This is a genomic window from Ornithinimicrobium cerasi, assembly GCF_003702705.1.
GTDB classification, from domain to species: Bacteria; Actinomycetota; Actinomycetes; order Actinomycetales; family Dermatophilaceae; genus Ornithinicoccus; species Ornithinicoccus cerasi.
Genome location: NZ_QZMN01000003.1, coordinates 168,142 through 224,519 on the forward strand (window position 1 = coordinate 168,142; position 56,378 = coordinate 224,519).

Consider the following 56,378-nt stretch of genomic DNA (forward strand, 5'->3'; position numbering starts at 1 on the left):
AGAAGCTCTACGTCTGGTTCGACGCCGTCATCGGCTACCTGTCCGCCTCTGTCGAGTGGGCCCGCCGCAGCGGTGACGCCGAGCGCTGGAGGGAGTGGTGGAACGACCCCCAGGCGCTGTCCTACTACTTCATGGGCAAGGACAACATCACCTTCCACTCCCAGATCTGGCCCGCCGAGATGCTTGCCCACAACGGCGAGGGCTCCCTCGGCGGGCAGGTCGGCCCCTACGGCCACCTCAACCTGCCCACCGAGGTGGTCTCGAGCGAGTTCCTGACGATGGAGGGCAGGCAGTTCTCCACCTCGCGCAACGTCGTCATCTACGTGCGCGACGTGCTGGAGCGCTACCAGCCGGACGCCCTGCGCTACTTCCTGTCGGCCGCCGCCCCCGAGACGTCCGACTCCGACTTCTCCTGGCCGGAGTTCGTCAAGCGCACCAACACCGAGCTCGTCGCCGGCTGGGGCAACCTCGTCAACCGGACCGCGTCGATGATCGCCAAGAACTTCGGCGAGATCCCCGCACCCGGTCCGCTCGAGCCGGTCGACGAGGCGCTGCTGGCGCAGGTCGCTGCGGGCTTCGGCACCGTGGGCGGCCTGATCGCCGCCCACAGGCAGAAGGCCGGCCTGGCGGAGGCCATGCGCCTCGTGGGCGAGGCCAACGCCTACGTCTCGACGACCGAGCCGTTCAAGCTCAAGGGCGAGGACCAGCGCGAGCGCCTCGCCACCGTCCTGCACGTGCTCGCCCAGGCGGTCGTCGACCTCAACACCCTGCTCTCGCCCTACCTCCCGCACAGCTCGACGGCGGTGCACCAGGCCCTCGGCGGGGAGGGCCCCTTCCAGCCGATGCCCGAGATCCGCGAGGTCGGCGACCTGGACGACCCCGCCCGCCCGGACTATCCCGTCATCACCGGCGACTACGCCTCCGCCCCCCGCTGGGCGCACCGCCCCGTGCAGGTGGGCGCGCCCGTGGCGCGGCCGACCCCGATCTTCACCAAGCTCGACCCGTCGGTGGTGGAGGAGGAGCGGGCGCGGCTCGGCCTGGTCGACGCGGCGCAGGCCCAGGTATGACGTCACGCACCCGGGTGCGGCCGTGACCGACGCGCGCCTGGCCGAGCGTCCGGAGCTGCCCGACCGCCTGCCCCTGCCGGTCGTCGACAACCACTGCCACCTCGACATCCGGCGCGACGACGCCCCGGAGGTCGCGCTGCGGCAGGTCATCTCCGAGGCGGCCTCCGTCGGCGTCGACCGTCTCGTCCAGATCGGGTGCGACATCGGCTCCGCGCGCTGGACGGCGGCGGTCGTGGACGAGCACCCGGCCCTCCTCGGCGGGGTGGCCATCCACCCCAACGAGGTGCCCCGGCACCAGGCCGCGGGGGACCTGGACGACGTCCTCGACGAGATCGCCTCTCTCGCACAGCATCCCCGGATCCGGGTTATCGGGGAGACGGGCCTCGACTACTACCGCACCCGTCCGGAAGGTGTCGCGGTGCAGCAGGAGTCGTTCCGTCGCCACATCGCGCTCGCCAAGCGCCTCGGCCTCGCCCTGCAGATCCACGACCGGGACGCCCATGACGACGTGCTGCGCATCCTCGCCGAGGAGGGCGCCCCGGAGCGGACGGTGCTGCACTGCTACTCCGGGGACATGGAGATGGCCCGGGAGTGCGTGCGCCGCGGCTACTACCTCTCCTTCGCCGGCACGGTGACCTTCCGGTCGGCCAAGGACCTGCGCGACGCGCTCTCCGTCACCCCGATGGAGCACCTCCTCGTCGAGACGGACGCCCCCTACCTCACCCCCACCCCCCACCGGGGCCGCGCCAACGCGCCCTACCTCGTCCCGCACACCGTCAGGGCCATGGCGGCCACCCTCAACACCAGCGTGCCGCAGCTGTGCCAGGCGCTCTCGGACAACAGCGAGCACGTCTACGGCCCCTGGTCCTGACCACCGGGCCTGCGGGCGCCGGGCCGGCGGTGCCGGTGGGCGCCGCCGCCGTGGCGGATAATGCAGCGGTGACCGAGCCCGAGGACCCCGCCGACGACCCCGCCGAGCGGCCCGGCGCCGCCCTGCTCGGGCCCGCCGAGATCCGCACCCTGGCGGCACGGCTCGGGATCCGCCCCACCAAGCAGTGGGGCCAGAACTTCGTCATCGACAAGGGCACGGTCCGCCGCATCGTCCGGACCGCCGACCTCACCCCCGACGACGTCGTCCTCGAGGTCGGGCCCGGCCTCGGCTCCCTCACCCTGGCGCTCCTGCCGCAGGTCGCCCACGTGACCGCCGTCGAGATCGACCCCGTCCTGGCCGACGAGCTCCCACGGACCGTCGCCGACCACGCTCCCGACCTGGCCGACCGGCTCACGGTCCTGCACGCGGACGCCCTCCGCATCACCGACCTCCCGGACCCCCGACCCACCGCCCTGGTCGCCAACCTGCCCTACAACGTCGCCGTCCCCGTCGTCCTCCACCTGCTCGCCACCGTGCCGACCCTGCAGAAGGTCCTGGTCATGGTCCAGCTCGAGGTGGCCGAGCGGCTCGCCGCGGGACCCGGCGGCAGGGTCTACGGCGTCCCGAGCGTCAAGGCCGCGTGGTACGCCGACGTCACCAGCGCCGGGCGCATCGGCCGGCACGTCTTCTGGCCCGCCCCCAACGTCGACTCCGGCCTGGTCCGGATGGTCCGCCACGAGCCGCCGGCCAGCGCCGCGACCCGCCAGGAGGTCTTCGCCGTGGTCGACGCGGCCTTCGCCCAGCGCCGCAAGACGCTGCGCGCGGCACTGTCCGGCTGGGCCGGCTCCGGGGTCGCCGCGGAGGAGCTGCTCCGCGCCGCGGGGGTCGACCCGCAGGCCCGGGGCGAGGTGCTCACGGTCGGCGATTTCGCCCGGATCGCCGAGGCCGCACGTACACGGGCCGGGTGAGCGGGCGTGCGCCCACTCCTGTCGTGCTCACATCGCTCCCCGACGTCGGTGGAGCGACCGGAGTGGCGGGAAGGCGACAGCAGGGTGGCGGCGTCGCGCCCGGCGACAGCAGGGGCCCGAACGGGACAGCAGAGGCCCGGTGCCAGGGGACCGACGGCATACCCCTGAGCCCACGGAGGGCCCCGCCAACCCCCTAGGGTGAGGCGCATGAGGTCAGCGGAGATGTCAGGCGTGGTGAGCTGCCGGGTGCCCGGCAAGATCAACCTCGACCTGTCCGTGGGCCCCCTGCGCGAGGACGGTTACCACGAGCTGTCGACCGTCTTCCACGCCGTGAGCGTCTACGACAGGGTCACCGTCCAGCTCGCGGACCGGTGGTCGGTGCACGTCAGCGGTCCCTACGCCGACCGCGTCCCCACCGACGACACCAACCTCGCGCTCGTGGCCGCCAGGACGCTGGCGCGCCGTCGGCCACGAGGGCTGCGGCTGAGCCCGGTGCGCATCGACATCGACAAGCAGATCCCGGTCGCCGGGGGGATGGCGGGGGGCTCGGCCGACGCCGCCGGCGCCCTGGTGGCCTGTCGCGAGCTGTGGGGCCTGGACCACGTCGAGAACGACCTGCTCGAGGAGATCGCCGCCGGTCTCGGCTCCGACGTCCCCTTCCTGCTCCACGGCGGCACCGCGATCGGGTCGGGCCGGGGCGAGCAGGTCACCCCGGTCCTCGCGCGGGGTGAGCTGCACTGGGTGCTCTGGGCGGGCGAGGGGCTGGGTCTGTCCACCCCCGCCGTGTATGCCGAGTGCGACCGGCTGCGCGCCGAGCAGGGACGGCGCGTGGATCCGCCCCAGCCGTCCGGCGAGCTGATGACGGCGCTGCGGCGGATGGACCCCGAGGCCGTCGCCGAGCACCTCCACAACGACCTGCAGGAGGCAGCCGTCTCGCTGCGGCCGATCCTCGCCGAGGTGCTCGAGGTGGGACTCGACCTCGGTGCGCGGGCCGGGATCGTGTCGGGGAGCGGGCCGACCGTCGCCTTCCTCGTCGGCACCCAGGCGCAGGCCATCGACCTCTCGGTCGGCCTGGCGGCCAACGGTCCGAAGGGTGACATCCTGCGCGCGGTGGGCCCGGCTGCCGGCGCCGCGCTGGTCCAGTGGCGCGCGAGCGCGCCGCCCCCCGGCCCGCAGCTGCCGGGACCGGTGCCCGGCTGAGCCCGTCGCGGCCAGGACGCGCGGCTGCCGCCGTCGGGCCGAGGACACGGGTGTCCCGGGCGAGGACACGGGTGCCCACCGCGAGGACCGGTCCCCGCCCCGCCACGGATACCTGGCCGGCCACACCCCCGACGTAGGATCGGCCGTCGACCCCCACCACTCAGGAGATGTCCATGCCCCCGGCCGCCAGCCTCGTCGCCCTCGACCGGGCGCACCTGCTCGCGGGCACGCAGGTGCTGCTCGACGACGTGTCCGTCGGCGTCTCGGACGGCGACCGCATCGGTGTGGTCGGCCGCAACGGCGGTGGCAAGTCCAGCCTTCTGGGCGTCGTCGTCGGGACGCGGACGCTGGACGGGGGGCGCGTCGTCCGCACGGGCGGCGTGACCATGGGGATGCTCGGCCAGACCGACGAGCTCGATCCCGCCGCCACGGTCGCCGAGGTCGTGCTCGGTGACCTCGCCGAGCACGAGTGGGCCGGTGAGCCGCGGGTCCGCGAGATCCTCGCCGGGCTGCTGGGCGGGACCGACGCCTCCGCGCTCGGTGGGTGGGACAGGCAGGTCGGCCCGATGTCCGGCGGTGAGCGCCGTCGCCTCGCGCTCGCGGCGCTGCTCGTGCAGGACCCCGACCTGCTCGTGCTCGACGAGCCCACCAACCACCTCGACGTCGAGGGCGTCGCCTGGCTCGCGGCATACCTGTCGGCACGCCGTCCCCGCCAGGGGAACGCGCTGCTCGTGGTCACCCACGACCGGTGGTTCCTCGACGCGGTGAGCACCCGCACCTGGGAGGTCGAGGACGGCGAGGTGCACGTCTACGACGGCGGGTATGCCGCGTACGTGCTCGCCCGCGTGGAGCGGCAGCGGGTCGCGCAGGTCACCGAGGAGCGGCGCGCCAACCTGGCCCGCAAGGAGCTGGCCTGGCTGCGTCGGGGAGCGCCGGCGCGGACGGCCAAGCCGAGGTTCCGCATCGACGCCGCCAACGCCCTCATCGAGGGTGAGCCGGACCCGCGGGACACCGTGGAGCTCGTCCGGTTCGCCACCACGAGGCTGGGCAAGGACGTCCTCGACCTGCTCGACGCGACCCTGCGGGTGGGGGACCGGACGCTGCTGGACCGGGTGACCTGGCGGATCGGTCCGGGCGACCGCTACGGCCTCGTCGGGGTCAACGGCGCCGGCAAGACCACGCTCCTGCGTGCCCTGCAGGGGCTGCACCCGCTGGCGACCGGCAAGCTGAGGACGGGCAAGACCGTGCGGATCGCGGTGCTCACGCAGGAGCTGCGTGAGCTCGACCGGCTCACCGGGCGGACCGTCCTCGACGCCATCACCGAGGTGCGCTCCTTCACCGTCATCGGCGGCAAGGAGGTGTCGGCCTCGTCGCTGGCGCAGCGGCTCGGCTTCAGCGGCGGGCGGCAGCAGTCGCGCGTCGGGGACCTGTCCGGCGGCGAGCGGCGGCGGCTGCAGTTCGTCCGGCTGCTCATGGACGAGCCCAACGTGCTGATGCTCGACGAGCCGACCAACGACCTCGACATCGACACCCTCACCTCGATGGAGGACGTGCTCGACGGCTGGGCCGGGACGCTGCTCGTCGTCTCGCACGACCGCTACCTCCTCGAGCGGATGACCGACCGTCAGGTGGCGCTGCTCGGCGACGGCACGCTCAGGGATCTGCCGGGAGGGGTCGAGCAGTACCTCGAGCTGCGCCGGGGCATGCGCGACCGCGACGAGCCGGCCGGACGGGCGGCCCCGGCCTCGGGGGTCGCGTCGGGCGGAGCCGCCCCGGGGGGCGGGGGTGCACCCGGGGGAGGGGCTGGATACTCCCCGGCGCAGGTGCGCGAGGCGCGCAAGACCCTGGCGCGGGTCGAGCGGGCCCTGGACCGGATCCACGCCGAGGAGGCCGTGCTGCACGACGCGATGGCGGCCGCCTCCACCGACCCGCAGCGGCTGTCCGAGCTGACCGGGACGCTGGCGCGGCTCACCGAGCAGGAGGAGAGCCTCGAGATGGAGTGGCTCGAGGCCTCCGAGGCGGCGCAGGGCTGAGCCCTCGGGCGGGCGGCGTCAGGTCGGCGCGGCGTCGTCGAACGGCTCCAGGAGGCCCTTGAGCAGGGTCGCGAGCTCGGCCTGGCGCGCCGGCGGCAGCGCCTGGAGCAGGCGGCGCTCGTCGTCGACGAGGTCGGCGAGCGCGGCGTCGACCACCCCGCGACCGCCCGCGGTGAGACGGACCAGGACGGAGCGGTGGTCGGCGGGAGAGGCTGCCCGCTCGACCAGCCCGCGCTCCACCAGCCGGGCGATGCGGTTGGTCATGGTGCCGCTCGTCACCAGCGTCTGGCGGACGAGCTGGGTGGGCGTGAGTTCGTAGGGATGCCCGGCGCGACGCAGCGCCGACAGGACGTCGAACTCCCACGACTCCAGACCGTGCGCCCCGAAGGCCTCGCGCCGCGCGAGGTCGAGGTGCCGGGCCAGCCGCGACACCCGGGACAGCACCTCGAGCGGGCTGACGTCGAGGTCCGGCCGCTCGCGCGCCCACGCGGCGACGATGCGGTCGACCTCGTCCCCACGGTGCTGGCTCATGGGGTCACAGTAGCCAGCGGGCACCGCCCGGCCGACGCGCCGCCGACCGCGCCGGTCAGGTGTACTGGCGCTCGATGCGCGCGACCTCCTCGTCGCTGAGCTGCAGGTCGACCGCCCGGGCGGAGTCGGTGATCGACTGCGGGCGGCTCGCCCCGGGGATGGGTATGACGTGGGCGCCCAGGCTGAGCTCCCAGGCGAGGACGACCTGCTGCGGGCTGACGCCGCGCTCCGTGCCGATGTCCTGGAAGGCCGGGTAGGTCGCCCCGACGTCGCACGCGGCGCCGGTGCCACCCAGCGGGCTCCACGGCAGGAACGCGATCCCGTGCTCGCCGCAGTGCTCGAGCTCCGCGCGGCTGGAGCGGAAGCGCGGGGAGAACTCGTTCTGGACCGACGCCAGCCCGCCCTCGCCGAGGACCTCGAGGGCGACGTCGATCTCCTCGACGTCGGCGTTGGAGATGCCGACCGCGCGGATCTTGCCCTCGGTCTGCAGGTCCTTCAGGGTCTGGATAACCTCGCCGTAGACGCGCCACCGGTCCGGGCGGTGCCACTGGTAGAGGTCGATGACGTCGACGTCGAGCGCGCGGAGCGAGGCCTCGACCGCCCGCCGGAGGTAGTCCGGCGACCCGTCCCGGCCCCACTGCTCCCCCTCGGAGCGGGTGATGCCGCCCTTCGTCCCGACCACGACGTGGCTGGTGTCGCCGTAGGACCGCAGCGCCGTCGCGACGATGCGCTCGTTGTGGCCCATCTGGTCCCAGCTCGGGGCGTAGATGTCCGCGGTGTCGATGAAGGTGACACCCGCGTCGAGGGCGGCGTGGACCGTGGCGACCGCCTGCTCCTCGCTCGGCGCCGGGGTCCGTCCGAGCGAGAACGGCATGGCTCCCAGGCCGATGGCGGAGACGGAGAAAGGGCCGAGCTGGCGGGTCTGCATGGCCTGCAGCCTAGGCGAGCGGTCGCCGGCTCCCCGGGTTGTGCGCCGGTGCACCCATCGGCTCCCCGGGTTGGAATCGAACCAACGTCGCTAGTCCTGATTCAAAGTCAGGCGGCCCCTACCAGCAGAGCAACCGGGGAACGTCCCGGAGGACCCCACCAGACTAGGTCACCCCGCGAGCGGTCCAGGGGCCTGGCGCCCGCGGGGGGAGCTGTCGTTGTCACGGTGGCGATGGGTGGCCCGGGCGTCGACGGCGCGGGTCGGGGTGGCTGGGTGTCGCCCAAGCAGCACCGCCCCACCCCGGACGCGTGAGGGCGGGGGGAGCGGACGCGGTCGAGGGTCGCGGCCACCCGCCCACAGGCGCGTCAGTGCCCGGTCGTGCGCAGCGTCGGGCGCGCCTCCATGCCGGAGAGGCCGTTCCACGCGAGGTTGACGAGGTGCGCGGCCACGTCCTCCTTCTTCATCTTCCGTGAGTCGAGCCACCAGCCGCCGGGGATCGCCACCATGCCGACCAGCATCTGGGCGTAGAGGGGTGCGGTCTTGGGGTCGAGGCGGCGCCGCCGGAACTCCGCCGCCAGGATGTGCTCGACCTGGCTGGCGATGTCGCTGATGAGGCTGGCGAACGACCCGGTCGACTGCCCGGGCGGGCTGTCCCGCACGAGGATCCGGAAGCCGTCGGTCGAGGTCTCGATGTAGTTGAGCAGGGCCAGGGCCGCGGCCTCGAGCAACGCGCGGGCGTTGCCCTCGTGCTCGGTCAGCGCGTCGGTGATCTGGCCCAGCAGGGCCTGGATCTCACGGTCGACCACGACCGCGTAGAGACCCTCCTTGCCGCCGAAGTGCTCGTAGATCACCGGCTTCGAGACGCCCGCCTTCGCCGCGATCTCCTCCACGCTCGTGCCCTCGAAACCCTTCTCCGCAAACAGGGCCCGGCCCACCGAGACGAGTTGCTGACGCCGCTGCGGGCCGGTCATCCGGTTGCGGGGCGAGGACTTCGTCGGGGGCGCGGTCACCCCCTCATCATGCCAAGTAGAGTCAGGACCGTGACGTCCCACCACCCCGCAGCCGTCATCGTGCTGGCCGCCGGCGAAGGCACCCGGATGAAGTCCACGACCCCCAAGGTGCTCCACCGCATCGGGGGTCGCAGTCTTCTCGGGCACGCCCTGCACGCCGCGCGGCAGGCCTCGCCCGAGCACCTCGCCGTCGTGGTCCGGCACGAGCGCGACCGGGTCGCCGAGCACGTCGCGGCGCTCGACCCGGGGGCGGTCGTCGCCGACCAGGACGAGGTGAAGGGCACCGGGCGCGCCTGCGAGTGCGGCCTCGACGCCCTCCCGGCGGACCTCGAGGGGACCGTGCTGGTGACCATGGGGGACGTCCCGCTCCTCACCGGCCGCACCCTCGTGGAGCTCACCGAGCGGCACGAGGCGAGCGGGGCCGCCGTCACCGTCATCACCGCCGAGCTCGACGACGCCAAGTCCTACGGGCGGGTCGTGCGCAACGAGCGGGGTGACGTCGTCGCGATCATGGAGCACAAGGACGCCCTGGCCCACCGCGCAGCGGGCGACGATCTGGCCCACGTGGTCGACGTGCGCGAGATCAACTCGGGCATCTACGCCTTCGACGCGGCGGTGCTGCGCGCCGCGCTGGGTGAGGTGGGGACCGACAACGCCCAGGGGGAGAAGTACCTCACGGACGTCATCGGGATCGCCCGCCGGGACGGCCGCACGGTCCGCGCCCACCTCGTCGAGGACCTGTGGCAGACCGAGGGCGTCAACGACCGCGTCCAGCTGGCCGCGCTCGGCAAGGAGCTCAACCGGCGCACCGTCGAGCACTGGATGCGGGAGGGCGTGACCGTCGTCGACCCCGACACCACCTGGATCGACGCCGAGGTGACGATCGGCCGGGACACCGTGGTCCGCCCGGGCACCCAGCTGCTCGGCGCCACCACGGTGGGGGAGGGCGTCGTCATCGGCCCGGACACGACGCTGACCGACACCGAGGTGCGCGACGGCGCCAGCGTCGTGCGCACCCAGGCCGAGGCGGCGGTGATCGGGGAGCGGGCCACCGTGGGCCCCTTCTCCTACCTGCGCCCCGGCACGGTCCTGGGGGCGGCCGGGAAGATCGGCGGCTTCGTCGAGACCAAGAACGCGCGGATCGGGGACGGCGCCAAGGTGCCGCACCTGACCTACTGCGGGGACGCCACCATCGGCGAGGGCGCCAACATCGGGGCCGGGACGATCTTCGCCAACTACGACGGGGTCGCCAAGCACCACACCACGGTCGGTCGCCACTCCTTCGTCGGGTCCGACTCGGTGCTCGTCGCCCCGGTCGAGATCGCCGACGGTGCCTACGTCGCCGCCGGGTCGACGATCGAGGGCCGGGTCGGACCGGGCCAGATCGCCGTCGCCCGCGGTCGTCAGCGCAACGTCGACGGCTGGGTGGCCCGGCGCCGACCCGGCACCAGGACCGCGGCGGCCGCCGAGGAGGCCCTGGCGCGACGGCATACCCCGCCCACCCCCAGCACCGAGGAGCGCCCATGACCGGGATCCTGAAGACCACCCAGAAGAACCTCATGCTCTTCACGGGGAGGGCGCACCGTGCGCTGTCCGAGGAGATCGCGCAGAAGCTGGGGACTCCGCTGGTGCCGACGGAGGCCTACGCCTTCGCCAACAGCGAGATCTACGTGCGCTTCAACGAGTCCGTCCGCGGGTGCGACGCGTTCGTCATCCAGAGCCACACCGCGCCGGTCAACGAGTGGATCATGGAGCACCTCATCATGGTCGACGCGCTCAAGCGCGCCTCGGCCAAGCGGATCACCGTGGTGCTGCCGTTCTACGGCTACGCGCGGCAGGACAAGAAGCACCGCGGGCGCGAGCCGATCTCGGCCCGGCTGATGGCTGACCTGTTCAAGACGGCCGGCGCGGACCGGCTGATGGCCGTCGACCTGCACACGGCGCAGATCCAGGGGTTCTTCGACGGGCCGGTCGACCACCTCATGGCGCTGCCGATCCTGGCGGACTACGTGCGCGAGAAGTACGGCGACGAGCAGCTGGCGGTCGTGTCGCCGGACGCCGGCCGGATCAAGGTGGCGGAGTACTGGTCGAACAGCCTGGGCGGGGTCCCGCTGGCGTTCATCCACAAGACGCGCGACATCACCCGCCCCAACCAGTCGGTCGCCAAGCGGGTCGTCGGCGAGGTCACCGGTCGCACCTGCGTGCTGGTCGACGACATGATCGACTCCGGCGGCACCATCTGCCAGGCGGCGGACGCGCTGATGGCCGAGGGCGCGAGCAGCGTGGTCGTCGCGGCGACGCACGCGATCTTCTCCGAGCCGGCGGTCCAGCGGCTGCGCGACTCGGTCGCTCGCGAGGTGGTCGTCACCAACACCCTGCCGCTGTCCGAGGACGCGCGGGCGCTGGACAAGATCACCGAGCTCTCGATCGCCCCGCTGGTCAGCAGGGCGATCAAGGAGGTCTTCGAGGACGGGTCCGTCACCTCGATGTTCGACGGCGTCGCCTGAGGGGTATGCCGTGACGCCCGGCGTCCCGGGGGTCACCGGCGATTTCAGGTTGCCCCGCGGGGTTGGCTAGACTGCAGCAGTTGCCTCGGCGAGGGACACCGCACGGACGTGTGGTGGCCGTGATTCGACGAAGCGCGTCGCCGCGCCCGACCAGCTCGGGCGGGTCCTGACGCCTCCGTGGAGCGCCGTGCCGTGTCCCGCGTCGAGGCCCGTCTCAGTCGATCACCCCCGAGCAGAAGAAGGCCCGACCCATGTCCGACCAGCTGAAGATCTCCGCCGAGAAGCGCTCCGAGTTCGGCAAGGGCGCCGCCCGCCGCATCCGCCGCGCGCACAAGATCCCCGCCGTCCTCTACGGCCACGGCACCGACCCGGTGCACGTGACCCTGCCCGGCCACGAGACCCTGCTCGCGCTGCGCCACAGCAACGCCGTCCTCACCCTGGACGTGGAGGGCGACGAGCACCTGGCGCTCGCCAAGGACGTCCAGCGCGACCCGATCAAGCGCAGCATCGAGCACGTCGACCTCGTCATCGTCCTCAAGGGCGAGAAGGTCACTGTCGACGTCGCGGTGCACGTCGAGGGCGAGGCCGCCCCGGAGACCGTCGTCACGCTCGAGAACAACACCCTGACGGTGGAGGCAGAGGCCACCCACATCCCCGCGTCCTTCGTGGTCTCGGTCGAGGGCCTGACCGCCGGCACCCAGATCCACGCCGACGCCGTCGAGCTGCCCGAGGGCGTCACCCTGGTCACCGACGGCGACATCCTCGTCGTCAACGTCACCCAGGCCATCTCCGAGGAGGCCCTGGAGGCCGAGCTCGCCGAGGCCGAGGCCGAGGCCGGCATCGAGCACGACGAGCCCGAGGACGAGGCCGCCGCGTCCGACGAGGCCGGCGAGGCCGGCGAGGCCACCGCGTCCGACGAGGCCACCGGCGAGGAGAAGTCCGAGGAGGCCTGAGCCTCCCCGCTCGCAGCACGGCCGGGAGCCGCACCGCTCCCGGGACGACGCGGCCACGCCCCCTGCGCCCACGCGCCCGGGACGTGGCCGCGTCGGCGCGTGGCGGCATACCCTCGACCACGACCCCGACCACCGCACGGAGGAGCCCGCCCATGGACACCGCCCCCTGGCTCGTCGTCGGTCTGGGCAACCCCGGTGCGAGGTACGCGGGGCACCGCCACAACGTCGGGGCGATGGTCGTCGACGAGCTGGCCCGGCAGGCGTCGGCCACGCTGCGCGCGCACAAGGCGGGGCAGGCCTGGGCGGCGGAGGTGCGGCTCGGGACGGGCGCCGGGGGGCTGCCCGGCCCGCGCGCCGTCCTCGCCCGGCCCTCCACCTACATGAACCTGTCCGGTGGGCCGGTCGCCGGGCTCGCGAAGTTCTACAAGGTCCCGGTGGGGCAGGTGGTCGTCGTCCACGACGAGCTGGACATCGAGCCCGGTCAGGTGCGGCTGAAGCAGGGCGGCGGCGAGGGCGGGCACAACGGGCTGCGGTCGGTGAGCCAGAGCCTCGGGACCCGGGACTACCTCCGGGTCCGGCTCGGCATCGGCCGACCGCCCGGGCGCCAGGACCCGGCCGACTACGTGCTGTCCGACTTCCCGTCCCGTGACCGCGAGGAGACCGAGCTGCTCGTGGGCGACGGGGCCGACGCGGTCCTCGACCTGACCGGTCTGGGGCTGGTCGCCGCGCAGCAGCGCTGGCACTCCCGCTGACCGGCTGGGCGCCCGGAGCGGCGCCCGCCCTGACCCACCCCCACGCGCGCCGTCCCACGACGCGCTTGTGTCCTGTGAGTCTGATGCGTCCGACTCACAGGACAGGAACAGGTCGCAAGACGCAGCACCAGATCGCAGGACGCTCGGACCGAGCCGCGTGCGCCCGCCAGGCACCCGAAAGCCCCCGACCGTCCGGTCGGGGGCCTTCGGGCCGGCGTCAGCCCTGCTGCTTGAGCTGCTGCAGCCGCGCCTCGATCTCGGCGTCCTCGCCGGACGTCTCGAGCTCGGCGAACTGGTCCTCCAGGCGCGTGGCCTGCGCCTCGGACCGGCCCTGCACGACCGCCTCCTGCCGGCGGATGCTCTCCTCCCAGCGGGCCAGGTCGCTGGTGGGGTCCATGACGTCGATCGAGGCCATGGCCTCCTGCACCTTGCCCTGCGCCTCCGCGCTGCGGGCCCGGGCCACCAGGGTGCCCCGGCGCGACTTGAGGTCCTCCAGCTTGGTCTTCATCTGGGTCAGCCCGTCCTTGAGCTGCTCGACCGTGGAGTTCTGCTGCGCGATCGCGGGCTCGGTGGTGCGCACGTCGTTCTCGTGCTGGATCTGACGCCCCAGGGCCACCCGGGCCAGGTTGTCGAACTTGAAGGCGCCGTCGGGGTCGCCCCCGCCCCGCATCTGCTCGGCCTTGGCCGACGCGGCGGACGCCTTGCGGCCCCACTCGGAGGCGGCCTCCCGGTCGGCCTGCAGGTCGGACTCCGCCATCCGCACGTTGGCGATGGTCTGCGCCACCGCCTCCTCGGCCTCGGCGATGCTGTTGGTGTAGTCCCGGATCAGCTGGTCCAGCATCTTCTCGGGGTCCTCCGCGCGGTCGAGGAGGGAGTTGACGTTGGCCCGCGCGAGCTGGCTGATCCGGCCGAGGATGGTCTGCTTCTGGGTCATGCTCGTTCCTTTCGTTGGCCGCCGGTTGCGGCGGTCGATCGGGTATGACGTGTGCTGGCTGGGTGGGGAGGTGGTCAGAAGCGGCCCCCGGTGAAGCTGCCGCCCCCGCCGCCCCCGCCGCCCCCGCCGAAGCTGCCGCCGCCGAAGCCGCCGCCGCCTCCACCGAAACCGCCGCCGCCCCCGAAGCCGCCGCCACCGCCCCAGCCTCCGGAGTGGTGGTGCCCGCCCCCGCGACCGCCGAGGAGGATGCCGCCGAGGATGAGCGACAGGGGGTCGATGCCGCCGCGGGTGCGGCCGCCGCCGAAGCCCCCGCCGTAGCCCCCGGACCCGCCCCATGAGCTGAGGTCGTTCTGCGCCTCGGTGAGCGCCTGCTCGCCCAGCTGCTCGGCGCGGGTCAGCAGGCCCATGGCGTCCGCCGGGTCGGTCCGGGCGGCCGTCTGGGCCTCGTCGAAGACGCGCAGCGCCTCGGAGATGCGCGTGCGGGCCCCGCTGCTGACCGCGCCACGGCGGGTCGAGATGGTCTCGTCGATGCTGCGCAGCCGGGCGCCGACGCGCGCCACCCGCTGGCTGAAGTTCTCGCGCATCCTGGTCGTGTGCGCCTCGGCGTCCCGCACCGGCTGCAGCAGGGTGTCGAGGTCGTGCTCGGCGCGGTCCAGGTCGGACAGCGCCCGGAGCGGGTCGCCGGAGGAGCGGGCCGACTGGGCGCGCTCCACGGCCTCCCGTGCCCGGTGCACGGCCTTGGCGACCACGGGGTCGCCCGGGGCCAGGCGCTGGGCGTCGCGCAGGTCCGAGCTGATCGAGGTCACCCGTGCGCTCAGCTCCGCGGCGGCGTTGGCCAGGTCGTCGCCCGCCCGGCCGATCTGGTCCAGCAGGGTGCTGGCCTGGCCGATGGCCTCCTCGGCGGCGCGGGCGGCCGCCACGGCGGCCGGGCGGTCGTCACGCTGCAGCGACTGCTGGCCGGCGGTGACGAAGCCGTCGGCGGAGCGCAGGAGGTTCTCGACCTGGGTGAGGTGCTCGCGCACGGTGCCCAGCGCCTCGGCCGGGTAGCGGGCGGCGAGCCCGTCCACCGACTGCCGGGCGGTGGGGATCCGGTCCCGGGTCTCCTCGGCCCGGGTCTGCAGCTCGGCGAGGAACTGCGGCGCCCGGTCCTGCAGGGAACGCAGGGTCGCGAACTCCTGGGTGTGCTCGTCGAGGGCGCTTCGGGACGTGCTCGTCAGCTCGATGATCCGGGCGAGCATCGAGCGCTCGACGTCCTCCGGCTCCTTCTGGTCGTCGTCGAGCTGCTGCCGGAGCGAGAACGCCTCCTTGGCCGCAGCCTTCGCGCGCCCGAGCACCTCGCGGAACTGCTCCGTGCGCTGGGTGCCGAACTGCGCCTCGGCGAAGGCGAGCTCCTCCTCGGCCGAGCGCACCGCGTTGTCCATGCCGACGAGCGCCTCCGCGGCCTGCCGCTGCAGGTCCTGCAGGCTGAGCCCCTGCGCCTGGGGCGGGACGTGGACGCCGGCCGCCGGCCGCCGCCCCTTCTTGCGGGACATCGCGCTGACGAGGGCGCTGCCTCCGAAGAGGAGCACCGGCGCAGCGAGGAGCAGCACCGGGAAGCCGGTGCCGAACCCCTCGTCGGACTGCGGGTAGACCGGACCCTGGTCGCCCAGGGCCCCGCCCCCCGAGCTGTCCGACCCGCCGCCGGCGGCCTCCCGGGCGAGCCCCTCGACCGCGCCGCTGACGGCTCCGGCCCAGTCGTCCTGACCGAGGGCCGGCTCGATGTCCTGCAGCTGGACGGTCTGCAGCTGGTCCTGCCCCAGCGTGCTGCCGACGTCGCCCAGGCCGTACTGACGCTGCTCGACGGCGACCGCGAGCACCAGGTCGCCGGTGCCCATCCCGGAGACCTCGGAGGTCTGCTCGGCCCAGGTCGGCCCGTCGACCTGGGTGCCGGTCTCGTCGGTGAACTCGTCGACGAACGCCACGAAGAGCTGCAGCCCCGTCTCCTCGCGCAGCTGCTCGATCTGCGCGCGGGCCTCCTCCTCCTCGGCGTCGGTGAGGACGTCCGCGGAGTCGTAGACCTCCTCGGGCAGGTTGAGCGGCTCCTCCGCCAGCGCGGGCGAGGCACCGAGGGCGGCCACCACGAGGGCGAGCGACGCGGCATACCCCCACCGACGCCGTTCCGTGCGAGCTGTCCTGACCATCACGTCTGCGATCCTCCCTGACCTGCATCGCGCGCGTCCACCGCACGCGGTGCCCGGACGGCCCAGCATGGCACGCGTCACCTCTCCCGACGCCCGAGGGGTCGTGACGGTTCCACGGGACGGCCACGTCGGCGCCGCGGCCTAGACTGGGACGCCACCCGACCGCCCCGCCCGGCGAAGGATCTCCTCCCCATGCACCTGTCACCCGTCGTCGACCTGCTCTGCGCCGACCCCGGCACCACGCCGGTGCTCGACGCCGCCCGCGCGGGCGAGCCCACGGTCGACGTCTCCCTCGTCGCCGGCGCGCACCCCGCCCTCGTCGCGGCGCTCACCCGGGTCGACACCACGCCCGTCCTCGCGGTCACCGCGACCGGGCGCGAGGCGGACGACCTCGTCAGCACGCTGGGCGAGCTGCTCGAGGACGGCGGGGTCGGGGTGGCCGGCTTCCCGAGCTGGGAGACGCTGCCGCACGAGCGGCTCAGCCCCCGCTCGGACACGGTGGGGCGCCGGCTCGCGACCCTGCGCCGCCTGGCCCACCCGGACGGCTCGGACGGCACGACGGGTCCGGTGCGCGTCGTGGTGGCGTCCGTGCGGGCGCTCCTGCAGCCGCTGGTCAGGGGGCTCGGGGAGCTGGAGCCGGTCCACCTGCGGGCCGGGGACGAGCGTCCGCTCGAGCACGTCGTCGAGGCGCTCGTGGGGGCGGCCTACTCCCGGACCGACATGGTGGAGCGGCGCGGCGAGTTCGCCGTGCGCGGGGGCATCCTCGACGTCTTCCCGCCGACCGAGGAGCACCCGGTCCGCATCGAGTTCTGGGGAGACACCGTGGAGGAGGTGCGCTGGTTCAAGGTCGCCGACCAGCGCTCGCTGGAGATCGCCGACCAGGGCCTCTACGCCCCGCCCTGCCGCGAGGTTCTGCTCACCGACGACGTGCGCGAGCGCGCCCGCCGGCTCGTCGGCACGCTGCCGGGGGCGGCGGAGATGCTGGCCAAGATCGCCGAGGGCATCGCGGTCGAGGGGATGGAGTCGCTGGCCCCCGTCCTCGTGGACGGCATGGAGACCCTGGTGGACGTCCTGCCCGCCGGCGCCCGCGTCGTCGTCCTGGACCCGGAGCGGGTGCGCACCCGCGCGCACGACCTGGTGGCCACGAGCGAGGAGTTCCTCCAGGCCAGCTGGGCGGCCGCCGCGACCGCCGAGGGCGCGGCGCCGATCGACCTGCAGCAGGCTCTGGGCACCGCCTCCTCCTGGTCGCTCGCCGACATGCGCGCGCACACCCTCGCCACCGGGCGTCCCTGGTGGTCCCTGACCGCCTTCCTCGCGGACGCCGAGCTGCTCGAGCTCGCCGCGCAGGCGGACGACGGGGCCGACGACGGCGTGCGCACCCTCGTCGTCCCGAGCGCACCCGTCGACGCCTACCGCGGCGACCGCGACGCGATCTCCGCAGACCTGCGGACCTGGCTCGGTGCCGGTCGGCGCGTCCTCGTCAGCCTCGACGGCGCAGGTATGGCGCGCCGCGTCGCCGAGGTCCTCGGCGAGCACGACGTCCCGCACCGGCTGGTCCTGCCGCTCGGGTCGGCCGACGACCTGTCGGCCGACGTGGTGACGGTGACCACCGGCGCCGCGGGCCGTGGCTTCGTGCTGACCGGCAGCGACGTCGTCCTCGTCGCCGAGCAGGACCTCACCGGGCAGCCGTCCACGACCGGCGGCTCCACCCGGGACATGCGGCGCATGCCCTCGAAGCGCCGCCAGCAGGTGGACCCGCTGGCCCTGCGGCCGGGCGACTACGTCGTGCACGAGCAGCACGGTGTCGGCCGCTTCGTCGAGATGGCGCAGCGCAGCGTGCAGGGGGCGACGCGGGAGTACGTGGTGCTGGAGTACGCGAGCTCGAAGCCGCGCGGGCACGGCATACCGGACCGGTTGTATCTGCCGACCGACCAGCTGGACCAGCTGACGAAGTACGTCGGCGGCGAGGCGCCCACGCTGAACCGCCTGGGCGGCTCGGACTGGCAGCGCACCAAGAGCCGCGCCCGCAAGCACATCCGGGAGATCGCCGCCGAGCTCATCCGCCTCTACTCCGCACGGATGGCCACCATCGGCTACGCGTTCGGACCGGACACCCCGTGGCAGCGCGAGCTCGAGGACGCCTTCGCCTTCACCGAGACCCCGGACCAGCTCTCCTCGATCGAGGAGGTCAAGGCCGACATGGAGAAGCCGGTGCCGATGGACCGCCTCATCAGCGGCGACGTCGGCTACGGCAAGACCGAGATCGCCGTCCGGGCCGCGTTCAAGGCGATCCAGGACGGCAAGCAGGTGGCGGTGCTGGTGCCCACGACTCTCCTCGTCCAGCAGCACTTCCAGACCTTCTCCGAGCGCTACGCGCAGTTCCCGGTGACCGTGCGGGCGCTCTCCCGCTTCCAGTCGGACAAGGAGGCGAAGGACACGATCGCCGGGATCTCCGACGGGTCGGTCGACGTCGTCATCGGCACCCACCGGCTGCTCGGCTCGACGGTGCGCTTCAAGGACCTCGGGCTGGTCATCGTCGACGAGGAGCAGCGCTTCGGGGTGGAGCACAAGGAGCAGCTCAAGGCGATGCGCACCGACGTCGACGTGCTGGCGATGTCCGCGACGCCGATCCCGAGGACGCTGGAGATGGCGGTCACCGGGATCCGCGAGATGTCGACCCTGGCCACCCCGCCGGAGGAGCGGCACCCGGTGCTGACCTTCGTCGGCGGCTACGACGAGAAGCAGATCGCGGCCGCGATCCGGCGCGAGCTGCTCCGGGAGGGGCAGATCTTCTACGTGCACAACAAGGTCGGCTCGATCGAGAAGGCCGCCTCCCGGCTGCGGGACCTCGTGCCCGAGGCGCGGATCGAGACGGCGCACGGGCAGATGGGCGAGCACAAGCTGGAGCAGGTCGTGGTGGACTTCTGGGAGCGCCGGTTCGACGTCCTGGTCTGCACGACGATCGTGGAGACCGGTCTCGACATCTCCAACGCCAACACGCTGATCGTCGAGCGTGCCGACACCCTCGGCCTCTCGCAGCTGCACCAGCTGCGCGGCCGCGTGGGCCGCGGCCGGGAGCGGGCCTACGCCTACTTCCTCTACCCGCCGGAGAAGCCGCTGACCGAGACGGCCGTCGACCGGTTGCAGACCATCGCCGCCAACACCGACCTGGGCTCGGGCATCGCGGTCGCGATGAAGGACCTGGAGATCCGCGGTGCGGGCAACCTGCTCGGCGGCGAGCAGTCCGGGCACATCGAGGGCGTCGGCTTCGACCTCTACGTGCGGATGGTGGGGGAGGCGGTCGCCAACTTCAAGGGCGAGGGCCGGGAGGCGCCGGCCGAGGTCAAGATCGAGCTGCCCGTGGACGCCCACCTGCCGCACGACTACGTGCCGGGGGAGCGGCTGCGCCTGGAGGCCTACCGCAAGCTCGCGCAGGTCAAGGACGAGGTGGAGCTCGCGGAGATCCGGGCCGAGCTCGTCGACCGGTACGGCGAGCCGCCCGCGCCCGCGCAGACGCTGCTGGAGGTGGCGCGGCTGCGCACGGTCGCCCGCGCGGCGGGGATCTCCGACATCGGCATCCAGGGCCAGCTGGTCCGCTTCGCCCCGGTGGCGGACCTGCGGGACAGCCAGCAGCTGCGGCTCAACCGGCTCCACCCCGGCACGATCGTCAAGCCCGCGGTGCGTCAGATCCTCGTGCCGGCGCCGAGGACGGCACGGGTCGGCGGCAAGCCGCTGCGCGACAAGGACATTCTCGACTGGGCGGCCCAGCTGGTCCGCGCCGTGCTCCTCGACGACGTCGCCGCGGCCTCGGCCAGCAGCCGCTGAGCCGACCGGGCGGGGCGGTGCAGGTGCACCGCGTCCGGCACCGGGCGTCAGGCGTCGCCCAGGGGGGTCCCCGCCACGGCGTCGAGAGCCTCGTCGACCGGGACCTCGCCTGCGATGAACTCCACGGTCCGGCCCCCCAGGTCGCCGCGACCGATGACGGCGGCGACCACCCTGGCCACGTCGTCACGACCGACCTGTCCGCCGCCGACCTCCTGCCCGGGGAGGACGACCTCGATGCGACCCGTGGGCGGGTCCAGGGTCAGGCCTCCGGGGCCGAGGATCACCCAGTCCAGCGCGCTGCCGCGCAGGTGCTCGTCGGCGGCCGCCTTGGCGTCGGCGTAGGCGTAGAACGGGTCGTCCTGGGCCAGCCCGTGGTCCGGGCCCGCGCCGAGGTAGGAGACCATCACGTAGCGGTCCACCCCCGCGCGCGTCGCGGCGTCCATGGACCTGATTGCCGCGTCCCGGTCCACGGCGTAGGTCCGCTGCGGGTCGCCCCCGCCGGCGCCCGCCGACCACACCACGACGTCGTGGCCGGCCAGCAGGTCGGTCAGCGCGTCGGTGTCGAGCCGCTCCACGTCGGCCACGACGGGCAGGGCGCCGGTGCCCGCCACCTCGTCCGCCTGCTCCGCGTCGCGGATGATGGCGTCGACCTCGTGGCCGGCCTCCCGCAGCAGCGGGCTGAGCCTGAGGGCGACCTTGCCGTGTCCTCCGATGATGGCGATACGCATGTCGGGGACAGCGACCGACGGGGGCCGGACATTCCCCGACGCCCGCTCCGGCACCGCGCGGCCCCGTGCGATGATGGCCCGCGTGAAGCGCCAGCCCGTCAAGATCGCCCTCGCCCTGACCGCTGTCCTCACCCTCGCCGGCTGCTCCGCCGGCTTCGGGTCCGACACCGCGGTGAGCGTGGAGGGCAAGGACTACTCGGTGGCGGAGCTGCAGCAGGCGACCGCGCAGCTCAACACCGTCTCCCAGCAGCCCAGCGAGCCGCAGCAGGTCCTCGCGGACCTGGCGCTGCTCCCGCTGCTGGACAGCATCTTCACCGGGTCCCCCCGCGAGGCGACCGACGGCGCGGTGCGCGAGCTGCTCAGCGCCGGGGGCGTCACCGATCCCGGCCCGGCGACGCTCGACGCGGCGCGCTCGCGGCAGTACCAGGCCGTGCTCAGCGACCCGGCGCTCGCGCAGGACCCGGCGATGGCGGACGCGGTGGCCATCGCGATGAACGTGACCGCCGAGGACGTGGCGGCGCTGGACGTCGACGTCAACCCCCGGTACGGCGAGTGGGACACCGTCAACGGCGGCATCGCCCCGTCGGTGCCCGGGTGGATCCGGCCCGCCTCCGAGGACAGCTGATCCGGCTCAGCCTGCTGCTGACCAGCCCGCGGGTGGCCCCGGGGCTGCTCTCGGCCTCCGCGTGGGAGGCGCTGCACGCCGCCGACGTCGTGGTGGCGGCCGACCCGTCGGCCGACCAGCCGGTCGCCGTCGCCGCCGCCGGCATCGAGGTGGTCCCCGCGTCACGGACCGCGGCCGGCGGGGCCGGTGACCCGCCCGCCACCCCGCAGGACCGTGCGCGCCGGCTGCTCGACCTCGCCGCCCACGGCAGGGTGGTCTGGATCGGCTCCCCGGACGGGGACCCTGGCCTCGCCGAGGCGGTCGCGGTCGAGCTCCCGGACGGCCCGGACGGGACCGCCCCGACCCTGGAGATCGTCGTCGGCAGCTGGGACACCCCCGGCTCGCGCCTGCTCGACGCCGTCGCGGTCATGGATCGGCTGCGGTCGCCGGGCGGCTGCCCCTGGGACGCCCAGCAGACCCACGCCAGCCTCGCGCCGTACCTCCTGGAGGAGGCCCACGAGGCCGTCGAGGCGCTGGAGGTGATCGACGGGGCGGACGAGGGCGGCCGCGACCACGCCGTCGAGGAGCTCGGGGACGTCCTCCTGCAGGTCCTCTTCCACGCCCGGGTGGGTGCCGAGCACGAGGACGACCCCTTCGACGTCGACGACGTGGCGGCCGGGCTCGTCGCCAAGTTGGTGCGCCGCCACCCCCATGTCTTCGGGGGCGCCGTCGCCGCGGACGCTGCCGCCGTCGAGGCGAGCTGGGAGCAGATCAAGGCCGCGGAGAAGCCCTCCCGGCAGCACCCCCTCGACGGGATCCCCGCAGGTATGCCGGAGCTCGCCCGGGCGGTCAAGGTCGCCTCGCGCCTGCGCCGGGCCGGGCGGGAGGAGTGGCTGCGCGACTGGGTCGAGGAGCGGCTGCGCCGGCATGACCCAGGGGCCCTGATCCTCCACGCCCTGCTCGACCTGCACGACGGCGACGTCGACGCGGGCGCCGCGCTGCGGCATACCCTCCGGGACCTCGACGTGGAGGCGCGGGGACCCGACGGCGCGCCCCCGGCAGCACACTAGGCTCAAGACAGACCGCTCACCACCCACTGCAGAAGGAGCGCCCATGGCCGCCATCGACGCCATCATCGCCCGCGAGATCCTCGACTCCCGCGGCAACCCGACCGTGGAGGTGGAGGTCGGGCTGGACGACGGCACCGTCGCCCGCGCGGCCGTCCCCTCCGGCGCCTCGACCGGCGCCTTCGAGGCCGTGGAGCGCCGCGACGGCGACCAGGGCCGCTACCTCGGCAAGGGGGTCGAGAACGCCGTCACCGCCGTGATGGACGACCTCGAGCCGCGGCTGCTCGGCTTCGACGCCTCCGAGCAGCGGCTCGTCGACGGCGAGATGATGGCCGCCGACGGCACCGACAACAAGGCCGAGATCGGCGCCAACGCGATCCTCGGCGTCTCGCTCGCCGTCGCCCGTGCGGCCGCGGACTCGGCAGGGCTGCCGCTGTTCCGCTACGTCGGCGGACCGAACGCCCACGTGCTGCCTGTGCCGATGATGAACATCCTCAACGGCGGGTCGCACGCGGACTCCAACGTGGACATCCAGGAGTTCATGATCGCGCCGATCGGCGCCGGGTCCTTCCGCGAGGCGCTGCGCTGGGGGACCGAGGTCTACCACGCGCTCAAGGCGGTCCTCAAGGAGCGCGGGCTGGCCACCGGCCTGGGCGACGAGGGCGGCTTCGCCCCGAACTTGGAGTCCAACCGTGCGGCGCTCGACCTCATCGTCGAGGCGATCGAGAAGGCCGGTTACACGGTGGGGTCGGACATCGCGCTCGCCCTTGACGTGGCGGCCAGCGAGTTCCACGAGGACGGCTCCTACGCCTTCGAGGGCGGCAACCGGTCGGCCGACGAGATGATCGCCTACTACGGCGAGCTCGTCGACGCCTACCCGCTGGTCTCGATCGAGGACCCGCTGGACGAGGATGACTGGGAGGGCTGGCAGCGGATCACCACCGCGCTGGGCGAGCGGGTCCAGCTCGTCGGCGACGACCTGTTCGTCACCAACCCCGAGCGGCTGCAGCGGGGCATCACCGAGAAGGCCGGCAACGCCCTGCTCGTCAAGGTCAACCAGATCGGCACGCTCACCGAGACCCTCGACGCCGTCGCGCTCGCGCAGTCCAACGGGTTCCGCTGCATGATGTCGCACCGCTCCGGCGAGACCGAGGACACCACCATCGCCGACCTCGCCGTGGCCACGAACTGCGGCCAGATCAAGACCGGCGCCCCGGCCCGGTCCGAGCGCGTCGCCAAGTACAACCAGCTGCTCCGCATCGAGGAGGAGCTCGACGACGCGGCCATCTATGCCGGCGCCGGCGCCTTCCCGCGCTTCCGCGCCTGACCCCACGCCCCACCGCCCTTCCCCCACCGCCTCCCCCCCACCGCCTCCCCCCCACCGCCTCCCCCCCACCGCCTCCCCCCTCAACTCACAGGCGCGTAGCGTTCCTCCGGCTGGATGCATCCGGCCGGAGGAGGGGTTCCGCGCCTGTGAGTTGGGGAGAGTGCGCGGGCGGAGAGTGCGCGGGCGGAGAGTGCGCGAGGCGGAGAGTGCGCGGAGGAGGGGTGCGGGGAGGGCGCGGAGGAGGGTGCGGGATGAGGGCGTGCGCGGCGCGGCCTACGGGGCGGACGCGAGGGCACGGCATACCCTGGCAGGGCCCCGCCACAGCCGACCCAGGAGCACCATGAGCACCGCCCGCAGCCCCCGCGGCGCCCGCGCGTCCTCCTCGCCCGGCGCGCGCCCGTCGGCCCGCCCCGCCGCGCGCCCGGCCAGCCGCCGGCCGGGCCCGCGCCCCGGCGTCCGGGGCGTGTCGAGCGCCGCGAGCAGCGTCCGGCGGGCGCCGGCGCACGTCCGCCGGCTGCTCACCCTCGTCGCCCTGGTCGTGGTGATGGGGCTGATCATCGCGCCGGTGCTCTCGGGCTACCTGCGGCAGCGGGCCGAGATCGGGGAGGCGAAGCGGCAGATCGAGGCCGAGCAGGAGGAGATCGCCGCGCTGCAGACGGAGCTGGACCGCTGGGACGACCCGGGATACGTCGAGCGGCAGGCCCGGGAGCGGCTGCGCTTCGTCAAGCAGGGGGAGACAGCCTTCACGGTTCTGGACGACACCGGGACGGACTACACTGAATCGCTCCCCGGCATGGCACCGGTCAGTGACGACGTGCTGGCGGCTAGCCCGTGGTACGGCCAGGTCTGGGAGTCGGTGAAGATCGCCAACGAAGGTCTCCCTGAGACCAAGGAGCCATGAGCAACCCAGACCGCACGACCCTGGACGAGCCTCCCAGCGAGGAGGACGTCCACGTCATCGCACGCCAGCTCGGCCGTGAGCCGCGCAGCGTCGTCTCCATCGCCCACCGGTGCCCGTGCGGGTGCCCCACCGTGGTGCGCACGGAGCCCCGTCTGCCCGACGGGACACCGTTCCCGACGAGCTTCTACGCCACCTGCCCGCGCCTGACGGCCGCCATCTCCACCCTGGAGAGCAGCGGCCTGATGAAGGAGATGTCGCAGCGTCTCCTGCAGGACGAGCAGCTGTCGTGGCACTACGCCCAGGCGCACGACGACTACCTGCGCCGCCGCGAGGAGCTGGCCCACGTGCCGGAGATCGCCGGCATCAGCGCGGGCGGCATGCCCAACCGGGTCAAGTGCCTGCACGTCCTCGTCGCCCACTCGCTCGCGGCCGGGCCCGGGGTGAACCCGCTCGGCGACGAGGCCCTGGAGGCGCTTCCCGACTGGTGGGCGGACGGCTGCTGCCGCGCCCTGGATGTCGACGACCTCCACGAGGTGGTCGCCAACACCTGCCCGGCGCACCACCCCGTCGACCCGCCCCACGAGGACCACGGGCCGACGGTCCGGGCGTCGTGACCCGGGTCGGTGCCGTCGACTGCGGCACCAACTCGATCCGGCTGCTGATCGCGGACCTCGCGCCGGACGGGCACAGCCTGGCCGAGGTCACCCGCACGATGCAGGTCGTCCGTCTCGGCGAGGGCATCGACGCCACCGGCCGCATCTCCGAGGGCGCCATGACCCGCACCGTCGCGGCTGCGGAGGGGTATGCCGCGCTGTGCCGCGACGCAGGGTGCGAGTCGGTGCGCTTCGTCGCGACCTCGGCCTCGCGGGACGCCGCCAACGCCGGGGACTTCGTCGCAGGCGTGCGGGAGGCGTTCGCCGGCTTCGACGTCACCCCCGAGGTGGTCTCCGGCCGCGAGGAGGCCGAGCTGTCGTTCACCGGGGCGACCGGCAGCCTGCGCTCGGCGGGAGCGCCCGGCCCCTACCTCGTCGTCGACATCGGGGGCGGTTCCACCGAGGTCGTGCGGGGCACCGACCACGTCGAGGCGGCCCGCTCCGTGGACATCGGGTGCGTGCGGATGACCGAGCGCCACCTGCACGACGACCCGCCCACCGAGGACCAGGTCTGGGCCGCGCTGGGCGACATCGTCCGTGCGCTCGACGACGTGGGCACGGACGTCGACCTCACGGGGGTGGGCACCCTGGTCGGGCTGGCCGGCTCGGTCACGACGGTGACGGCCCACGCCCTCGACCTGCCGGTCTACGACCCCGCCCGGATCCACGGCGCGGAGCTGCCCGCCGACCAGGTGGTGGACGCCGCCACCCACCTCCTGCTCATGCCCCGGTCCGGTCGCCGCGAGCTGCCGTTCATGCACGAGGGCCGGGTGGACGTCATCGGGGCCGGCGCGCTCATCTGGCGCACGGTCGTGCAACGGGTCGCCCACGACTCCCGGCTCGCGACGGTCCGAGCCTCGGAGACGGACATCCTCGACGGCATCGCGCTGTCGCAGGCGCGGGCGGGGTGAGGCTCGACCCGCACCCCGTCACCGGCGAGCCGTTCCCCTCGCCGGTCCCGCCCGGCACCGGCTGGCCGGGTGACCCGGCCACGCCGCGGACCCGCGCGGCCCGGTCCGCCGCCGGGGTGCGCCGCCTCGCGGCGGGGGCGCACGGCATACCCGAGCTCGACGCGCGGGTCTCGGTATGCCGCGCCTGCCCCCGTCTGGTGGCGTGGCGCGAGCGCGTCGCGGGGGAGCGTCGGGCGGCGTTCGCCGACCAGCCCTACTGGGGCCGGCCCGCCCCGTCCTTCGGCCCGGCCGGCGCGCCGGTGCTGGTCGTCGGCCTGGCGCCCGCGGCGCACGGAGCCAACCGCACCGGGCGGATGTTCACCGGGGACCGGTCGGGGGACTGGATCTACGCCGCGCTCCACCGCGCCGGGTTCGCGTCGCAGGCGGGCAGCGCGCACGCCGGCGACGGCCTGGAGCTGAGCGGCGTGCGGATCGTCGCCGCCGTCCACTGCGCCCCTCCGGACAACGCCCCCACGACCGAGGAGAAGGCGAGCTGCCGGCCGTGGCTGGAGCGCGAGCTCGTGCTCGCCGCCCCCGGTCTGCGCTCGGTCCTCGCGCTCGGAGGCATCGGCTGGGACGCCGCGCTGGCCGCCGCCCGGTCGGTCGGCTGGGAGGTCCCCCGGCCCCGGCCACGGTTCGGGCACGGCGCGGAGGCGGTGCTGCGGACCGGCGAGGGCCGGGACGTGCGGCTCGTCGGCAGCTACCACGTCAGCCAGCAGAACACCTTCACCGGGCGGCTCACCGAGGCCATGCTCGACGAGGTCGTCGGACGGCTGTGAGCGGGCCAGGACGGCGGGCCGGGCACGTGCTCCAGGAGCGGACCGGCCGCGTGCCGTGACGTGACGGCCGCGCTCGTTATCCTGACCACGCCGGGGCCCCCGTAGCCCAACAGGCAGAGGCGACCCACTTAAAATGGGTTCAGTGCGGGTTCGAATCCCGCCGGGGGCACGAACGTGATATGTCACGAATCGGTCACGATCGGGGGTTCGAGGAACCTCTGGGGGCGGCGGGCGTTACGGTGTGGCCGTCCCGACCCCTGTCCCCTCGCAAAGGTGCGTCCCCATGAACTCCCTGTTGCTCGCCGCAGTCGGCGTGGCGATGATCCTGGCGGGCTACTTCCTCTACTCGAAGTTCCTCGCGGAGAAGATCTACGCCCTCGACGACTCCATCCCGACCCCGGCCCACCAGCTGGAGGACGGCATCGACTACGTCCCCACCAACAAGTACGTCCTGTGGGGCCACCACTTCACTTCCGTCGCGGGTGCCGCGCCCATCGTCGGGCCGGCCATCGCGGTGATCTGGGGGTGGGTGCCCGCCTTCCTCTGGGTCACGATCGGCACCGTCTTCTTCGCCGGTATGCACGACATGGGTGCCCTGTGGGCCTCCATCCGCAACAAGGGCCAGTCGATCGGCGCCCTGTCCGGGCGCTACATCGGTGCCCGCGGACGCAACCTCTTCCTGGTCGTCATCTTCCTGCTGCTGCTGATGGTCAACGCGGCCTTCTCGGTCGTCATCGCCAACCTGCTGGTCTCCACCCCGACCGCCGTCATCCCGACCTGGGGCGCGCTGCTGGTGGCGGTGCTGGTCGGCCAGGCGATCTACCGCTTCAAGTGGAACCTGCCCCTCGTCTCGGTCGTCGGTGTCGTCGCGCTCTACACGCTCATCCTGATCGGTGACAGCAACCCGCTCGCGCTGCCGGAGACCATGATGGGTCTGCCGGACCGGTCGGTGTGGATCATCCTGCTGTTCGTCTACGCCGGCATCGCCTCGATGCTGCCCGTCTGGATGCTGCTGCAGCCGCGCGACTACATCAACGGCCTGCAGCTGTTCATCGCCCTCGGCATCCTCTACGTCTCGGTGCTCATCGCCCGGCCCGAGATCGTCGCCCCGGCGTTCAACTCCTCCCCGCCGGAGGGCACCCCGTCGATCATCCCGCTGCTCTTCGTCACCATCGCCTGCGGCGCCATCTCCGGCTTCCACGGGATGGTCAGCTCCGGCACCAGCTCCAAGCAGCTGGACAAGGAGAGCGACGCCCGCTTCGTCGGCTACTTCGGGGCCGTCGGCGAGGGCCTCCTGGCGCTCGGCTCCATCATCGCCACCACCGCCGGCTTCGCCACCCTGACGGACTGGGAGGCGACCTACAACGCGTTCGGCCAGGGCGGCGTGGTCGCCTTCGTCCAGGGCGGCGGCACCATCATCGAGCAGGGCATCGGGCTGCCGCAGTCACTGTCCGCGACCATCATGGCGACCACCGCGATCCTCTTCGCCGCGACCACCATGGACACCGGCGTGCGCCTGCAGCGCTTCGTCGTCCAGGAGATCGGCGAGATCATGGGCGTCTCCCTCGGCAAGATCGTGGCGACCGTGATCGCCGTGGGCGTCGCCCTGGCGCTGACCTTCGGCGCCGGTGCGGACGGCTCGGGCGGCATGCTCATCTGGCCGCTGTTCGGCACGACCAACCAGCTGATGGCGGCGCTCACCCTGTCGATCCTGGCGATCATGCTCATGCGTCGCCGGCGGTCGCCGCTCCCGGCCCTCATCCCGCTGGTGTTCGTCGCGTTCATGACGCTCTACGCCGCGGTCATCCAGCTCGGGACCTTCTGGGACACCCAGAACTGGTTGCTCCTGGTGATCGACGTCGTGATCATCGTCGCGGCGGTGTGGGTCATCGTCGAGGCGGTCAGCGCCATGCGGACCGCACGGGACTACCCCGGTGACGACGACGCCGAGCTGCGTGAGCTCAGCGTCGCGCAGATCGCCATCGGCCTGGACAGCCCGGCGCCGCACGAGGACACCGACGCCGGTCACCACCACCAGCGCCACCGGGGCGACCAGCCGCCCACGCGCGACTGACGACCCCGTCCCGTCCCGCCCGGAGGCCTGGCCAGGCACCAGGGCGGGCGTGGCGGCCTACGCTGGACCCATGAGCGACACTCCGCAGCCCCGCAGCCGCCTCTCGCAGGTGGCGGTGGGGCTGCGTGAGTTCTACAGCGGCCCCTACCGGCGCACCTTCGCCCGCGCCCGCCAGGACGAGGACGACCTCTTCATGGTCATCGTCATGGCCGAGGCGCTCGGCGTGCCGAACCCGGTGAGCTACTACACCGTCGAGCTGCTGCCGGTCGTCTACGAGCAGTTCCACGACTGGCACCGCCGGATGGGGCTGGACCGCTCGCCGCTCGACCACTTCTCCTGCTGCTGAAGGACCCATGACCTCCCCCCTCACCGAGCTCACCCGCCACCGGGACGTCCTCTTCGTCGGCGGCAAGGGCGGCGTCGGCAAGACCGCAGTGGCCTCCGCGCTCGGGCTGGCCAGGGCCCGCGAGGGACGTCGCACGCTCGTCGTCTCGACCGACCCGGCCCACAACCTGGGACACCTGTGGGGACGCCCCGTGGGCGACTCGCCCGTCGAGCTGGCCCCCCTGCTCCGCGGCGTCGAGATCGACCCCGGCCGCACCACCGACGCCCACCTCAGCGCGGTGCGTCAGACGATGCGGCGCCTCATGCCCGAGCACCTGCAGGGCGAGGTCGACAAGCACCTGGACCTCGCCCGCGACGCGCCGGGCACCCACGAGGCCGCGGTGCTGGAACGGGTCGCCGAGGTCGTCGAGCAGCGCGCGGCCGACGAGCTCGTGGTCATCGACACGGCGCCGAGCGGGCACACCAGCCGCCTCGTGGCGCTGCCCGAGCTGATGCAGGCGTGGACCGAGGGGCTGCTGCGCCGCCAGGACCGCTCGGCGCGCTTCGGCGCGGCGCTGCGCGGGCTGGAGGGCGACGACCAGGCCGCCGCCGACGTCGTCGGCTCCCGCCGCTCCCCGGACCGGCGCTCACGCCGTGACGCCGAGATCCGGGAGGTCCTCGACCGGCGGCAGCAGCGCTTCCGGCACCTGCGCACGGTCCTCCAGGACCACGACCGCACCGGGTTCGTCATCGTCACCGCGGCGGAACGACTCCCCGTCCTGGAGTCGGTCGAGCTGCACGGGCAGCTCACCCGGGCGGGGATGGACGTCGTGGCGCTCGTGGTCAACAAGCGATCGCCGGCCGACGCGGGCGACCTCCTCGCCGCGCGCAGGACGCTCGAGGAGGGGTATGTCGAGCAGCTCGCCTCGACGTTGCCGCACCTGTCGGTGATCCAGGTCCCCCTCCTGGCGGGGGAGGTCCTGGGCGAGGAGGGGCTGACCGCCCTGGGCCGCCACCTGGCCTGATCACGTCGGCGAGGAGCCGACACCTGCCTGGTCAGCCCAGCGAGGACCAGAGCAGGGCGCGGGCCACGAGGGCGTACTGACCCTTGGGGTGCGCCCGGAAGAGCGGCTCGGAGCCCATGAGCACCACCCGGGCCCCCGTCTCGGCGTCCGTGCCCCGGACGACCACGGCCTGCCCGGCGGCGGCGTCCGGGCCGCCGCGCCCGTCCACGTCGGCCCGCCAGTGCCCGCTCACCAGCGGGTCGGCGGCGTAGGTCTGGTCCGCCTCCACCCCAGGTCCCAGGTCGGTGAACCACAGCGGGGCGTAGACGAAGGTGTGCGGCGTCGCGCCCGCCGTGACGGGGGAGTCGGCGTTGTCGACGGCGACGACGCCGTTGGCGTCACCACGCCCCACGACCGCGTCCACGTCGAGCAGCCCCAGGGCGTCGTTGAGCCCGGCGCCGGTGCCGCCGCGGCCGACGACGCCGCCGCCGTCCTCGAGGAACGACTCCAGCTCGGCCCGGCCCAGGGCCCCGAGATCACGCCAGGACAACCCGCTGGACACGTAGAGCGCGTCGACGCCCTCCAGGTCCAGGCCCGCGTCGAGCGCGGCCGAAGTCACCGGGACCACGTCCAGGCCGAGCTCGCCGAAGGCCCACAGCTCCTCGGCCGTGCCGGCGACCCCCACCGTCAGGGGACCCATCGGGTCACCGGCGGCCCCGGCGGGCGCGGGCGCCAGCGCGACCCCGTGCTCCGCGACGACAGCCTGGGCGGCGGCGACGTCGCCGGCGGGCACCAGGACCGCACCGTCGTCCAGCAGCTCGACCTGCACCCCGGCGGAGAGGAGGTCCACGAGGGCCCGCACGTCGGCCGGGTCCTCCAGCTCGAGCCGCCAGCCGGCGGAGGAGAGGGCGAGGGAGCCGCTGGCGGCCGCCGCGTCGACCTCCTGCCCGACGACGGAGAGCCGCACGCCCTCGGGGACGGTGACCACGTCGGCGCCCCAGAGCAGGCCGTGGCTCCACCCGGCGATGTCGTACATGGCCTCGACCCGCTCGGAGATGTCGGTGCCCGCACCGAGGATGGTGTTCGCCATCCCCCTCCGGGCCTGGTGCAGGTCGACCAGGTAGCTGCCGGCTGGATAGGTCTGGCCGGCGATGGACGCGGGCCGCGTCAACCGGGTCACCTCGACCCCGTTGGCGACGAGGTGGTCGACGAGACGGGCTGCCGCGGGTGCCGAGCGCTGCCCCGCGCCGACGGGCACGACGTAGGCGCGGGGGTAGTCACCGAGGTAGACGTCCTCCGGCCCGATCAGCCCGAAGAGGCCCTCCTCGACGGGGGTCTGCGGCGCGCCGTCCACGCCCCGGCGGAAGATCTCGATCTGGCCCGCGAGCAGCTCCGCGCGGTGCTCGCGGACGTAGTCGAGCGACGCGGTCATGGCCGCGTGCGCGATGTCGGTGTTGATCGCGGCACGGCGGCGCAGCTCGGTCTCCGGCAGCGAGGAGGCGGAGTTGTTGACCCGCAGCGGCACCTCGACGGTGTGCGCGACGGCGCCGTGCAGCGCGGCGTACTGCGGCGTGAAGATCGGCGGCCAGTCGTCCCACCCCTCGGACCAGTCGCGCAGGGGGATCTGGGTGGGCTCGACCCCGTCGGCCCGGTCGTGGCCGAGCGCCCGGATCGCCTCCTCCATCCCGAGGGCGTTGGGGTAGGCGTGCTCGACGACGAGGTCGTACTCGTAGTTCTCGCCGTGCGGGGGAGTCGTCGGCTCCACGAGCGTGCCGTTGACGTAGCCGTGCAGGTCCAGCAGGAGGACCGGCTGGGTGCGCACGATCGCGTCTCGGACCCCGACCACCTCAGGCTGCGTGGCGGTGACGAGGTCACGGTTGAGGTCGAACCCGGCCGAGTTGCGCCGGGTCCCGTCGTGGCGGCCGTCCGGGTTCATCGAGACGACGAGGTGGATCCGGGACCGCTCGAGGGTCTCCAGGACCTCCGGGTCCTGCGACGTCGCGTAGTCCTCGACCAGGCGGAGCGCGGCGTCGGTCCCCTCGTACTCGTTGCCGTGGATGTTGGCGTTGAGGAAGACCGGCACCTTGTAGGAGCGTGCCAGGCCGCGGTCCCGCGCGGCCTGCGCGGGCAGCCTGGTGACCCGGTCGCGCATCGTCGCCTGCTGGCGCGCCTGGGCGAGGCTCTCCGGCGCGGTGAGGGTGACCAGCACGACCTCGCGGCCGGTCGCGGTCGTCGCGACCACCTCCGTCGAGACGCGGTCGGAGCCGGCCTGCGCGGCGTTGAGCCGTCGCGCGATGTCGGAGTATGGCGTCAGTCCCAGCCGCAGGGCGGCGTCACCCGGGTCCGGCGCCGGCTCGGGCAGCACGGTCCGCCGCGGGTAACCCGCCTCCACGACAGGGGCCGCGAGCTCCTCGACCCGGAGCACGTCCGCCGCCGCCGGGGGGAGGGCGAGGAGCGCCGGGGCGAGCACCGTGGTGCCCAGCAGCCCGGCCGCGAGCACGGCGGCGAGCGCACCCCTGCGGGGGCGCGCTGCGCGCGGCGCGGCGTACGGCATACCAGACTCCTCGACGTCCTGAACCCCCGACCCTATCCGCGCGCACCGACGGAGGGAAGCCGGTCCCCGCGGAGGTGACGCGCGCGTCAGGGTGGGGTAGACAAGCACCGTGACCTCCACCGACGCGTTCACCCTGTCCGGCGACTGGTCCGGCCAGCTGGTGGCCACCGCCATCCACGCCGGTCACGCCCTGCGGCCGGAGGTCTCCGACCTCCTGGTCCTCGACGAGGCCGTGCGGCTGCGCGAGGAGGACCCCTTCACGGACGTGATCGGTGCCGGGCGCGCCGAGACGGCCCGCGTCGTCGTCCACCGCTCCCGCTTCGAGGTCGACCTGAACCGGCCCCGGGACACCGCCGTCTACCGGACCCCGGAGGAGGCGTGGGACCTGGAGGTGTGGCGCGAGAACCCTCTGGACGAGGGTGTGGTGGGTCGCAGCCTCGAGGTCTACGACGCCTTCTACGCGGCGCTGGGCGCCCGGCTGGACGAGGTGGCGGCGCGGGGTCCCTTCGTCGTCTACGACGTCCACTCCTACAACCACCGCCGGGACGGTGCGGACGGGCCGGAGGCCGACGTCGAGGGCAACCCGGAGGTCAACCTCGGCACGGGGACCGTGGCGGAGGTCTTCCGGCCGGTCGTCGCCGCCTTCGCGCAGTCCCTCGGGGACCAGGAGGTGCGGGGCCACCGGCTGGACGTGCGGGAGAACGTGAAGTTCGAGGGGCGCGCGCTCGCCTGGTGGGTGCACGAGCGCTACGCCGGGGTCGGTGTCTGCCTGGCGCTGGAGTTCCGCAAGACCTTCATGGACGAGTGGAGCGGGGAGCCCGACCCCGACCACCTCGCGCAGCTGCAGCGCGCCCTGACCGCCACCCACGAGCCCGTGCTCGACGCGCTCGCGGGTCTGTCGCGACGATGACCTCCTCGACCGGGCGCGGGGGACAGGTGCGGCTGGGGCCACGCGACCTCGCCGTCGACCACACCCTGGCGATGCTGGCGGAGGGGACCCGGTTCATCCTCGACGTCACGCCCGTGGACGCGGACACCCACCGGGCCGAGTTCGTCGCCGGCACCCTCGACGAGCCCGCCTTCACCTACCGCGAGCTCGAGGCCGACCCCGACGTCGTGGAGGCCCAGCTCGAGCACGCGCCGGTGGACCGGGTGGAGGACCCGACCCTGGCGGACCTGCTCCGGAGCAAGCAACGGGAGATGCGCCTCCAGCTGGAGATGCTGCGGGCCCGCGGCACCGACGACTTCCGGCAGCTCTCCGTCGAGCTCTACGGCGCGGTCGGGCCGACGCTGCGCTCCCGCGCCGAGGATCTCGTCGGGCGGCTGGACGTGTCCGACGACCCGGTGGACCTCATCGGCGCCGAGGGCTTCCTGCTGCTGGCCGAGGCCGAGATCGAGCACTACCGCGACCAGGACCCGGACATCGGCATCCACGCGGAGGTCCGGCCCGACGTCAGCGGGGTGCTCGTCGAGGGCGGGACGCTGCTCATCAGCGAGGACGCGGCGATCGCGAGCGAGCGCGGCGAGGCGCTGCTCCACCACGAGGTCGGCACCCACCTGGTGACCCAGGTCAACGGCACCGGTCAGCCGGTCCGCACCCTCGGGTCGGGTCTCGCCGGCTACGACGAGACGCAGGAGGGGCTGGCGGTGCTCGCCGAGGTGGGGTGCGGCGGCCTCACCCCCTTCCGCCTGCGCCAGCTGGCCGTGCGGGTGCTCACGGTCCACCGGATGCTCGCCGGGGCCAGCTTCCGCGAGGCCTACACCGCCCTGGTCGAGGTGGGGATCCCGGCCGGCGCGGCCTACCTGACGACCATGCGGGTCTACCGTTCCGGCGGCCTGACCAAGGACGCCATCTACCTGCGCGGGCTCCTCGACCTGCTCGAGCACCTGCGGCACGGGGGTCGCCTCGACCTCCTGTTCCTCGGCAAGTTCGCGCTGCGCGACCTGCCCCTGGTGCAGGACCTGCACGACCGCGGGGTGCTCTGCCCCGCGCGCCTGACCCCACGGTGGCTGCTGGACCCGCAGGCGGTCGACCGCCTGGAGCGGGCCGCCGCCACCGACGACCTCACCACCCTGACGGAAGGCAGCACAGCCGCATGAAGATCGCGTTCGTGGTCAACGACGTCGCCACCGAGCAGTCTTACTACACGACGACGAGGCTCGCCATGGCGGCCTCCAACGCCGGGCACGAGACCTGGCTCATGGGGATGGGGGACTTCGGCTACGAGCCCGACGGCTCGCTGCGCGCCCGGGCCCGTGCGGGCGCCTCCAAGCGCTACCGCTCCCACGAGCGCTACCTGGAGGACGTGCAGCTGCCGGAGACGGAGCAGCAGGTGGAGCTGCACACCTTCGACGTGGTGATGCTGCGGGCGGACCCTGCCGACGACAGCGGTGCGGCCTGGGCCAACAACGCCAGCGTCGCGTTCGGCGACCTCATGAGCTCGTGCGGGGTGCTCGTCGTCAACGACCCGACCACCCTGGCCAAGGCGCTGTCCAAGGCCTACTTCCAGCACTTCCCGGAGTCGGTGCGCCCACGCACCCTGATCTCCCGCGACCAGCCCCGGATCTCGGAGTTCGTCGACGAGCTCGGCGGCAAGGCGGTGCTCAAGCCGCTGCAGGGCTCCGGCGGCTCGGGGGTCTTCATGGTCAACCGCAAGGAGCGCCCCAACCTCAACCAGATCATCGAGACGCTGTCCAAGGACGGCTACGTCGTGGCGCAGGAGTACCTGCCCCAGGCCAAGGACGGCGACGTGCGGATGTTCGTCATGAACGGGGAGCCGCTCGAGGTGGGCGGCGCGGTGGCGGCGTTCCGACGGACCCGGGGCGGCGGCGAGGACTTCCGGTCCAACATGTCCGCCGGCGGCAAGGCGGTCGCCGTCGACGTCACCGACGAGATGCGCGGCCTCGTGGAGGCGGTGCGCCCCAAGCTGGTCGCCGACGGCATGTTCCTCGTCGGCCTGGACATCGTCGGCGACAAGCTCATGGAGGTCAACGTCTTCAGCCCCGGGGGCCTGGGCAGCTGCCTGAGCCTCTACGACGTGGACTTCGCCCCGGCGATCATCCGGTCGCTGGAGCGCAAGATCACGATGCGCAGCCACTACGGCCCCCAGCTCGACAACATCTCTCTCGCGACCCTCTGAGCCGCGCGGAATCCGCCGGGGCCCTCGGTCGTTCTAGTCTGTGACGTGACACGCGGGGGGACTTTCCCCGCGTGCCGGTACGACATCGGAGGTTCCATGGCCGTCAACCCGGTCTTCAACCGCATCGACAAGGAGGCCGCCCAGCGCGGGTACGCCGGCTTCGGCAACCAGCCGACCAGCTACGGCCAGCCCCAGGGCGCCCCCCAGATCCCGGCCGGCTACCAGCCCGGCCCCAGCGAGACGCTGACCGCCGAGCAGCTGCGCGACATGTACCAGCAGGCACCGGCCGGCCCGGTCCAGACCGGCCGCGTGACGCTCGACGACGTCGTCGTCAAGACGCTGTTCCTGTTCGGCATCGTGCTCGCCGCCACCGCCGCGACCTGGTTCTTCGTCGGGGCCCAGCCGGGCATCGCGATGCCGGTCTGGCTGCTCGGCATGTTCGGCTCGCTCGGTCTCAGCTTCGCCATCGGCTTCTCCAAGAAGGTCAACGTCCCGCTCATCGTGGCCCACGCGGTGCTGCAGGGCCTGTTCCTCGGCGCCGTGAGCGTGACCTTCGACGCCCTCTTCCCCGGCGTGGTGACCACCGCGATCGTCGCGACGCTGGCCACCTTCGTCGGCATGTTCATCGGCTGGAAGATGGGCTTCATCAAGGTGACCAGCAAGACCCGCCGGATCTTCGGCATGGTCGCGATGGGCTACCTGGTCTTCCTGCTCGTCAACCTGGGCGCCTCCTTCCTCGGGTTCGGCGACGGCTGGGGCATCTACGGCGGGCAGTTCGGCTGGCTCATCGCCCTCTTGGGCGTCGCGCTGGCGTCATACTCGCTGGCCGTCGACTTCGACTCCGTCGACCGGGCCGTCGCCGGCGGCGCGCCGCAGAAGTACTCCTGGCTGCTCGGCCACGGTCTCGTCGCGAGCCTGGTCTGGCTGTACATCGAGTTCCTGCGGCTCTTCTCCATCCTGCAGAGCAACAACTGATGATCGGCCCCGACGACCGCGTCGGGGCCGACGTCGAGCTGGAGCGCGTGGTCCGGCGGTGGCAGCAGCTGCCGCTGGACCGCGCGCTCCCTGCTGTCCCGGGGTTCCACGAGGTCGTCCAGGCGCTCGCGGACGTCGTCTCCGACGCGGAGGGTATGCCGCACGACCCCGTCCCCGACCTCGGCGCCGCCGCGCTCCCCGACCAGCTGCGGGTGATGGTCCACGACTGGCGCTCCGTGGGGCTGGCGGAGGAGGAACTGGCGCAGCGGCTCACCGCCCTCCGCCGGGCGCTCCCCTGACGCCAGCCGTCGGACCGCCTCGAGCCACGGACCCTCTCCGCCTCCGTGCCCCGCGAGCCACTCACGTGAGTGCGTCGTGCACGCGTTGAACCTCGGCCGGGTGCTTCAGCCACTCACGTGAGTGCGTCGTGCACGCGTCCGACCTCGTCCCCGTGCGCTAGCCACTCCGGTGAGGGCGTCGTGGGCGTCGACCCGCTCAGTGCGCTGCCGCCTCCGCGTGCTCGTCCTTCTTGCGAGGCACCAGCTTGAGCAGACCGACGACGACGAGGCCGACGGTCAGGCCGAGGATGGCCGAGAAGAAGGTGTTGGTCAGCCAGGTCGCGAGGCCGGCCATCCCCGGCAGCCAGCCCGCGACGACCTCCTCGGCATGGTGCACCCAGTCGTAGATCGGCGAGAAGCCGAGCTCGTCCATACCCACCAGCAGGATGTGCCCGCCGACCCAGAGCATGGCGACGACGCCGACGATGGAGAGCACCTTCAGCACGACGGGCATGGCCTTGACGAGTCCCCGGCCCACCCGCTGGGCCCACTCCTGCGGGCGTGCCGCGAGGTGGAGGCCGACGTCGTCCATCTTCACGATGAGCGCGACGGCCCCGTAGATGAGCAGCGTGATGGCGATCGCGACGACGACGAGGATGACCGCCCGGTTGAGCAGCGGCTCGTCGGCGACCTCGTTGAGGGAGATGACCATGATCTCGGCGGAGAGGATGAAGTCGGTGCGGATCGCGCCCGCGACCATCTTCTTCTCCTGCTCCGGCCCCTGCTCGACGACCGGCGCGTCCTTCGCGGCGTCGTGGTGGCCACCCACGCCGAGCCACTCCAGCACCTTGTGGGCACCCTCGTAGGACAGGTACAGCCCACCCAGCATGAGGATCGGGGTGAGCAGCCAGGGAGCGAACTGGCTGAGGAGCAGCGCCGCGGGCACGATGAAGAGCAGCTTGTTGCGCAGCGACCCCAGGCCGATCTTCTTGATGATCGGCAGCTCACGGCTGGGGTCGAACCCGGTCACGTAGCGCGGCGTGACGGCGGCGTCATCGACGACCACACCCGCTGCCTTCATCCCCGCCCGCCCCGCGGCGGCGCTGATGTCGTCGACGGAGGCGGCCGCGACCCGTGCGATCGCGGCGATGTCGTCGAGCAGGGCGGCCAGACCAGCAGCCATCGGGGGTACCTCTTCCACGGACGGGCGGTGAACTGTCCAAGGGTAGGCCAGCCCGGGACGAGGGGCAGCGTGTGCCGTGCGCAACCGGCTCCCCGTGCAGCGCGGCCGCCCTCCACCGGGCCGCGCCCGGACGGGCCGTCAGCTCAGGCGCTCGATCACCATCGCCATGCCCTGCCCGCCACCGACGCACATCGTCTCGAGGCCGAACTGCCCGTCCCGGGTCTGCAGCGCGTTGATGAGGGTCGTCGAGATGCGCGCACCGGTCGACCCGAACGGGTGGCCCAGCGCGATGGCCCCACCGTGCACGTTGAGCCGCTCGGGATCCATCCCGAGGGCGTCCGCGGACCCGAGCACCTGCACCGCGAAGGCCTCGTTGATCTCGTAGAGGTCCATGTCCTCGATCGTCATCCCGGCCCTGGCCAGCGCCTGCCGCGACGCGTCCACCGGGCCCAGCCCCATGATCTCCGGGGAGAGCGCGGACACGCCGGTGGAGACGACCCGCGCCAGCGGTGTCAGCCCCAGGTCCCTGGCCCGCGTGTCGCTCATCACCACGAGCGCCGCCGCCCCGTCGTTGAGCGGGCAGCAGTTGCCCGCGGTGACCGTGCCGCCCTCCCGGAACACCGGCTGCAGCTGCGACACCTTCTCCAGCGTCACTCCCGCGCGCGGCCCGTCGTCGGTGGACACCACGGTGCCGTCGGCCAGGGTGACCGGCGCGATCTCACGGGCGAAGACGCCCTCCGCGATGGCCTGCTCCGCACGGTTCTGCGAGAGCACCCCCCACTCGTCCTGGCGCTCGCGGGAGATGCCCAGCGAGGTGGCGACGTTCTCGGCCGTCTGGCCCATCGCCAGGTAGACGTCGGGCAGCGCCCCGTGCTCGCGGGGGTCCGTCCACGTCTCGTTCGTCCGGGCCGTCTCCTCGCCGCGGGCCACGGCCTCGGCGAAGAGCGGGTTGCGCCACGCCTCCCGGCCCCCGCCCGCGCCGCCGAACTCGGCATACCTCGACACGCACTCCACCCCGGCGCTGATGAAGACGTCCCCCTCGCCCGCCCGGATGGCGTGGAAGGCCTGGCGGGTGGTCTGGACCGAGGAGGCGCAGAAGCGGTTGACCGTCGCGCCCGGCACGCCGTCGAGGCCCAGCAGCACGCTCACCACGCGGGCCATGTTGAAGCCGTGCTCGCCCCAGGGCTCCGCGCACCCGAGGTAGAGGTCGTCCACCGTCGTCGGGTCCAGCGCCGGGACCTGCTCCAGCGCCGCCCGGATCACGCCGGCGGCGAGATCGTCCGGCCGTACCGTGGTCAGCGAGCCCTTGAAGGCGCGGCCGATGGGAGTGCGGGCGGCGGCGACGATGACGGCCTGGGGCGCTGACATGGTGATCCTCCTTGACGGGCGCCGGGGGTGGTCGGCGCCTGGGAACGGGTCGGTATGCCGGGAGTCTAGGCGCGCGCGTCCGGGCCCCGAGGGTGCCGTGCCGCTCGCGTCACATGCCTGTGCCGGGCTGTCGTGCCACGACGAACGCCCTGGCGACGGGCGTGACACGACAGCCGCGCACAGGCCATCGCGCACAGGCGATGCGGACGGTTCAGCGACCGGAGGTGGCCGCAAGCCGGGCCAGGCCCTCGTCCAGGCGCACGCGCGGCGCCCAGCGCAGCACCTCGCGCGTGCGCCGCTGGTCGAACCAGTGCGCGGTGCTGAGCTGCTCGGCGAGGAAGCGGGTGATGGGCGGCTGCGTGATCGACGGCACCCGCGGGAGGCGGTCCGCGACCGCGACGGCGCCCTCGACGACGGCCCCCAGCCCCCAGGCGAGCGGCACCGGCACGTGCACGCGGGGCGGCGGTGCGCCCACGGCGCGGCAGATGTCCGCCACCAGCTCGCCGACGGGTCGTGGCTCGCCGTTGGAGACGACCAGCGCCTGCCCGTGCGCGTCCTCGGCCCGGTCCAGCGCGGCGACGATGGCCTCCGCCGCGTTGTCGACGTACGTCGTGTCGATGAGGACGGTGCCCCGGCCCACGAGCACCAGGCGCCCCTGGCGCGCGCGGTCGATGATCCGCCCGACGAGCTGGGTGTCCCCGGGGCCCCACACCAGGTGCGGCCGGACCGCGACGACCGCCAGCTCGGGGCTGTCGGCGTTGAGCGCGAACAGCTCCGCCGCAGCCTTGGTCCGCGCGTAGTGCCCCCGCGCCCGCATCGGGGTCGCCGGACCGGCGGGCGCACCCACCAGCGAGCGCCCGGTGTGCGTGACCGAGGGGGAGGAGACCTGGACCAGCCGCCCGCCGCCCTGGGCGCGGAGCGCCTCGACGACGTAACCGGTGCCCCGCACGTTGGTGTCCACGAACTCCATCCAGTCGCCCACCACGTCGACCTTGGCGGCAAGGTGGACGACGGCGTCCTGGCCGTCGACCGCGCGGCGCACGTCCTCGCGCCGCCGGACGTCGCCGAGCACCTCGCGGTGCCTCCCTCCCGCGCTGCGCCGCTGCATGACCGTGACCGCGTCCCCGCGGGCGGCGAGCAGGTCGGCGACGGCGCCGCCGAGCATGCCGCTCGCGCCGGTCACCAGGACCGAGCGCGCCATCAGCGGCTCCGCCTGCTCGGTGCGCCGTGGGGCAGCAGATCCCTCAGCCGGCGCCCGACGGTCCGGCCGTGCAGCACCCCGTCGGCCCACGCGGACAGCGCCGTGCGGTCGACCTTGCTGGCGTGCCGCACGTCGACGGGCAGCCAGCTGCGCACCAGGACCGCCGCCACCGGGACGGGCGCCGCGGCGGCGCGCACCGCCGCCGCCAGGCCCGCCGGCGCCAGCACCGCGCTCCCCGCCGGTGCACCCAGCGCCTGTGCTCGGCCCCCGGGACGCTCCTCGGGCACGACCACGACGACGACCTGCTGCACCCCGTCGGGACCGACGCCGACGGCGGCCACCTCCGCCAGCCCGGGCACCTGCCGCACCCGTCCCTCGACCGGGTAGGGCGTCACCGGCCCCTCGCTCGTCCGGACCACGTGGGAGAGCCGCCCCTCGACCCACAGCCTCCCCGCACCGTCGAGGTGGCCGACGTCACCGGTGCGGTGCCAGCCCGCGGGCCGCTCGCTCGCGGCCTGCCGCGCCCACAGCCGGTCGTAGCGGTCCTTGACGTGCGCCCCGCGCACCACGACCTCCCCGACGGTCCCGGGAGCGGTGGTCAGGTCCTCCTCCGGTATGCCGTTCGCGTCCAGCCGCGCGATCCCCACCTCGACACCCGGCACCGGTGTGCCCACGCACACCCCGGCCTGACCGTCCGTGTCGGCGGGGGAGAGGGCGGTGGGGTCCAGGGTGGCGACGGGCAGCGCCTCGGTCATGCCGTAGGGCGTCTGGGTCTGCGCGGAGGGCAGCACCGCCCGCACCTGGCGGAGCAGCTCGACGGGGACGGGGGCCCCGGCCGAGAGGACGAGCCGGGGCCCGCGCAGCCCGTCGCGCCCGGTGCCGTCCAGGTCCGCGGCGGTCGCCACCACGTTGCGCAGGGCTGCCGGGGCCGCGAAGACGACGCTGGCGTCGACGGCGCTGACCGCGTCGGCGAGCGCGGTGGCGGTCAGCGTGTGCGGCGCCGTGACGTCCATGTCCGGGACTGCGCTGGTGAGCCCCAGGGCGGGGCCGTAGAGCGCGAACGGGGCGAAGGCCGCCACGAGGCGCTCGCCCGCCCTCAGGTCGAAGGTGTCCCGCAGCAGGGCCACCTGGGCGCCGAGCTGGTCGCGGGTGTAGACGACGCCCTTGGGGGGGCCGGTGGCCCCCGACGTGAAGAGCACCGCCCCGTCGGCGTCCCCGGGCACGGCACCGGAGCCGGCGCCCCCGGAACCCCCGGGCCCGTCCCCGCTGAGTCCGCGCCCGAGCAGGGCGAGCGCCTCCAGCTCGGGACCGCCGACCTCGACCCGCAGCCGCCGCGCCCGGACCCGGCTCGCGGCGGCGAGGGCGAGCGCGGGCCGGATGCCCACGACGAGGCTGGGGGCTGCCGACCGCAGCGCCGCGCCGAGCCGCCCGAGGCCCAGCCCCGCGTCGGCGACCACGACGACCGCCCCGAGCCGCCACAGCGCGTAGACGAGGGTGGTGAGCTCGACACCGGGGGGCACCATGACCGCGACCCGGTCGCCGGGGCCCACGCCCCGCTGCGCCAGACCGCGTGCGACGTCCTCGACCAACGCCGCCAGCTCGCCGAAGGTCACGCTGCGTCCGCCGGGGCGCAGCTCGACGACGGCCGGCCGGTCGGGGGCGGAGTCGTCGACGGTGATCGGGACCCGCTGCGCCGCAGCCGGTCCGGATGACCTCGTGGTCGTCCCCGGTCGGTGGGCCTCGAGCCAGCTCCAGATCACCCCGACCCCCTCGGGGCGGTCCTCGAGAACGAGGTGGGAGGCGCCGGCGTAGCGCTGCACGTCCGCGTGGGGGAGGCGGTCGAGGAGATCCGTCAGGTACCGGTCGCCGAAGACCGGGTCCCGGGGACCCCAGACGAGCAGCGCCGGCACGTCGAGGCCGCGCACGCCCTCGGCGATCGTGTCGAGCGTGCCCCGGCTGGGGTGGTGGTCCTCGAAGGGGATGTCGCGCACGAAGTCGGCGACCGCCGCCCGGCGCCCCGGCGTCGCGTAGGGAGCGGCGAACGCGTCGCGCACCTCCCGAGGCAGCGGCGGCACGGACAGCACCGTCGTCGCCCGCACGAAGGCCGGCGTGCGCTGGCAGGCCCGGGCCAGCACGCCGGGGGCCCGGGCCAGCCGGATGACGGACGGAGGGGCGCTGTCGGCGGGCTGGTGCACCGCGGTGTTGGTGAGCACGACGCCGGCCAGCTGCTCGCGGTGCCGCAGCGCCCAGCCCAGGCTGACGGGGCCGCCCCAGTCGTGCGCCAGGGTCAGGACCGGCCCGGACACCTCCAGCACGTCGGTCAGCCGGGAGAGGTCCTCCACACGCTGGGCCAGACGGCGGGGCGCCTCCGGACGGGACGAGTACCCCATACCGAGCTGGTCGACGGCGACCACGCGCCAGCCGGGCGGGGCCTGCGCGAGCACCCGCCGCCACAGGTAGGACCAGGTCGGGTTGCCGTGCACGCACAGCAGCGTGGCGACCACCACCTCGCCGCGCTCCTCCAGGAGCGGACCGGTGTCCAGCACGTGCCAGCTGCGGCTGACCCCCTCGGCGTCGGGCGCCACGACCACCCGCGACCAGCGCGGGTCCAGGCCGGGGAGGTCGTGCCCCTGTCGCGGCAGGCCGGCCGCGTCGTGGGCGGAGGGCCCCGCCGGGCCGTGCACGTGCTGGCTCGTCGCGGGCACGCTCACCTCACCAGATCAGCTCGAGGCAGGTCATGTTCAGGCCCGAGCCGATCCCCATGAGGAGGACCCGGTCGCCGCGCTCCAGGCTGGACGCCTCCTTGGCGAGGGTGATGGCCACCGCGGCCGGCCCGACGTTGCCGAAGGTGGGGAAGGTGAGGGGGATGCGGCTCTTGTCCAGGCCCAGCGCCTCCGCGGTGCGGCCGGTGTGGACCTTGGAGACCTGGTGGACGATGTAACGGTCCATGTCGGACCAGTCGAAGTCGGCCGCCGCGGCCTTCCAGAGGTCGGCGGCGAGCCCCATCCCGGCGATGAGCAGGCCCTGGGTGTCGGTGCGCATGTGCTCGAAGTCGCCGACGCACAGGTCGTGGTGCTCGCTGGCGGCGCGACTGGCACCGCCGACCACCCGGTGGCCGTCCGGGTGCTCGCTCGACCGCCCGAGCACCATCGCCGCGGCTCCCGACCCGAGCGTGAGGGTGGCGAACTGGCTGACGATGTCGTGCGAGGTCGCCTCGGGGGAGGACAGCCGGGCCAGGGTCCGCTGCTGCGGCTCGCGGGAACCCTCGCCGTCGACGACGAGCGCGTAGTCGATCTGGCCCGCGTCGATCATCGTGGCCGCGAGCTGCATCCCGTTGACGAAGCCGAGGCAGGCGTTGGTCAGGTCGAAGTTCAGGCAGCTCGGCGCCAGGCCCAGCTCCGCGTGGACCCGCACCGCGATCGAGGGCTCGAGGTAGCTGCGGCTGACCGAGGTGTTGATGAGCAGGCCGATCCGGCCCGGGTCGATGCCGGCCTCCTCGATCGCGAGGCGGCCCGCCTCGATGGCACCGTCGACGAAGTCCTCACCCTCGGCCCACCACCGTCGCTCCCGGATGCCCGCCAGGGCGGCCAGCATCCCGGGACGCAGGCCGTTGCGGGCGTAGGAGGCGCCGATGATCTCGTCGAACTCCGCCGAGGTCTTGACGACCGGGGCGTCGACCGCGACGACGGACAGCACCGCGGTGTCGGTGGTGCGGAAGGTGGCGTTGCCGTTCACGGGTGAGGAACCTCGCAGCAGAAGGGGGGTAGGGCGTCATTCGATCACAGCGCACGGCCCTGGGCAGAACCGGAACGTCCTCCCCAGGGGCGTGTGTCACGATGACCCGGTACCGGCCGCAGGCGCGCTCGCGGCGCGCCCTGGCCCCACCCAGAGGGGAAGGAAGACCCATGAGCACCATCCGTACCCGTTGGGCGGGACTGCTGAGCGCGGGTGCGCTGACGCTGACGCTCGGCGCCTGCTCCGACGACGGCACCGTCGCCGAGAGCAGCGCGACGCAGACGCAGCCCGCCGCCGACGCCGGGGCCACGCAGACGCCGACCGAGGCGACCGAGGTGGCCGAGGGCGAGGAGATCGACCCCACCGAGTTCGTCGCGATGATGAAGTCCCCCGGCGAGGCCATGCTGTCCTCCTACACGATGACGATGATCATGAGGACGGGTGGTGAGGACGTCACCCTGGACGGCGCCGTCGACGTCTCCGGCGACAGCCCGGCGCTCGACATGGAGATGGAGATCCCCGGCGCGGGCGCCATGGAGATGGTGATGGTCGACGGGCGACTCTTCATGTCGATGGCCGGCCTCACCCCCGACGGGAAGTACCTGGAGGTGCCGCCGGAGCAGCTCGGCGACACGGCGAGCGCCCTGGAGGAGGTCGACATCACCTCCCAGATGGACACCTGGGAGGAGGCGGCACGCAAGGTCGTCTACGTCGGCGAGGAGGACGTGGACGGCCAGACGATGCGTCACTACCAGGTGACCGTCGACAGCGCCGCCGCCCTCGACGCCGCCGGCGTGACCGGTGACGACGCCGCGGCCGCCACCTCGGCCGCCGGGGAGGAGTTCGTCTACGAGGTCTGGCTGGACGACGACAACCTCATGCGCAAGCTGGCCTTCGAGCTGGACGGCGTCGTCACCGAGATGACGGCCGACAACTGGGGCGAGGAGCAGGAGATCGAGATGCCCGCCGAGGGGGACATCGTCCAGGGCCCCGGCGGGTCCGTGGACGACAGCACGTCCACCGACGGCTGAGCCGGGCCGGCTGCGGCGGGGCCGGTCGTCCCCGCCGCAGCACCGCTCAGGACGGCGGCAGCACGTCCGCCTGGGCCGGGACCTCGTCCTGACGGACCAGCCCGACGGGGCAGGTGTAGCCGTTCGGACCGTGGTTGCAGTAGCCGCCGGGGTTCTTGTGCAGGTACTGCTGGTGGTAGTCCTCCGCGTAGTAGAACGGTCCGGCCTCGGCCGCCGGGCGCAGCTCCGTGACGATGCGGCCGTGGCCCGCCGCCGTGAGGACCTTCTCGAAGGCGTCGCGGGTGGCCCGCGCCGCCGCCTCCTGGCCGGGCGTCGTCCAGTAGATGGCCGAGCGGTACTGCGTGCCGCGGTCGTTGCCCTGCCGGTCCGGGGTCGTCGGGTCGTGGTTCTCCCAGAACGCCTTGAGCAGCAGCTCCGGAGTCGTGCGCCGCGGGTCGTAGGCGACGAGCACGGCCTCGGTGTGGCCCGTCCGGCCGGTGCACGTCTCCTGGTAGGTCGGGTTGGGGGTCGAGCCGCCCATGTAGCCGGCCGCGGTCGTCACCACCCCGGGCAGCTGCCAGAAGATGCGCTCGGCGCCCCAGAAGCAGCCCATGGCGACGTGGAGGACCTCGGTCCCCTCCGGCCAGGGCCCGTGCATCGAGGTGCCGAGGACCGTGTGGTGGGTCGGGATGCCGGGCAGCGGGTGCGCCCGGCCGGGCAGGGTGTGGCTGGTCTGCATACCGTCCAGTCTCGCACCCGTTCCTGGGCAGGTCCGGTGGCGCCGACCGGGTCTGCTGTGGCACCTTGCCTGTCATGCCGACGCTCGTGAACGCCCTGCCCGCAGCCACGGTCGAGCAGGGGCTCGCCGGCAGCGACTGGCTCGTCTACGTGATCCTGCCGCTGCTGCTCCTCCTGGCCGGGGGCTTCCTCCACCTGCGCGGCCGCGCCGAGCACCGCGAGGCCACCCGGTTGCGCGGCGGGTTCGGCGGGCCCCCCGGCTCGCTCGACATCGGCACCGAGCTCGGCTTCGGTGTGAAGAACAACCGCGGGAAGGTCCTGGCCGCGCAGCGGCAGATGCTCTGGGGCGGCATCCTGGCCGCCGTGGGCGCCCTGTGGCTGGTCGTCGGTCTGATCCTCGCCCTGGTGTGACCTACCTCCTCGCCGACGTCGGGTCGACGTTCACCAAGGCCGCCCTGGTCTCGGAGGAGGGGAGCCTCCTCGCGCGGGCCGCGGTGCCGACCACGGTCGGTCCCGGCCGGGACGTCCTCGACGGGCTGATCGAGGTATGCCGTGCGCTCGCGGTCCGCGACCCCCTCACCACCGCGACCGACGGGTCGGGAAGGACCGACCGACGGGGCGGCACGGTCGGCGAGCGGCTCGACGTCCCCGACCCCCTCGACCCCCGGCACCGTGACCGGGTCCTCGTCTGCTCCAGCGCCGGGGGCGGGCTGCGGCTCGCGGTGGTCGGCTACGAACGCGCGGTCACCGCCGAGGCCGGCCAGCGCGTGGGGCTGTCGGCCGGGGCCAAGGTCGTGCACGTGGCGGCGGGTCCGCTGGGCACGGCCGACGTCGCCGCGCTGCGCGCCGCCCGCCCCGACGTCGTGCTCCTGGTGGGCGGGACCGACGGCGGCAACGCGGAGGTCCTGCTCCACAACGCCCGCCGGCTGGCGCGTTCCCGCGTCGGCGCGCCCGTCGTGGTCGCCGGCAACCGGGACGCGAGGGAGGAGGTGGCCGCGGAGCTGGCCGCGACGGGGCGACGCGTGACGCTGACCGACAACGTCCTGCCGCGGATCGGCGTGGTCGAGCCCGGTCCGGCCCGGCGCGCGATCCGGGAGGTCTTCCTGCGGCACGTGATCGGGGGCAAGGGCCTCTCGCGGGGGCCCCGCTTCGCGCGCCTCGTCCGGGCCGCCACCCCCGACGCCGTGCTCTCCGGAGTCGAGGTGCTGGCCGAGGTGGTCGACGGCGACGTGCTCGTGGTCGACGTGGGCGGGGCGACCACCGACGTCTACTCCGTGCTCACCCCGCAGGGCGAGGACGCCTCGCTGCGCAAGCACGTCGTGGCACCGCTGTGGCACGCCCGGACGGTCGAGGGCGACCTCGGGATGCGCTGGGGTGCGCCGGGGGTGCTGGAGTCGGCGCGGGCGGAGGGACTGCTCGGTGCTGCGGGTGGACCAGCCCTCGACGCGTGGGTGGCGCGGGCCGCGACGGACCCGGGGCTGCTGCCCGCCGACGACGCTGACCACGCCCGCGACCTCACCCTGGCCCGGCTCGCGGCGACCGTGGCCGCCCGTCGGCACGGTCGCCCTGGGGGTCCCGGGGAGGCTCCGAGGCCTCTCCAGGACGTGACCGTCCTCGTCGGCTCGGGCGGCGTGCTGCGGCACTCGCCCAAGGCCGACGCCGACGCCGTGCTGGCCGCGGTGCTGGCGGACCACGGCGGCGGGTGGCGCCCGCCGGCGAACGCGCGGACCCGCGTGGACACGGCATACCTGCTCCTCGCGGCGGGACTGCTGGCGCCCGCGCACCCCGCCCTGGCCCGCGCGGTCGCCGCCCGGATCGTCTGACGCCCCGCTGGGGGGCGGGACTAGGCTCCCTTCCGTGCCGACCTCTCCCGCCGTGACCCTGGACGACGTGCTCGCCGCCCGCGAGGTGCTGGCGGAGGTGCTCACCCCCACGCCGGTGGAGCGGAGCCGCTCGCTGAGCGAGCGGACCGGGCTGGAGGTGCACCTCAAGTGCGAGAACCTGCAGCGTGCCGGGTCGTTCAAGATGCGGGGCGCCTACACCCGGATGGCCCGCCTCACCGAGGAGGAGCGTGGGCGCGGCGTGGTGGCCGCGAGCGCCGGCAACCACGCGCAGGGGGTCGGCCTCGCCGCCCGGCTGCTCGGCATCACGGCGACGGTCTACATGCCGTTCGGCGCCGCCATGCCCAAGCTGGCCGCGACCCGGGGCTACGGCGCCACCGTCGTGCAGGTGGGCACCACCATCGACGACTGCATCGAGGAGGCGCGCCGGCACGAGCAGGAGACCGGGGCGGTCTTCATCCCGCCGTTCGACCACCCGGACATCGTCGCGGGGCAGGGCACGTGCGGCCTGGAGATCCTCGAGCAGGTGCCCGACGTGCGGACCATCCTCGTGTGCACCGGTGGCGGGGGGCTGCTGGCCGGCATCGCCACCGCCGTCAAGGCCCTGCGCCCCGAGGTCACCGTCGTGGGGGTCCAGGCCGAGGAGGCCGCCGCCTGGCCGCCGTCCCTCACGGCCGGGCACCCGGTGGCGCTGGGGAGGATGAGCACGATGGCCGACGGCATCGCGGTCGGCCGGCCCGGTGACGTCCCGTTCGGCCTGGTCGCGGAGCTGGTCGACGGCGTCGAGACGGTGAGCGAGGACTCCATCGCGCGGGCGGTGCTCTTCCTCGCCGAGCGCGCCAAGCTGGTGGTCGAGCCGGCGGGCGCGGCGGCCACCGCCCACCTGATGGACCTGGGGGAGGACGCGGCGCGACGCTACGAGGGGCCGGTCGTCGCAGTCGTCTCCGGCGGCAACATCGACCCGTTGCTGCTCCTGCGCATCATCCGGACCGGCCTGACGGTCGCGGGGCGCTACCTCCAGCTGCGCGTCCGCGTGCCCGACCGACCCGGCGAGCTGGCCGCCGTGCTGGCCCTCCTCGCCGAGCTGCGCTGCAACGTGCTGGAGGTCCAGCACCACCGGCGGGTGGTCGGGCTGAAGGTCCACGAGGTGGCCATCTCGATGACGCTGGAGACCACCGGCCACGACCACTCCGCCGAGGTCGTGCGTGCCCTCCAGGACCGGAGCTACACGGTCGAGCAGGTCTGAGCGGGTCCGTCCCATCTCGACTCCCCGGCCGTTCGGGGCTAGACTCGTAGGTCAACCACGGTCCGGGCAGAAGGTGCCCGGACCTTGTGTTTGGGACGGGGCCCGCCCAGTGCGGGCGCCGTAAGGGTCCCAGGCACGCCGAAGGAGGAAGAGAATCGTGACCGGGATTGCCAACGACGCCAGCTACCTGACCCAGGAGGCGTACGAGCGGCTCAAGGGTGAGCTCGCCCAGCTGAGCGGGGAGGGCCGCACAGAGATCGCGCGACGCATCGAGGCGGCGCGCGACGAGGGCGACCTCAAGGAGAACGGTGGCTACCACGCCGCCAAGGAGGAGCAGGGCAAGATGGAGGCCCGCATCCGCCAGCTCGAGCACCTCCTGCAGAACGCGGTCGTCGGCACCGCCCCCGCCGACGACGGGATCGTCGAGCCGGGCATGATCGTCACGGTCGAGCTGTTCGGCGACGAGGAGGTCTTCCTCCTCGGCTCCCGCGAGATCATCAACGAGGGCGACGATCTGAAGGTCTACAGCGAGAAGTCCCCCCTGGGGGCCGCGCTGATGGGCCACAAGCCGGGTGACACCGTCACCTACGAGGCCCCGACCGGCAAGCAGGTCGAGGTCCGGATCGTCGAGGCCTCGCCCTACAAGGCCTGACTGCTGCGGCGGAGGGCCTCGGGCCCCCGCCACCCACCGAGGCGTCGTCCGCCGGGCTCACCGCCCCGCGGGCGGCGCCTCGTCGGCATACCGGCAGGAGTCGACGTAGCCGGTGACCGCCTCGGTCGCCGTCTGCACGGACCCGATGTGGCGAGACGGCGACGACGCGGTCGGGCCGACCTCCACCTCGGTGCGGCCCACGACCGTGTGGCTGCCGTCCTGGGCCTCCAGCTCGCAGACGACGGCGCGTGCGGGGTCCCGGCGCAGGTCGAACCGGACGTCGACCTGGGTGGCCGAGACGACGTCGTGCCCCGTGAACACCCAGTGCACGCGTCCGGCGGTCGCGGCGACGCCGAACCACACGGCGAGCGCGACCATCACCGTGACGCCGAGCCCGCCGACCCACCACCACAGCCTCCGGTGACCCTCCGGGCGCGAGGCCCGCCACCCGTCCTCGTCCTCCTCCGTCGTCCAGGGCTCCTGGTCCGCGCGGGGCGCGGGAGGCCCCGTGCGGAGGGGCTCGTGCGGGGGCGGCGGGGTGGTCACGGTGTCGTCACGTCCTCGGGCGGGTGAGAGGATGGAGGGTGCGGCGCACCGCCTGACGGTGCGCCTGACCATTGTCCGACATGGAGAGAGCCGCATGACCACCGAGGGACTCCGACTGATGGCGGTGCACGCCCACCCGGACGACGAGTCGTCCAAGGGAGCCGCGACCACCGCACGGTACGTGGCCGAGGGGGTGCAGGTCCGCGTCGTCTCCTGCACCGGGGGTGAGCGTGGCGACATCCTCAACGAGAAGATGCGGGACGACCCCCAGATCGTGCGGGACATCGCCCAGGTGCGCCGCGACGAGATGGCGAGGGCCGCGGCGATCCTCGGGGTCAGTCACACGTGGCTGGGTTTCGTCGACTCGGGGCTGCCCGAGGGCGACCCGCTCCCACCCCTGCCGGAGGGGTGCTTCGCGCTCGAGCCGGTGGAGGTCACCGCCGAGGCGCTGGTGCGGGTGATCCGCGAGTTCCGCCCCCACGTGCTGACCACCTACGACGAGAACGGCGGCTACCCGCACCCCGACCACGTGATGACCCACGTGGTGACGATGGCGGCGTTCCGCGCCGCCGGCGACCCCACGGCATACCCGCACGCCGGCGAGCCGTGGCAGCCGCTGAAGGTCTACTACAACGCCTGGAGCCCGGAGCGTCTCGTGCGGCTCAACGACGCCATGGTGCGGGCCGGTCACGAGGCCCCGTTCGCCGACTGGCTCAAGAACATCGACAGCCGGCCCCGGCGCACGATCACCACCCAGGTGCGCTGCGAGAACCACTTCGAGGCCCGCGACGACGCGCTGCGCGCCCACGCGACGCAGGTCGACCCGGACGGCAGCTGGTTCACCGTGCCGATGGACGTGCAGCGGCAGGAGTGGCCCTTCGAGGACTACGAGCTGGCCGCCTCGCTCGTCCCCGTCGACCTGCCGGAGGACGACCTGTTCGGGGGGCTGCGCGGCCTCGACGACCTCGACGGGGTATGCCGTCGCGCACCCCGGCGCGACCCGTCCGGTGAGCTGGTCCTCGCCTACGCGACGACGCCTCCCGGCGCCGTCGACGAGGAGGCGCGGTCCACCCGCAGCCAGGACGCGGACGGCGACGGCCGCGACGACATGCGCTCCGAGGAGGGGCACGCCGAATGAACAGCACCGGTGTCGAGCTGACCGCCGGCCTCGGCGGGTTCCTCGTCGTCTTCGCCCTGGGCCTGGCCGTGTGGGTGCTCGGCCGCGACCTGACCCGCCGGCTGCGCCGCATGCGGCTGCGCGAGGAGGAGCGGCTCGCCGCCCTCCGTCAGGACGCCGCCGAGGCGCCGCGAGCCGGCAGCGCGAGTGGTGCTACCGGCGCTGCCGGTGCCGCGCCGACGTCGGGACCGGTGGCCGGACCGCGGGCGGACGAGCCCGACCCGCTGGCCTGACGGCCCGCTCCCGACGCGCTCGGACCGTCGATCGCTCGGGCCGCGTCAGGCCGTGGCGGCGTGCAGACCGAGGGCGGCGAGCAGCGCCGCGGCCCAGTGCGAGGAGAAGGCCGCCACGGTGAACGCGTGGAAGACCTCGTGGAAGCCGAACCACCGCGGGGAGGGGTTGGGGCGCTTGAGGCCGTACACCAGCGCGCCGAGGGTGTAGAGCAGCCCGCCGGCCGCGATCAGCGCGACCACGACGAGGCCGCCGGCCCGCCAGAACGGCACCAGGTAGAACACCGCGACCCAGCCGAGGGCGACGTAGACGACCGTGTAGAGCCAGCGCGGCGCGCCGACCCAGAAGACCCGGAAGAGGACGCCCGCGATCGCCCCGGCCCACACCACCGTCAGCAGGGTCCGCTGCTGGTCGGGGGCCAGCAGCAGCACCGCGAACGGGGTGTGCGTGCCCGCGATGATGAGGAAGATGTTGGCGTGGTCGAACCGCTTGAGGACGCCGGCCGTTCGCGGTGACCACCGGCCCCGGTGGTAGGCGGCGGACGTGGCGAAGAGCAGCACCGCGGTGATGCCGAAGATGACGGCGGCGAGCCGGCCGGGCGTGGTCGGGGTGAGCAGCACGAGGACGACCGACAGCACGATGCTGACCGGGACCATGCCGAGGTGCAGCCAGCCGCGCAGGTGCGGCTTGACCTGCTCGACGACGGCCTCGAGCACCTCACCGGCCGAGCTGGCCCTCTCGTGGGCGGGTTCGGACGCGCGGTTCATGGGTCAAGGGTAACTTACGGTGGCGTAGGTTACGGAACCGTAGGTCAGGCGCGGGACGGGCGCACGCCACTCAGGTGCGTGGCCGGTGCCCGGCCGGGCGAGGTATGACGTGCGCGCGCCACTCACGTGGGTGGCCGGTGCCGGGGGTGGCCCGCCCACGGCCGACGTCCAGAGTGGAGGGATAGGTTTGGCGCATGCAGACGCCGCGGGACCTGGTCTACCGGGCCTACACCTCGTCGCTGCGGCGGCAGCTGCCCGCCGAGCAGCTGCCCAGGCACATCGGCGTCATGCTCGACGGCAACCGCCGGTGGGCCCGCGAGCGGGGCGCCGCGTCGGCCGACGGGCACCGCGCGGGGGCGGACAACATCGCCCCGTTCCTGGGCTGGTGCGAGGAGGCCGGGGTCGAGGTCGTCACCCTCTGGCTGCTGTCGACCGACAACCTCAACCGGCCGCCCTCCGAGCTCGAACCCCTGCTCGGGATCATCGAGGGTGTCGTCACCGACCTCTCCCAGACCCGGCGCTGGCAGGTCCGGGTCGTCGGGGCCCTGGACCTGCTCCCCCCGGAGACCGCCGCGCGCCTGGGGGAGGCGGCCTCCCGCACCGCCGACGTCTCCGGCATGGTCGTCAACGTCGCCATCGGCTACGGCGGCCGGCGGGAGATCGCCGACGCCGTCTGCTCGATGCTCGAGGAGGCCGCCGCTCAGGGGCGCACCCTGGAGGACCTCGCCAGCACCGTCACCGTCGAGGACATCGCCGCGCACCTCTACACCAAGGGGCAGCCGGACCCCGACCTGGTCATCCGGACGTCGGGGGAGCAGCGGCTCGGCGGGTTCCTGCTGTGGCAGAGCGCGCACAGCGAGTTCTACTTCTGCGAGGCCTACTGGCCCGACTTCCGCGAGGTGGACTTCGTCCGTGCGCTGCGGGCCTACGCCGAGCGGGAGCGCCGCTTCGGCTCCTGACCGGGAATGGGCATAGTCTGCCCTGCTATGAACCTGCGATCGCTCCGCACCCTGTCCGTCGCCACCGCGGCGATGCTCGCCCTCGCCGCCTGCGGGTCCGAGGAGGGGGACGGCGACGCCGGGGCGGGTGAGCTCGACCTGGTCGCCGACGGCACCCTCACCGTCTGCTCCGACGTCCCGTACCCGCCGTTCGAGGACTTCGACGAGTCCTCCCCGTCGGGCTTCACCGGCTTCGACATCGACATCGTCCAGGCCGTCGCCGACGGTCTCGACCTGGAGCTGGCCGTCAAGGACTCCTCCTTCGACGGTCTGCAGTCCGGGCTGGCCCTGAACGCCGGCGAGTGCGACCTCGCCGCCTCGGCCATGACGATCACCGAGGAGCGCCAGGCGAACCTGGCGTTCAGCGACGGCTACTACGACTCCAAGCAGTCGCTGCTCGTCCCCGTGGGCTCCGACGTCGCCTCCATCGCCGACCTCGAGGGCAAGCGCGTCGGTGTCCAGCAGGGCACGACCGGTGAGGCCTACACCAACGAGAACGCCTCGGGTGCGGAGGTCATCAGCTTCCCCAGCGACGCCGAGATGTACCAGGCCATCCAGGCCGGTCAGGTCGACGCGCTGCTCCAGGACCTCCCGGTCAACCTCGTGCACACCGCCGGCGGTGACTTCGAGATCGTGGAGGAGTTCTCGACCGAGGAGACCTACGGCCTGGCGATGAGGAAGGACAACGCCGCGCTCGTGGAGGCGGTCAACGGCCAGCTGTCCGAGCTGCGGGACAGCGGCGCCTACGACGACCTCTACGAGAAGTACTTCTCCGAGGCAGCCGTCGACGACGCCGCCCAGACCAGCGACTCCTGAGTCCGGCCCCCACGACGAGGACTGAGGCGGCGACATGACACGCAGAGCGCGCGAACGCGCACTGACCCTGTCCCTGTACGCGGTCTTCGTGGTGATCGTCGTCGTCGTCGCCCTCCTCGCGGACTGGGAGGCGATCACGGCGAACTTCTTCCTGAGGGAGGGGTTCACCGGCACCTGGCGCGCCATGATCCTGGTGGCGGCCAAGAACACGATCCTCTACACGGTCGTGGCCTTCGCCGGCGGTTTCGTGCTGGCCATGGTGCTGGTGCTGATGAAGCTCGCCCCGGTCGCGCCCTTCCGCTGGCTGGCCACCGGCTACATCGAGCTGTTCCGGGGGCTCCCGGCGATCGTCGTCATCCTCTTCATGGGCTTCGGCGTGCCGATCGCCTTCGGCTGGCGGCCCCCGGGCGGGGTGGTCGGCGCCGGTCTGGTCGCGCTGATGATGGTGGCCGGGGCCTACATGGCCGAGACGATCCGCGCCGGCATCGAGGCGGTGCCGAAGGGGCAGACCGAGGCGGCCCGCTCGCTGGGCATGAACGGCTCGTGGACGATGGCCTCGATCGTGATGCCCCAGGCGCTGCGGATCGTGATCCCGCCGCTGACCAACGAGCTGGTGATCCTCCTCAAGGACACCTCCCTGCTGTTCGTCCTGGGCATGGCGGCGAGCCAGCAGGAGCTCACGGTGGCGGCGCGCAATCTGATGAGCTCGGGGCCCTCGGCGGGGACGGCGACCAGCCTGGTGTTCGCGGCGCTGCTCTACCTGGCCATCACGCTGCCGCTCACCCAGCTGGTCGCGTGGATGGAACGCAAGCAGAAGAGGAGCCGGTGATGGAGGAGCTGCACCCCACGCAGACGATCGACGAGCGTGCCCCGGCCATCCAGGTGCGGGACCTGCACAAGAGCTTCGGCGACAACGAGGTGCTGACCGGGATCGACTTCTCGGTGGATCACGGCCAGGTCGTGTGCGTCGTCGGACCCTCCGGCTCGGGCAAGTCCACGCTGCTGCGGTGCGTCAACCGGCTCGAGGAGCCGACGTCGGGACAGATCTTCGTCGAGGGCATCGACATCACCGACCCCGACACCGAGCTGGACAAGGTCCGCTCGCGCATCGGCATGGTGTTCCAGCAGTTCAACCTCTTCCCGCACATGACCGTGCTGCGCAACCTGACGATCGCCCAGCAGCGTGCCAAGAAGCGGGGCAAGGCGGAGGCCGAGACGATCGCGCGGGAGAACCTGGACAAGGTCGGGCTGGCCGACAAGATCCACGCCTTCCCGGCGCACCTGTCCGGCGGTCAGCAGCAGCGCGTGGCCATCGCCCGGGCGCTGTCGATGAACCCGGACATGATGCTCTTCGACGAGCCCACGTCGGCGCTGGACCCGGAGCTCGTCGGCGACGTCCTCGACGTGATGCGCGCCCTGGCGCACGACGGCATGACGATGATGGTCGTCACGCACGAGATGGGTTTCGCCCGCGAGGTCGGTGACAAGCTCGTCTTCATGGACGGTGGCGTCATCGTCGAGGAGGGTGACCCCGTGCAGGTGCTCAACGACCCCCAGCACCGTCGCACCCAGTCCTTCCTGTCCAAGGTGCTCTAGAGCCTCCAGGTATGCCGCACGCGCTCGGCGCCTCAGCGGCCCCTCCTGCCACCTGCGACCCACCAGCCCCGGATCACCCTGACGTTCACCGCCCGTTCGGCGACACGCCCGCTGCTCGTCGCCGTGTCGTCCAGGCGTGACGCGGGTCACGGCATA

Annotated in this window: 51 protein-coding genes and 2 tRNA genes (1 of these 53 running past the window's edge); 37 read left to right on the forward strand and 16 right to left on the reverse strand. The window is 73.5% G+C overall.

The window, feature by feature from the left end:
- The 5 genes from metG to D4B81_RS04485 all read left to right on the forward strand — a co-directional run.
- Window positions 1–1,067 carry the 3' portion of a methionine--tRNA ligase gene (gene metG, locus D4B81_RS04465; RefSeq protein ID WP_122261271.1) on the forward strand. The gene continues 757 nt to the left of window position 1, outside the view, so the window shows 1,067 of its 1,824 coding nt (coding positions 758–1,824); the start codon falls outside the window, past its left edge; the stop codon is at window positions 1,065–1,067.
- A 22-nt stretch (window positions 1,068–1,089) separates the two neighbouring features.
- Window positions 1,090–1,938 (forward strand): TatD family hydrolase, encoded by an 849-nt coding sequence (locus D4B81_RS04470; protein ID WP_122261272.1) that lies wholly within the window; start codon window positions 1,090–1,092, stop codon window positions 1,936–1,938.
- Window positions 1,939–2,006: 68 nt separating this feature from the next.
- Window positions 2,007–2,906, forward strand: a complete 900-nt coding sequence (rsmA, locus tag D4B81_RS04475) for a 16S rRNA (adenine(1518)-N(6)/adenine(1519)-N(6))-dimethyltransferase RsmA (RefSeq protein ID WP_122261273.1) — start codon at window positions 2,007–2,009, stop codon at window positions 2,904–2,906.
- Window positions 2,907–3,113: 207 nt separating this feature from the next.
- Window positions 3,114–4,106: a 4-(cytidine 5'-diphospho)-2-C-methyl-D-erythritol kinase gene (locus D4B81_RS04480; RefSeq protein ID WP_122261274.1), complete on the forward strand. Its 993-nt coding sequence runs from the start codon at window positions 3,114–3,116 to the stop codon at window positions 4,104–4,106.
- A 167-nt stretch (window positions 4,107–4,273) separates the two neighbouring features.
- On the forward strand, window positions 4,274–6,139 hold the full coding sequence (locus D4B81_RS04485) for an ABC-F family ATP-binding cassette domain-containing protein (protein WP_122261275.1): 1,866 nt from the start codon (window positions 4,274–4,276) through the stop codon (window positions 6,137–6,139).
- 18 nt (window positions 6,140–6,157) lie between these two features.
- Here the strand turns inward: D4B81_RS04485 and D4B81_RS04490 are convergent, their stop codons facing one another.
- From D4B81_RS04490 to D4B81_RS04505, 4 genes are all read right to left on the reverse strand, one after another.
- Window positions 6,158–6,670: a MarR family winged helix-turn-helix transcriptional regulator gene (locus D4B81_RS04490; protein ID WP_122261276.1), complete on the reverse strand. Its 513-nt coding sequence runs from the start codon at window positions 6,668–6,670 to the stop codon at window positions 6,158–6,160.
- Between the two features lie 55 nt (window positions 6,671–6,725).
- Window positions 6,726–7,598, reverse strand: a complete 873-nt coding sequence (locus tag D4B81_RS04495; protein ID WP_122261277.1) for an aldo/keto reductase — start codon at window positions 7,596–7,598, stop codon at window positions 6,726–6,728.
- A 61-nt stretch (window positions 7,599–7,659) separates the two neighbouring features.
- Window positions 7,660–7,738: transfer RNA gene (locus tag D4B81_RS04500), tRNA-Gln, on the reverse strand.
- A gap of 225 nt (window positions 7,739–7,963) precedes the next feature.
- Window positions 7,964–8,569, reverse strand: a complete 606-nt coding sequence (locus tag D4B81_RS04505; protein ID WP_202613576.1) for a TetR/AcrR family transcriptional regulator — start codon at window positions 8,567–8,569, stop codon at window positions 7,964–7,966.
- A gap of 69 nt (window positions 8,570–8,638) precedes the next feature.
- Between D4B81_RS04505 and glmU the strand changes: the two genes are divergently transcribed.
- The 4 genes from glmU (at window position 8,639) to pth (ending at window position 12,820) form a co-directional block, all read left to right on the forward strand.
- On the forward strand, window positions 8,639–10,135 hold the full coding sequence (gene glmU, locus D4B81_RS04510) for a bifunctional UDP-N-acetylglucosamine diphosphorylase/glucosamine-1-phosphate N-acetyltransferase GlmU (protein ID WP_122261279.1): 1,497 nt from the start codon (window positions 8,639–8,641) through the stop codon (window positions 10,133–10,135).
- Window positions 10,132–11,115, forward strand: coding sequence for a ribose-phosphate diphosphokinase (locus D4B81_RS04515; protein WP_122261280.1), 984 nt, complete (start codon window positions 10,132–10,134; stop codon window positions 11,113–11,115). Before glmU ends, D4B81_RS04515 begins: the two co-directional genes overlap by 4 nt.
- 251 nt (window positions 11,116–11,366) lie before the next feature.
- Window positions 11,367–12,068, forward strand: coding sequence for a 50S ribosomal protein L25/general stress protein Ctc (locus tag D4B81_RS04520; RefSeq protein WP_122261281.1), 702 nt, complete (start codon window positions 11,367–11,369; stop codon window positions 12,066–12,068).
- A gap of 152 nt (window positions 12,069–12,220) precedes the next feature.
- On the forward strand, window positions 12,221–12,820 hold the full coding sequence (gene pth / locus D4B81_RS04525) for an aminoacyl-tRNA hydrolase (RefSeq protein ID WP_122261282.1): 600 nt from the start codon (window positions 12,221–12,223) through the stop codon (window positions 12,818–12,820).
- Window positions 12,821–13,037: 217 nt separating this feature from the next.
- On the opposite strand, the gene D4B81_RS04530 is transcribed toward pth, so the two are convergent.
- Together D4B81_RS04530 and D4B81_RS19125 are read right to left on the reverse strand one after the other, a co-directional pair.
- The gene (locus D4B81_RS04530; protein ID WP_097187295.1) at window positions 13,038–13,754 is read right to left on the reverse strand and encodes a PspA/IM30 family protein; all 717 of its coding nucleotides are present in this window, start codon (window positions 13,752–13,754) and stop codon (window positions 13,038–13,040) included.
- A 74-nt stretch (window positions 13,755–13,828) separates the two neighbouring features.
- The gene (locus D4B81_RS19125) at window positions 13,829–15,934 is read right to left on the reverse strand and encodes a TPM domain-containing protein (RefSeq protein WP_272914057.1); all 2,106 of its coding nucleotides are present in this window, start codon (window positions 15,932–15,934) and stop codon (window positions 13,829–13,831) included.
- Between the two features lie 192 nt (window positions 15,935–16,126).
- Between D4B81_RS19125 and mfd the strand changes: the two genes are divergently transcribed.
- Window positions 16,127–19,759 carry a transcription-repair coupling factor gene (gene mfd, locus D4B81_RS04540; RefSeq protein ID WP_122261284.1) on the forward strand — a complete coding sequence of 1,211 codons (3,633 nt, stop codon included), beginning with the start codon at window positions 16,127–16,129 and terminating at the stop codon, window positions 19,757–19,759.
- Between the two features lie 47 nt (window positions 19,760–19,806).
- Here mfd and D4B81_RS04545 read toward each other — a convergent pair whose 3' ends face one another.
- A complete protein-coding gene (locus tag D4B81_RS04545; protein WP_122261285.1) occupies window positions 19,807–20,487 on the reverse strand; it encodes an SDR family oxidoreductase in 681 nt (226 codons plus the stop codon).
- Between the two features lie 82 nt (window positions 20,488–20,569).
- On the opposite strand from D4B81_RS04545, the gene D4B81_RS04550 reads away from it, so the two are divergent.
- From D4B81_RS04550 to D4B81_RS04600, 11 genes are all read left to right on the forward strand, one after another.
- On the forward strand, window positions 20,570–21,112 hold the full coding sequence (locus D4B81_RS04550; RefSeq protein WP_161964984.1) for a hypothetical protein: 543 nt from the start codon (window positions 20,570–20,572) through the stop codon (window positions 21,110–21,112).
- The gene (locus tag D4B81_RS18695; RefSeq protein WP_237565811.1) at window positions 21,082–22,161 is read left to right on the forward strand and encodes a nucleoside triphosphate pyrophosphohydrolase; all 1,080 of its coding nucleotides are present in this window, start codon (window positions 21,082–21,084) and stop codon (window positions 22,159–22,161) included. The genes D4B81_RS04550 and D4B81_RS18695 overlap by 31 nt, the downstream gene beginning before the upstream one ends.
- Before the next feature lie 43 nt (window positions 22,162–22,204).
- Window positions 22,205–23,485: a phosphopyruvate hydratase gene (gene eno / locus D4B81_RS04560; protein WP_122261287.1), complete on the forward strand. Its 1,281-nt coding sequence runs from the start codon at window positions 22,205–22,207 to the stop codon at window positions 23,483–23,485.
- A 340-nt stretch (window positions 23,486–23,825) separates the two neighbouring features.
- The gene (locus D4B81_RS04565; protein ID WP_097187289.1) at window positions 23,826–24,386 is read left to right on the forward strand and encodes an FtsB family cell division protein; all 561 of its coding nucleotides are present in this window, start codon (window positions 23,826–23,828) and stop codon (window positions 24,384–24,386) included.
- Window positions 24,383–25,000, forward strand: coding sequence for a DUF501 domain-containing protein (locus D4B81_RS04570; protein ID WP_122261288.1), 618 nt, complete (start codon window positions 24,383–24,385; stop codon window positions 24,998–25,000). The genes D4B81_RS04565 and D4B81_RS04570 overlap by 4 nt, the downstream gene beginning before the upstream one ends.
- Entirely contained in the window at window positions 24,997–25,950 is a 954-nt protein-coding gene (locus D4B81_RS18700; protein WP_122261289.1) for a Ppx/GppA phosphatase family protein, read from the forward strand. Before D4B81_RS04570 ends, D4B81_RS18700 begins: the two co-directional genes overlap by 4 nt.
- Window positions 25,947–26,768 carry a uracil-DNA glycosylase gene (locus D4B81_RS18705; protein WP_122261290.1) on the forward strand — a complete coding sequence of 274 codons (822 nt, stop codon included), beginning with the start codon at window positions 25,947–25,949 and terminating at the stop codon, window positions 26,766–26,768. Before D4B81_RS18700 ends, D4B81_RS18705 begins: the two co-directional genes overlap by 4 nt.
- Window positions 26,769–26,863: 95 nt before the next feature.
- Window positions 26,864–26,937, forward strand: a tRNA-Leu gene (locus D4B81_RS04585).
- Between the two features lie 114 nt (window positions 26,938–27,051).
- On the forward strand, window positions 27,052–28,842 hold the full coding sequence (locus D4B81_RS04590; RefSeq protein ID WP_122261291.1) for a carbon starvation CstA family protein: 1,791 nt from the start codon (window positions 27,052–27,054) through the stop codon (window positions 28,840–28,842).
- Between the two features lie 70 nt (window positions 28,843–28,912).
- Window positions 28,913–29,188: a cory-CC-star protein gene (locus tag D4B81_RS04595; protein WP_122261292.1), complete on the forward strand. Its 276-nt coding sequence runs from the start codon at window positions 28,913–28,915 to the stop codon at window positions 29,186–29,188.
- Window positions 29,189–29,195: 7 nt separating this feature from the next.
- Window positions 29,196–30,191 carry an ArsA family ATPase gene (locus D4B81_RS04600; RefSeq protein ID WP_122261293.1) on the forward strand — a complete coding sequence of 332 codons (996 nt, stop codon included), beginning with the start codon at window positions 29,196–29,198 and terminating at the stop codon, window positions 30,189–30,191.
- 31 nt (window positions 30,192–30,222) lie between these two features.
- Here D4B81_RS04600 and D4B81_RS04605 read toward each other — a convergent pair whose 3' ends face one another.
- Window positions 30,223–32,724: a M14 family zinc carboxypeptidase gene (locus D4B81_RS04605; protein WP_202613565.1), complete on the reverse strand. Its 2,502-nt coding sequence runs from the start codon at window positions 32,722–32,724 to the stop codon at window positions 30,223–30,225.
- A 109-nt stretch (window positions 32,725–32,833) separates the two neighbouring features.
- Here D4B81_RS04605 and D4B81_RS04610 point away from each other — a divergent pair, with 109 nt between their 5' ends.
- From D4B81_RS04610 to D4B81_RS04630, 5 genes are all read left to right on the forward strand, one after another.
- Window positions 32,834–33,634 (forward strand): N-formylglutamate amidohydrolase, encoded by an 801-nt coding sequence (locus D4B81_RS04610; protein ID WP_122261294.1) that lies wholly within the window; start codon window positions 32,834–32,836, stop codon window positions 33,632–33,634.
- Complete coding sequence (locus D4B81_RS04615) at window positions 33,631–34,824, forward strand: peptidase MATCAP family protein (protein ID WP_122261295.1); 1,194 nt, start codon at window positions 33,631–33,633, stop codon at window positions 34,822–34,824. The genes D4B81_RS04610 and D4B81_RS04615 overlap by 4 nt, the downstream gene beginning before the upstream one ends.
- Entirely contained in the window at window positions 34,821–35,864 is a 1,044-nt protein-coding gene (locus D4B81_RS04620) for a glutathione synthetase (RefSeq protein ID WP_122261296.1), read from the forward strand. The genes D4B81_RS04615 and D4B81_RS04620 overlap by 4 nt, the downstream gene beginning before the upstream one ends.
- A gap of 96 nt (window positions 35,865–35,960) precedes the next feature.
- Window positions 35,961–36,839 (forward strand): Bax inhibitor-1/YccA family protein, encoded by an 879-nt coding sequence (locus D4B81_RS04625; protein WP_122261297.1) that lies wholly within the window; start codon window positions 35,961–35,963, stop codon window positions 36,837–36,839.
- On the forward strand, window positions 36,839–37,138 hold the full coding sequence (locus D4B81_RS04630; RefSeq protein ID WP_122261298.1) for a hypothetical protein: 300 nt from the start codon (window positions 36,839–36,841) through the stop codon (window positions 37,136–37,138). The genes D4B81_RS04625 and D4B81_RS04630 overlap by 1 nt, the downstream gene beginning before the upstream one ends.
- A 196-nt stretch (window positions 37,139–37,334) precedes the next feature.
- Here D4B81_RS04630 and D4B81_RS04635 read toward each other — a convergent pair whose 3' ends face one another.
- From D4B81_RS04635 to D4B81_RS04655, 5 genes are all read right to left on the reverse strand, one after another.
- Complete coding sequence (locus D4B81_RS04635) at window positions 37,335–38,300, reverse strand: DUF808 domain-containing protein (RefSeq protein WP_122261299.1); 966 nt, start codon at window positions 38,298–38,300, stop codon at window positions 37,335–37,337.
- 138 nt (window positions 38,301–38,438) lie between these two features.
- Window positions 38,439–39,668 carry an acetyl-CoA C-acetyltransferase gene (locus D4B81_RS04640; RefSeq protein WP_122261300.1) on the reverse strand — a complete coding sequence of 410 codons (1,230 nt, stop codon included), beginning with the start codon at window positions 39,666–39,668 and terminating at the stop codon, window positions 38,439–38,441.
- Between the two features lie 211 nt (window positions 39,669–39,879).
- Window positions 39,880–40,869 (reverse strand): NAD-dependent epimerase/dehydratase family protein, encoded by a 990-nt coding sequence (locus tag D4B81_RS04645; protein WP_122261301.1) that lies wholly within the window; start codon window positions 40,867–40,869, stop codon window positions 39,880–39,882.
- Window positions 40,869–43,574, reverse strand: a complete 2,706-nt coding sequence (locus D4B81_RS04650) for an alpha/beta fold hydrolase (RefSeq protein ID WP_237565812.1) — start codon at window positions 43,572–43,574, stop codon at window positions 40,869–40,871. The genes D4B81_RS04645 and D4B81_RS04650 overlap by 1 nt, the downstream gene beginning before the upstream one ends.
- 7 nt (window positions 43,575–43,581) lie before the next feature.
- Window positions 43,582–44,604 carry a 3-oxoacyl-ACP synthase III gene (locus D4B81_RS04655; RefSeq protein ID WP_122261303.1) on the reverse strand — a complete coding sequence of 341 codons (1,023 nt, stop codon included), beginning with the start codon at window positions 44,602–44,604 and terminating at the stop codon, window positions 43,582–43,584.
- Window positions 44,605–44,774: 170 nt separating this feature from the next.
- Between D4B81_RS04655 and D4B81_RS17975 the strand changes: the two genes are divergently transcribed.
- Window positions 44,775–45,635 carry a hypothetical protein gene (locus D4B81_RS17975; protein WP_161964985.1) on the forward strand — a complete coding sequence of 287 codons (861 nt, stop codon included), beginning with the start codon at window positions 44,775–44,777 and terminating at the stop codon, window positions 45,633–45,635.
- Window positions 45,636–45,681: 46 nt separating this feature from the next.
- On the opposite strand, the gene msrA is transcribed toward D4B81_RS17975, so the two are convergent.
- Window positions 45,682–46,353, reverse strand: coding sequence for a peptide-methionine (S)-S-oxide reductase MsrA (gene msrA / locus D4B81_RS04665; protein WP_097187270.1), 672 nt, complete (start codon window positions 46,351–46,353; stop codon window positions 45,682–45,684).
- Between the two features lie 74 nt (window positions 46,354–46,427).
- On the opposite strand from msrA, the gene D4B81_RS18710 reads away from it, so the two are divergent.
- The 4 genes from D4B81_RS18710 (at window position 46,428) to greA (ending at window position 50,091) form a co-directional block, all read left to right on the forward strand.
- Window positions 46,428–46,763 carry a hypothetical protein gene (locus D4B81_RS18710; RefSeq protein WP_122261304.1) on the forward strand — a complete coding sequence of 112 codons (336 nt, stop codon included), beginning with the start codon at window positions 46,428–46,430 and terminating at the stop codon, window positions 46,761–46,763.
- Window positions 46,760–48,175, forward strand: coding sequence for a glutamate mutase L (locus tag D4B81_RS04675; protein WP_122261305.1), 1,416 nt, complete (start codon window positions 46,760–46,762; stop codon window positions 48,173–48,175). The genes D4B81_RS18710 and D4B81_RS04675 overlap by 4 nt, the downstream gene beginning before the upstream one ends.
- Before the next feature lie 34 nt (window positions 48,176–48,209).
- Complete coding sequence (gene ilvA, locus D4B81_RS04680; RefSeq protein ID WP_237565813.1) at window positions 48,210–49,439, forward strand: threonine ammonia-lyase; 1,230 nt, start codon at window positions 48,210–48,212, stop codon at window positions 49,437–49,439.
- Between the two features lie 157 nt (window positions 49,440–49,596).
- Window positions 49,597–50,091, forward strand: a complete 495-nt coding sequence (gene greA, locus D4B81_RS04685) for a transcription elongation factor GreA (RefSeq protein ID WP_097187269.1) — start codon at window positions 49,597–49,599, stop codon at window positions 50,089–50,091.
- A 57-nt stretch (window positions 50,092–50,148) separates the two neighbouring features.
- On the opposite strand, the gene D4B81_RS04690 is transcribed toward greA, so the two are convergent.
- Complete coding sequence (locus tag D4B81_RS04690) at window positions 50,149–50,637, reverse strand: DUF4307 domain-containing protein (protein ID WP_161964986.1); 489 nt, start codon at window positions 50,635–50,637, stop codon at window positions 50,149–50,151.
- A 94-nt stretch (window positions 50,638–50,731) separates the two neighbouring features.
- On the opposite strand from D4B81_RS04690, the gene mca reads away from it, so the two are divergent.
- The gene (gene mca, locus D4B81_RS04695; protein ID WP_122261308.1) at window positions 50,732–51,775 is read left to right on the forward strand and encodes a mycothiol conjugate amidase Mca; all 1,044 of its coding nucleotides are present in this window, start codon (window positions 50,732–50,734) and stop codon (window positions 51,773–51,775) included.
- Window positions 51,772–52,047, forward strand: a complete 276-nt coding sequence (locus D4B81_RS04700; protein WP_122261309.1) for a hypothetical protein — start codon at window positions 51,772–51,774, stop codon at window positions 52,045–52,047. Before mca ends, D4B81_RS04700 begins: the two co-directional genes overlap by 4 nt.
- Before the next feature lie 45 nt (window positions 52,048–52,092).
- On the opposite strand, the gene trhA is transcribed toward D4B81_RS04700, so the two are convergent.
- The gene (gene trhA, locus D4B81_RS04705; protein WP_122261310.1) at window positions 52,093–52,812 is read right to left on the reverse strand and encodes a PAQR family membrane homeostasis protein TrhA; all 720 of its coding nucleotides are present in this window, start codon (window positions 52,810–52,812) and stop codon (window positions 52,093–52,095) included.
- Between the two features lie 194 nt (window positions 52,813–53,006).
- On the opposite strand from trhA, the gene D4B81_RS04710 reads away from it, so the two are divergent.
- Genes D4B81_RS04710 through D4B81_RS04725 form a run of 4 tightly spaced genes read left to right on the forward strand, consistent with a single transcriptional unit; the run spans window position 53,007 to window position 56,222 of the window.
- Window positions 53,007–53,771 carry an isoprenyl transferase gene (locus D4B81_RS04710; protein ID WP_122261311.1) on the forward strand — a complete coding sequence of 255 codons (765 nt, stop codon included), beginning with the start codon at window positions 53,007–53,009 and terminating at the stop codon, window positions 53,769–53,771.
- A gap of 27 nt (window positions 53,772–53,798) precedes the next feature.
- Window positions 53,799–54,626, forward strand: a complete 828-nt coding sequence (locus D4B81_RS04715) for a transporter substrate-binding domain-containing protein (RefSeq protein WP_122261312.1) — start codon at window positions 53,799–53,801, stop codon at window positions 54,624–54,626.
- A 34-nt stretch (window positions 54,627–54,660) separates the two neighbouring features.
- A complete protein-coding gene (locus D4B81_RS04720) occupies window positions 54,661–55,455 on the forward strand; it encodes an amino acid ABC transporter permease (RefSeq protein WP_097187262.1) in 795 nt (264 codons plus the stop codon).
- Entirely contained in the window at window positions 55,455–56,222 is a 768-nt protein-coding gene (locus D4B81_RS04725) for an amino acid ABC transporter ATP-binding protein (RefSeq protein ID WP_097187261.1), read from the forward strand. The genes D4B81_RS04720 and D4B81_RS04725 overlap by 1 nt, the downstream gene beginning before the upstream one ends.
- The last annotated feature ends 156 nt before the right edge of the window (window positions 56,223–56,378 follow it).

Bases quoted from the DNA above. Each gene is read 5' to 3' on its own strand.
- D4B81_RS04480 (WP_122261274.1), top strand. From the start codon at position 3,114: ATGAGGTCAGCGGAGATGTCAGGCGTGGTGAGCTGCCGGGTGCCCGGC.
- D4B81_RS04485 (WP_122261275.1), top strand. From the start codon at position 4,274: ATGTCCATGCCCCCGGCCGCCAGCCTCGTCGCCCTCGACCGGGCGCAC.
- D4B81_RS04490 (WP_122261276.1), bottom strand. From the start codon at position 6,670: ATGAGCCAGCACCGTGGGGACGAGGTCGACCGCATCGTCGCCGCGTGG.
- D4B81_RS04495 (WP_122261277.1), bottom strand. From the start codon at position 7,598: ATGCAGACCCGCCAGCTCGGCCCTTTCTCCGTCTCCGCCATCGGCCTG.
- D4B81_RS04505 (WP_202613576.1), bottom strand. From the start codon at position 8,569: ATGACCGGCCCGCAGCGGCGTCAGCAACTCGTCTCGGTGGGCCGGGCC.
- D4B81_RS04515 (WP_122261280.1), top strand. From the start codon at position 10,132: ATGACCGGGATCCTGAAGACCACCCAGAAGAACCTCATGCTCTTCACG.
- D4B81_RS04520 (WP_122261281.1), top strand. From the start codon at position 11,367: ATGTCCGACCAGCTGAAGATCTCCGCCGAGAAGCGCTCCGAGTTCGGC.
- pth (WP_122261282.1), top strand. From the start codon at position 12,221: ATGGACACCGCCCCCTGGCTCGTCGTCGGTCTGGGCAACCCCGGTGCG.
- D4B81_RS04530 (WP_097187295.1), bottom strand. From the start codon at position 13,754: ATGACCCAGAAGCAGACCATCCTCGGCCGGATCAGCCAGCTCGCGCGG.
- D4B81_RS19125 (WP_272914057.1), bottom strand. From the start codon at position 15,934: ATGGTCAGGACAGCTCGCACGGAACGGCGTCGGTGGGGGTATGCCGCG.
- mfd (WP_122261284.1), top strand. From the start codon at position 16,127: ATGCACCTGTCACCCGTCGTCGACCTGCTCTGCGCCGACCCCGGCACC.
- D4B81_RS04545 (WP_122261285.1), bottom strand. From the start codon at position 20,487: ATGCGTATCGCCATCATCGGAGGACACGGCAAGGTCGCCCTCAGGCTC.
- eno (WP_122261287.1), top strand. From the start codon at position 22,205: ATGGCCGCCATCGACGCCATCATCGCCCGCGAGATCCTCGACTCCCGC.
- D4B81_RS04565 (WP_097187289.1), top strand. From the start codon at position 23,826: ATGAGCACCGCCCGCAGCCCCCGCGGCGCCCGCGCGTCCTCCTCGCCC.
- D4B81_RS04570 (WP_122261288.1), top strand. From the start codon at position 24,383: ATGAGCAACCCAGACCGCACGACCCTGGACGAGCCTCCCAGCGAGGAG.
- D4B81_RS04590 (WP_122261291.1), top strand. From the start codon at position 27,052: ATGAACTCCCTGTTGCTCGCCGCAGTCGGCGTGGCGATGATCCTGGCG.
- D4B81_RS04595 (WP_122261292.1), top strand. From the start codon at position 28,913: ATGAGCGACACTCCGCAGCCCCGCAGCCGCCTCTCGCAGGTGGCGGTG.
- D4B81_RS04600 (WP_122261293.1), top strand. From the start codon at position 29,196: ATGACCTCCCCCCTCACCGAGCTCACCCGCCACCGGGACGTCCTCTTC.
- D4B81_RS04605 (WP_202613565.1), bottom strand. From the start codon at position 32,724: ATGCCGTACGCCGCGCCGCGCGCAGCGCGCCCCCGCAGGGGTGCGCTC.
- D4B81_RS04615 (WP_122261295.1), top strand. From the start codon at position 33,631: ATGACCTCCTCGACCGGGCGCGGGGGACAGGTGCGGCTGGGGCCACGC.
- D4B81_RS04620 (WP_122261296.1), top strand. From the start codon at position 34,821: ATGAAGATCGCGTTCGTGGTCAACGACGTCGCCACCGAGCAGTCTTAC.
- D4B81_RS04625 (WP_122261297.1), top strand. From the start codon at position 35,961: ATGGCCGTCAACCCGGTCTTCAACCGCATCGACAAGGAGGCCGCCCAG.
- D4B81_RS04630 (WP_122261298.1), top strand. From the start codon at position 36,839: ATGATCGGCCCCGACGACCGCGTCGGGGCCGACGTCGAGCTGGAGCGC.
- D4B81_RS04635 (WP_122261299.1), bottom strand. From the start codon at position 38,300: ATGGCTGCTGGTCTGGCCGCCCTGCTCGACGACATCGCCGCGATCGCA.
- D4B81_RS04640 (WP_122261300.1), bottom strand. From the start codon at position 39,668: ATGTCAGCGCCCCAGGCCGTCATCGTCGCCGCCGCCCGCACTCCCATC.
- D4B81_RS04645 (WP_122261301.1), bottom strand. From the start codon at position 40,869: ATGGCGCGCTCGGTCCTGGTGACCGGCGCGAGCGGCATGCTCGGCGGC.
- D4B81_RS17975 (WP_161964985.1), top strand. From the start codon at position 44,775: ATGAGCACCATCCGTACCCGTTGGGCGGGACTGCTGAGCGCGGGTGCG.
- msrA (WP_097187270.1), bottom strand. From the start codon at position 46,353: ATGCAGACCAGCCACACCCTGCCCGGCCGGGCGCACCCGCTGCCCGGC.
- D4B81_RS18710 (WP_122261304.1), top strand. From the start codon at position 46,428: ATGCCGACGCTCGTGAACGCCCTGCCCGCAGCCACGGTCGAGCAGGGG.
- mca (WP_122261308.1), top strand. From the start codon at position 50,732: ATGACCACCGAGGGACTCCGACTGATGGCGGTGCACGCCCACCCGGAC.
- D4B81_RS04700 (WP_122261309.1), top strand. From the start codon at position 51,772: ATGAACAGCACCGGTGTCGAGCTGACCGCCGGCCTCGGCGGGTTCCTC.
- trhA (WP_122261310.1), bottom strand. From the start codon at position 52,812: ATGAACCGCGCGTCCGAACCCGCCCACGAGAGGGCCAGCTCGGCCGGT.
- D4B81_RS04710 (WP_122261311.1), top strand. From the start codon at position 53,007: ATGCAGACGCCGCGGGACCTGGTCTACCGGGCCTACACCTCGTCGCTG.
- D4B81_RS04715 (WP_122261312.1), top strand. From the start codon at position 53,799: ATGAACCTGCGATCGCTCCGCACCCTGTCCGTCGCCACCGCGGCGATG.
- D4B81_RS04720 (WP_097187262.1), top strand. From the start codon at position 54,661: ATGACACGCAGAGCGCGCGAACGCGCACTGACCCTGTCCCTGTACGCG.
- D4B81_RS04725 (WP_097187261.1), top strand. From the start codon at position 55,455: ATGGAGGAGCTGCACCCCACGCAGACGATCGACGAGCGTGCCCCGGCC.